This is a genomic window from Limosilactobacillus walteri (assembly GCF_014830205.1).
Classification (GTDB): domain Bacteria; phylum Bacillota; class Bacilli; order Lactobacillales; family Lactobacillaceae; genus Limosilactobacillus; species Limosilactobacillus walteri.
Genome location: NZ_QORN01000002.1, coordinates 1 through 57671 on the forward strand (window position 1 = coordinate 1; position 57671 = coordinate 57671).

Genomic DNA, 57671 nt, shown 5'->3' on the forward strand with positions numbered 1-57671 from the left:
CAACTTGTCAAGAAGAAATTCTAATTATTTTAGAATTTCTTCTTGATCGATAACTCAATCAGCAACTTTATTAATATATCATGTCATCAATCTGATGTCAACAATTATTTTTAACTTTTTTGTTAATCCATCGTAACAGCACTTAACTGTTTTGACAACGATAATTACTATACCGTGCTTTCACCTTCTCGTCAACACTTTTCTAATAACTTTTTTCAGCAATTTTACGTTAGCGAACTATTTCAATTATAAGGAAAGAAATAATTTGCCTTTTACTGTAAATTTCAGAACAAATATGGCTTAAAAGTAAAATGCAGCCTTTATTTAAGAACAAAATCAAAAGACTGAAAAAATTTATTTTCTCTCATCCGCAACTATTTTTACGAACAATAGCAAAATAACATGGCAAGTAACCACAAGGCTCAAGTCCAAGGATGAACGATAATTAACCCGTGACATGCTAAGTATCGTTTTGGTTTAGCCAACCACTTTATTTAATCCTTCTTAAATGTTCAAATATCAAGGCAATGCAAAACACAACTACCGCCCCAACCATAACTAACGCTAAAATGAATGGGGTAAAATTTAGTCCCACAAATAAAGCCAATATTGAAATTATTATTGACGAGACTAAATAAACCCTAGAATTATACAACCAACTATAAGGCAGTAAATGAGCACCAAAAATGATTGCCAAAACCATTAGCATTTTATTAGGAATAGTTGGATAAATCCACATTGCAATCAAGAGATATAAAAGTTGGTTTGTCGAAAATAGCATTCCTAATTTTGTTAACGGGTTCGCCTTGTTCTGAAAATCAACATTAATGAATCGGGAGACAACAAAGGAAATTGGCAAAAGAGCAGCAGTACATATAAATACTAATAAATTCTTCGTCAGGATTGGAATAGCGAGTAATTGTACTACTAAAATACCACTCCATACCACAATGGAAGCAAGGATTATATGTATTCCTCGCTTCTGCTTCACGATGCAATCTTCCTTTAACATTGCTAATTGATCCATCAATATCCCCACCTTTGTGTTGTAAATTGATACCCATTCTATCACATTAGCCATATGCTTATTAACATTTTTTCGGTAGAGTTAGCTTTTACTTGCAATATTTTTTACTCATAAAAAAGAACCCGTAACCTTTCAAAGGTGCACGAGTTCTTTTTCTTGGACTGACTTTTTATCAGTTTATTTTCAAACAATAATATATTTATGGTGTACACACCACTGACTGGAAATTCTTTTAGGGCTAAAGAATCCTAAGCTTAAAAATCCGTAAAGCCTACCATCAAGTCCTTTTACAGGCTTACTTTTTCTTCTTTTTACCCTTCTTACCGTTTTCTTCTTCCTTTTCGGGACGCATTGTTGGGAAGAGGATAACATCCCGGATTGACTTTGCATCAGTTAATAACATTACAAGACGGTCAATACCAATTCCCAATCCACCTGTTGGCGGCATCCCATATTCAAGTGCTTGAACATAGTCTAAATCAACGGGTTCAGCTTCATCATTACCATTAGCCTTTTCTTTAGCTTGCATTTCAAATCGTTCTTTTTGGTCAATTGGGTCATTCAATTCACTAAAGGCATTAGCGAGTTCACTACCATCGACATATAATTCAAACCGATCTGTCATTGCTGGATTATCAGCATTCCGCTTTGCTAACGGTGAAACTTCAACTGGAAATTCATAAACGAATGTTGGCTGAATCAAAGTATCCTCAACAAACTCTTCAAAGAATGCATTTAAAATATGTCCCTTTGTCCAGTAGGGTTCGTATTGAACATGGTGTTCATCCGCAAGCTTCTTTGCTTCGTCATCAGTCATTTCCTTGCTAAAGTCAACGCCAGTCTTTTCTTTAACTGCATCAACCATGGTAATCCGCTTAAATTCACCACCAAGGTCAATCTCATGTCCTTGATACGTGATCTTACCATCATCAGAAACAACCTTTGCTGCTGCCTTAACAATCCCTTCTGTTTCATCCATTACATCTTGGAAATCAAAGTAGGCAGCGTAAGTTTCCATCGTCGTAAATTCAGGATTATGGTGAGGGTCCATCCCTTCATTACGGAAAATCCGGCCAAGTTCATATACCCGTTCAAAGCCACCGACAATCAATCGCTTCAAATATAATTCTGTTGCGATTCGCAGGTACATATCAATATCAAGAGCATTATGGTGCGTGATAAATGGACGTGCATTAGCCCCACCAGCTTGGGTGTTCAAAATCGGGGTTTCAACTTCGGTAAAGTCATGATCATCCATGTATTTACGAACCGCCTTAATAATTGCCGTCCGCTGGTGGAATCGTTTAAAACTTTCTGGATTCGAAATCAAGTCGAGGTAACGCTGACGATAAATAGTTTCTGGATCAGTAACACCATCCCACTTATTGGGAAGTGGACGTAAAGCCTTAGACAAGAAGGTAATTTTATGCGCCCGCACAGTCAATTCACCAGTATCGGTCTTAATAACATCCCCTTCAATCCCTAGGAAGTCACCAATATCAGACCGCTTGAAAATATGGTATGGTTCGTCGCCAACCATATCTTTACGAGCGTATACCTGAATCTTACCGGTACGGTCAACAAAATCAGCAAAGCCTGCTTTCCCGCTGCTCCGCTTTCTTGTCATCCGTCCCGCAATAATAACCTTAGCGCCCATCTCGTTTAATTCTTCTTTATCGTATTGATCGAATTTATCGTGTAAATCTTGTGCAAGGTGATCCCGCTTAAAGCGACGGCCGAATGGTTCAATCCCAGCCTGCTTCAATTCTTCCATTTTTTCACGTCGAACACGCATCTGATCTAACTCTTGTGACACTATCTTCTCCTCCTCGTAATTTAAGCTTGCTTCCGCGCTGCTTTTTCTGCTTCACGCTGGGCAGTTTGTTCAGCAAAACGGTCAAAAATCTCATTCATTTCAGCCAGTGTCTCTGCTTCTACCAATGCTACTTTGGTCCGTGCAGCTCGTGGAATTCCCTTAATGTAATAAGTTGACAATCCACGGAATTCGCGCACCCCGACATACTCACCTTTTAAATCCACCAATCGATTAAGGTGGTCTTTAGCCATTTTAATCTTTTGCTCGGGAGTAGCCTCGGGAAGCAGCTCACCAGTTTCTAAATAATGTTCGGTTCGTTTTAACATCCAAGGATTACCCATGGCAGCACGACCAATCATCGCCGCTGTTGCTCCTGTCATATCAAGAATCTTCTTTGCATCCTCTGGCGTCCGAACATCACCATTAGCCATAAATGGGATTTTCAATTGACTCGCTACTTCTTTTAGTATATTCCAATCAGCATGTCCCGTATACATCTGTTTTCGCGTTCGGCCATGCATTGCAATAGCACTAGCACCGGCACGTTCAGCAGCAAGCGCATTTTCCACTGCTAAAATATGTTTGTCATCCCAACCAGTCCGCATCTTAACGGTTACCGGCTTCTTTACTGCGTCAGTAACATAAGATACCATTTCATATACTTTATTTGGATCTAACAACCAGCGGGCTCCAGCATCAGTCTTGACTACCTTATTAACTGGGCATCCCATATTAATATCAATAACATCCGCCGCAGTATGTTGGTCAACATACTTCGCTGCTTCAACTAAAGTCTCTTTGGTCCCACCAAAAATTTGAATCCCCATTGGATGTTCAGTTGGGTCAACATCCATCATATTTAACGTGCGCTGATTATGGTACATGATGCCCCGGTCTGAGATCATTTCACAGACAACATAACCAGCACCAAATCTTTTACAGATAACCCGAAAAGCCGAATTTGTTACTCCAGCCATTGGAGCAACGACAACTTGATTTGGAATTTCAACGTTACCGATCTTCCACTTCATTTTTTCACCTCATTACTGTATAAGAAACTGCGCTGGCCTTCCAGTTTCATTATTTAAAAATTGTCCGATAACTCAACTATCATAGCATATCAAACCGTGAAGCACCAAAAATTAATTTTTATTCTGCTCTTCTTGATTATTTTTAGCAGTCATTTTGGCATAAATAGCCTTTAACTCATCCTCATTAAATTCATATTTCTTCCCACAAAATTGACAAACGGTTTCTGCATGATGATCTTCATCAATTAACTTCTTCATGTCATCTTTAGAAATACTTTCTAAAGCATGAGCAAATCGTTCCTTAGAACAATCACACTCATACCGAACTGGCATCGTTTCAAGAATCTTCAAATCATCGCCAAAAATTTTCTTTAAAATATCTTCAGGGGTGTCGCCATCACGAAGCAATTGTGAAACCAATGGTAGTTCTTTTAATGTCTTTTCTAATTTACTAATCTCTTCATCGCTTGCTCCTGGCATTACTTGAATCATAAAGCCACCAGCAACATCAATACTCTCATCAGGATTAACAAATACGGATAACCCAACGGCTGATGGAATTTGCTCTGATTGAGCTAAGTAATAAGTAAAGTCATCCCCTAATTCTCCAGACACTAAATTGACTTCACCAGTATAGGGTGTTTTATCCCCTGGTGCCATTTTGGTAACAGAAAGGGTTCCTTTATCGCCAATCGCCTGTGCAACATCAATCTTTCCCTTATCATTAGCAGGTAATGAAACATGTGGATTTCCCATATACCCTTTTACTGTTCCTTGCGCTGTTCCATCGGCCACAATAAAGCCAACTGGTCCATTCCCTTGAATCTTAACTGTCATTCCTGCTTCACCTTGAAGACTGGAAGTAGCTAATAGTAAGGTTCCAATTAGCGTACGACCGAGGGCAGCAGACGAAGCACTCCATGTATCATGAATTTGGTGTGCTTTTTCTACAACCTGGGTGGCATTAACTGCATAAGCCCGGAACTTACCATCTTTTGTCATGCTTTTTACTAAATAATCAGTTGTTTTCATTTTAAATTCCTCCTTAAAATTATTTAAAGAAAAACGGAAGACCCGCCACCCGCCCATCAGGTTTTGTTTCTTCCGTCTTTTCAACAAGTTTACTTATTATCAGTATTATCTGAATCATCACTCGACTGTGATTTATTATCAACATCATCAGGCGTAGAGTTATCGTTATCATTTTGATCACTCTGTGCTTCATTATGACGTTCATTCTCTAGTCGTTCAAGTTCACGCTTGGATTCTTCAAAAGTTTGGGCGCGTGCTTCTTTATCTTCCGCAGCCACATCTTTATCTGGAATCTTCCCCGTCTTATAAAGACTAAGGATTTGCTTTTCATCAAGCGTTTCGTACTTAAGCAATGCTTCAGCAATTAACCGGTGTTGTTCACGATGGGTCTCAATGATATGTAAGGCCGTTTCATGTCCTTCCATTAAGATCCGACGAACCTCTTCATCTACCAAAGCAGCCGTCTTTTCTGAGTAAGGAGATTGATCGTAGCCTTGACCTGTAAAGACCTGACCAGAACTTTGCAGTTCTACTGGACCAATCTTGTCACTCATTCCGTATTGGGTAACCATCGAACGAGCAATTTGGGTCGCTTGTTCAAAGTCATTAGAAGCACCAGAGGATTGTGACTTAAAGATAATCTCTTCAGCCGCACGACCACCCATTAACCCGGCAATCTGTTCCATAGCATTCTTCTTTGACATTAACATCTGGTCTTCTCGTGGCAGCATGATAGCATAACCACCTGCACGACCACGAGGAACGATGGTAACCTTATGAACAACTCGTGCATCATTTAATACTAAACCAACAATTGTGTGACCTGCTTCGTGGAAAGCAACAGTCTTCCGTTCTTGTTCAGACTGAACCCGGTTATGCTTAGCTGGTCCAGCAATTACCCGGTCTTCTGCTTCATCTAAGTCAGCCGCATCAATTTCTGTTTTGTTACGACGAGCAGCTAATAATGCCGCTTCGTTTAGGAGGTTAGCTAGGTCTGCACCAACAAAGCCTGGTGTCTGCTTAGCAATTTCTTTTAAGTCAACATCGCTTGCCATTGGCTTATTCTTAGCGTGAACCCGTAAAATAGCTTCACGACCTTTGACATCCGGACGACCAACCAAAATCTTTCGATCAAAACGACCTGGCCGAAGAAGAGCTGGATCTAAAACGTCCGATCGGTTGGTAGCAGCCATAACGATAATTCCCTCGTCACCTTGGAAACCATCCATTTCAACAAGCAATTGGTTTAATGTTTGTTCACGTTCATCATGGCCGCCACCCATACCGTTTCCACGGCGTCGACCAACGGCATCGATTTCATCAATGAAGATAATTGCTGGAGCAGCCTTTTTAGCTTGTTCAAACAAGTCACGAACACGGCTAGCACCAACACCGACAAACATCTCAACGAAATCTGAACCAGAAATTGAGAAGAATGGCACACCTGACTCACCAGCAACGGCCTTGGCAAGCAAAGTCTTACCAGTTCCTGGAGGCCCCTCTAGTAAAACCCCAGATGGAATCCGCGCACCAAGCTTGGTGAATTTCTTTGGATTCTTTAAAAATTCAACAACTTCAACTAACTCTTGCTTTTCTTCTTCTTCACCAGCAACATCCGAGAAACGAACTTTATTTTTCTTGGCATCGGCTGGCTTAGCCTTTGTCTTCCCAAAGCTCATAACTCCACGGCCGCCACCGCCCTGGCCTGCTTGACCCATCATCATATAGAAGAAGAAAATCATGATGACAAGCGGTAACACGGTCAACAATAAGTTCATCCAAACACTATTAGATTCTTCAGCTCGTGTACTGATTTTCACATTATGCTTATTAGCATATTTTTGAAGCTGACTAATAGTTACATCACTTTCCAGAACCGAACTCTGGAATTGGGTAACCTTACTGTTTCGTTGCGTAGCAAGTGTAAAGCCGCTATTTGTGGTAGCATTACTGTTATTATTTGACTGGGGTTTACGATAACTACCAGTAACTTTGTAAACACCACCATTAGGCTGAAGCTGAACACTCTTAACTTTATTACTCTTCAGTTCGGAGATAAACTCGCTTTGTGAAACTGTCTTACTTTGACCATTCGATGCATTGCCACCGAAGAAGAAGTAAGCAATTCCCATAATACACAAGAACATCACGGCGTAGAAGAGAACGTTATGAGTAAAATTGTTCTTTTTACGATTGTTGTTCATAACAACCTCCTATCTACCAGCAACGATATTTTTATAATTGTAGTCACTATCATAGCATATTTGACAAATATTGACCATTAATTTCCCATAAGAATTAACAGTTTTATTATCAATATTAATAATAATACCTACTATAGATTTACGGATCTATAAAACCCAACCTTAATTAAGAATATCTTTAAATTATGGTTGAAAATTACCCGTCTATTTAATTATCCAACATTTTTAATCATTTTGGTACACAGATGGCTTCAAAATTCCAACATATGGTAAATTACGGTAAAAGCCCTTGTAATCTAACCCATAACCGACAAGGAATTCTTTGGGAACGGTAAAGCCGACGTAATCTGGATCAACATCCACTTCGCGACCCTCTGGCTTATTTAATAAGGAACATACTTTAATGCTCTTAGCACCACGGTCAGCTAGTAGGTCCATTAAATATTTTAAGGTATGACCAGTATCAACAATATCTTCCATGATTAAAACATGGCGATCTTTTACGTCTGTTTTTAAGTCATGAATAAGTTTTACTTTTCCTGTTGAACCCAAACCGCCAAAATAGCTTGAAACATCGATAAAATCTATTTGAGCCATAATATCCAGTCGTTCGATCATGTCAACGGTAAATAAAACGGCGCCGCTTAGGACAGAAATAATAATTGGACGTTTATCCTTATAATCTTCTGTTAAGTCCTTTGCCAATTCATCCATCCGTTTGCCAAGCATTTCTTCACTATATAGAACGCGCTCAATATCGTTATTCATTTATTTTTCTCCTTATCTTTTATACCAATAAAACACAATTGCCATTTTTCCTGATAATCATCAGGGCGGTCCAGCCAGCTCCATTTGTGGTTAACTAACCAAATTACATCATCATGCGCATCAACGAGAACTAATTGTTGCTGCCGTTGTTCTTGCGAAACCTTCTGATTAATTAAAATGCGCTTAACTCGCTGATGATGTCCACCCTTTAATCGTAATTTATCTTCTTTTTGCCATCTCCGTAATTGTAATGGAAATTGCGCTGGTGAGATCCACATTGGCATTACTGCAGTCCCACCACCAAAAAACATCCGATTAAATGAAATAGCAATAGTAGTTTGCTTATCCACTTGGTACCATTGTTCCAATTCTATCACATGCGCTTGGGGCTTTTGTAGGTTCTCAAAATGATTCTTCGCTTTTTTTATTAAACCGATTGAATACTTTTTTTCAAAGAGGAAATGGTGTGGTAATTCAACCTTTTGCTGGGGCTTGTTTTGATTTTGAATTAGCTTTAAAAGCTCATCAAGCTGATTGTTTTTTATATCATATACTTGTTGTTCATTTAACCATCGTTGTAAAAGTATTATTTGAACATCATCATGTTTTGCCAATAGCTTGTCGAGCAATAAGTTTCCATTGTTATCAGTTAATTGTGATAATTGCTCAGCACTTTCTTGCTGCTGCCAGGTCATTAACGCTGATAATTGCTGATGATAATGTGCTAAGTGAGATAACAACTGTGGATTTTCTTTTTCTAATAACGGAATAATCTCATGACGAAAACGATTTCGTTGAATGCTCAAATCATGGTTTGTCTTATCTTCGTACCACTTTAATTGATGCTTACTAGCATATTGCCGCAATGTATCTTTGCTAAAAGGAAGCAACGGCCGTACCAATAGTCCATCAGCAAAACTTCGCTGATCTTCAATCCCGACTAGCTGCCTAAGCTGCCCCCCACGAACCAATTTCATTAGCATTGTCTCAGCTAAGTCATTTTGATGGTGAGCTGTTATTAAAACAGAAGCGGCGTTCTTCTTCATTGTTTGTTTAAAAAATTGATACCTTGCCTGGCGAGCTGCATTTTCAATTCCCTTTGGCGGATGCTGCTGCAAAGGCCAGTGCGCAACCGCTAAATCTAATTGGTGACGGCAACAATACTGTTGGATAAATTTTTCTTCCTCCCAGCTTTGTGACCGCAATTCATGGTTCATATGCGCAACAATAACGTGCGGTCGCAAGTTAGCAGGCAAATGTTGTAACAAGTCAAGGAGAACCATGGAATCGACACCTGTTGAAACAGCTACTACTACTTTATCCTTTGCAGTAAAAAAGCGACTCCTTTGCAGGTGCCGCTCAAATTCTTGTTGTAATTCTAACATGTTAGCTCCGACGACCGCCACGGCCACCACGCTTACCGTCAGTCTGTCGTTTTAAGGTAGATAACCGTGATTCACTCTCTTTTAAGTATCCTGCTAACATGTCGTTAAAGTCTTCGTGGTGATGGCTATTATGATGCCGTCCACCACCAAAGCCGCCACGGAGATTATCGTGGTGACCATGAAAATTATTATTCCGCTCGTGATGGAAACCACGATGATGGTCATTTTCATGATGATCTTGATGTTCATGAGGAGCAGCAGCCTTGATTGAAAGGGCAATCTTACCATCATCACCAATCCGTGTTACTTTTGCAGTAACTTCATCCCCAACTGCTAATACATCATGGACGTCCTTAATGTATTTATCGGAAATTTGACTGATGTGTACTAATCCTGTCTGATTATCATCTAAATCAACGAATGCACCAAAATTAGTGATTCCTGAAACCTTACCTGAAACCTTTGCTCCAACTTCAATTGCCATGAAACCTATAGATCCTCCTCGAACCATCTCATATTTTGTATTTGAGTATACCATAACTTTGCTAATCACAAGCATGGAAATACAATAAAAATCAAGACTGCATCTCAGTCTAATTATATTCTTAATTTTAACATTTAAATCTTTTTTACCCTACTCTAAATATTTCATTTTATGATCATTAGTTCAAGTTATAAATTGTTTCACCCTTCTTAGAGTAATTATACTTTGAACGAATAACTTGCTGAATATAATCGGGATTATGCAACATTTTTATTTGTCGTTGCAATTGTTGATTTTTTTGTTTTTGTTTTGTTAATTGTGACTGTGCTTGCCGAATATTACCATTAATATCCGCTAATGTCCGTTTACTTTGAAAAATTTGAATTCCAAAAATTAGGAATACCACAAAGAAAACGGCAACGATTCGCTTACATCGTCGCTGATGTACTTGACGGTTCCTAACCTTTTCATTAGAAACTTGACGGGCATATGGGGTATTTAGTTGTGAAATTTTACCATCAGATTGTGCTTTCATCTGACATTCCCCTCCAATTTTACTTATCACGTTTTAAGTATAGCAAGTTAACGCAGAGAATGTCTATATAAATATCAACTTTTTTATATCTTAGAACACATTATAACTGGTCAAAGGATTGCGCATAGGTCTCATCTAAGATCTCGTACATATCCTCGGCTTCACTTTTTTTAGTGGTTTCAACAATCCGATTGATCTTAACGGTCTCTGTTTTATTACCGAATTTGATTGTAAGGACATCACCAACCGCTACCCTACTTGACGATTTTGCCGGTTGGTCATTAATCAAAATCCGTCCTTGATCAGCGATCTCCTTAGCAATTGATCGCCGTTTAATAATTCGTGAAACTTTTAAAAATTTATCTAATCTCATTTTGTTTCTCCTTGTTCATCGTTTTGAATAACTTCACCTAATGCCGTGATAAACTGAAGCAACTGGTGAAGCCAGTCATCTGTGGTCATCTTTGGCTGGATCACCAGTCTAATCGTTACTTTATTGCTATCCTCACCAATTGTTGCTTTAAACCTCGTCTGGGCAAGTTCTTTAATAATTGCTGGCGCTTTAATTAAGCGGCTTGCCCGTTCTGTAAATGTAATATTGATATTATCTCGCTGTCGTTTTATCTCTTCAATCATCGCCAAATCGGCATGGTTCTTTAATTGACTAACCAGTAAAAGGGTCCCGACTGCTGCTGGATAATCGCCAAAGCGGTCAATCAAATCTCCCTGAATATCAATAATCTCATCATCAGTTTTTGCTTGCCGGATTGTCTTATACAGTTCAATTTTTTGGCGCTGATCACTTACATAATCACTAGGAAGGTATGCTTCAACACCCAGTTCAACTTCTGCATCAGAATGAATAGTTTGTTTCTTCCCTTGCTTTTTTGCAACTGCATCACTTAGCATTGCAGAATATAAATCATATCCCACCGAATCGATAAAACCATGTTGCTGTTTTCCTAATAAATTACCGGCCCCGCGAATTGCCAGGTCCCGCATTGCAATCTTAAAGCCCGATCCTAATTCGGTAAAATCCCGGATTGCCGCTAACCGTTTTTCACCTAACTCAGTCAGAACTTTATTAGGCTGATACATGAAATAAGCATAGGCTACCCGGTTGCTCCGCCCAATGCGCCCCCGAATCTGGTATAACTGTGCCAAGCCCATGCGATCAGCATTTTCAACAAAAAGCGTATTGGCGTTAGGAATATCAACCCCAGTTTCAATAATTGACGTGGTTACTAATACATCATAATTACCTTGAATAAATTCATATAGAACTGTTTCAAGTTCATTTTCACTCATTTGCCCATTAATGTATCCTATTCGTGCTTCAGGAACCAGCTCTTGCAAATGAGCAACTGTTTCTTCAATATCATGCACCCGATTGTGTAAGTAATAGACCTGCCCGCCTCTTTGCATTTCACGCATAATCCCATCACGAATCGCCCCACTATTTTGTTCCATTACATAGGTTTGGATTGGGTAACGACCAGCAGGCGGCGTTTCGAGTACTGATAAATCCCGCACTCCGAGCATCGACATATGAAGTGTCCGCGGAATGGGGGTAGCAGTGAGTGTTAGCACATCAACATTATTCTTAAGTTGTTTTAGCTTTTCCTTATGTTTAACCCCAAACCGTTGCTCTTCATCAACAATCAATAAGCCTAAATCCTTAAATTCAACATCCTTTGACAAAATACGATGCGTCCCAACGACTACATCGACACTTCCATCCTTTAGCCCCGCCTCTGTTTCTCGCAATTCCTTAGGGGTCTTAAAGCGGGACATCAATGCAATATTAATAGGGAATCCTTCAAAGCGCCGTTGAAGCGTATCAAAATGTTGTTGTGCAAGGACAGTAGTTGGGACTAAAAAGGCAACCTGCTTACCACCAGTAACCGCCTTAAAAATTGCCCGCATTGCCACTTCAGTTTTCCCGTAACCAACATCCCCCACTAACAAACGGTCCATTGGTTTCGGCTTTTCCATATCCGCCTTAATTTCCGTAATACTACGCAATTGATCGCGTGTTTCATTGTATGGAAAGTTCGCGTCAAACTGCTTTTGAAGATAGTCATCTTTAGGAAAGGCATAACCTTTTTCCGCTTCCCGTTTAGCATAAAGATCCACTAACTCATCAGCAATATCTTCAATTTTAGACGACACCCGTCGCTTCGTCTTTGCCCATTCATTTCCCCCCAGCTTATTTATCCGGGGCGTTTTAGACTCGGATGAAACATACTTTTGCACAAGGTTTAATTGTGTAACCGGAACATAGATCTGGGCGTTATTCCGATAATTGATAACCATGTAATCTTGGTGCACGCCATCAACTTCCATCGTCTTAATGCCGCTAAAAATTCCAATCCCATGATTAACATGAACCACATAATCTCCAGGCTTCAAATCAGTATAACTCTTTAGCCGTTCTGCATTCGCTAACTTCTGCGGTCGATGACGAGTCTTTTTTACTTGTTTAAACATCTCGCCTTCAGTAATAACTACCAGACCAGCGATTGGCATTTCAAACCCATTATTTAAATTAGCAGCAACAATTTGAACGATATTGGGTTTGATATTTGTTAGTTCTGTTTCGGTTGCCGTAATCCCAAAGTCGTCCAATGTTCTTGCAATTTGCTTTCGCCGTTCAGGACTATTAGCCATTAAAATTACTGTTTGCCCCTGCTCTATCCATCGCTGTAATTCAGCTTTAAGAAGTGGCATTTGCCCAAAGAAGCGTTGCATCGTTCGGCTTCCTAGGTCCGTAATTTGCGACAGCTTAATATTTCCCAGTCCTTTTTTAAATAAGGCCCCGTAAATTTGCGCATGCTTATCTGTTTTTATCATCGCTGCAACATCATTACCGAGATCAGGAACAGTCGTCATTTGATGGTGGGCAACTTTGTCTTTAAACCAGCCACCATCTTCTTGAACCATCTTTTTTGCCGTCTGCTTAACGCGTGTAAGATCATCAAAGTAAATTATTCCGTTATGTGGTAAGTAATCGAACAGCGAATGTTTAGTCGGGTAAATAAGATTACTAAATTCCAATAACTCATTAGTTAAGCGGTGGCTTTTAAGGGCATTTAGTAAGGGCTCAAAGCGATTAGCTAATTGTTGCTTTATGTCAGCATCTTCGCCAGCTAACGTCCCGATTAGCTGTTCATATTCATCACTAAGCGCTTGCTGGACACGGGGAAATTCTGCCGCTGGTAAAATAAAATCAGTGGCTGGCAAGATTTTAACCGCTTCAATGTTATCAATACTTCGTTGCGTACTGGCATCAAAATAGCGGAGCGAATCAACCTCGGTATCAAATAAGTCAATTCTTACCGGATTATCAGTATTAAGGGCATAAATATCAATAATTGAGCCCCGAATTGCAAAATCTCCTGGTCGCAATACCATTTTTTGAAGCTGGTAGCCCATTGCACTCAACTGGTGACGAATTTTTTCTTGATCAACCTCGCCACCAGTTTTAATATTTAATGTCGCCTGCGCAAAATATTCTGGGGAGATTACATTACGACGCAACCCTGCTGTTGAAGCGACAATAACCGCCTGTTCATGATTAACAAGGGCATTTAACGCTAAAACCCGTTGTAATCGATAATTAGGTGAACTAGTAGCAACTTCTGCCGCTAATACTTCTTCGACGGGAAATTGGTAAACTTTATTATCTGGCATAAGATTGTCAAGGTCGCTCGCCAATTCCTGCATATGTGAAATCGTATCAGTCACAACTAATATTGGCTGATTAGTCTGATTGGCAATAGCACTAAGCAAGACCGTACGAACTGATCCTGAAATCCCCGTTATTAATTGATGCGTAGCTGGTTGAAGTTCCGCCACGATTTGCTTAAATGATGGCGTCTTCTCAATTAAATTTTCTAGCTGCACCACAAACGCCACCTTTCTTTAACTAGTTATATTCGTTCATTAACTTGGCAAAATCTTCTCCGTTAATCCAGTCTTCTAGTGCGTGTTCTGCTTGCAGCACCGCCTGATCAAATGCTGGGCGTTCGTCCTTAGAAAATTTTCCGAGGACATGACTAACAACCGTTCCATGTTGCGGATGGTCAATTCCCACCTTTACCCGGTTAAAATTTTTAGTTCCTAGTACATTAATAATGCTTTTTAAGCCATTATGACCACCAGACGCTCCATGAGTCTTTAAGCGTACTTTACCCACTGGCATATCTAAATCATCATTAACAATCACAAGGTCATCAAGGTCAACATCATAATAATCAACTAATGGACCAACTGCCCGCCCTGAATCATTCATAAAAGTTGTTGGTTTGACTAACATTACCTTTTCACCATTAATCACCCCGCTAACTGCTACCGCTTCCTGCTTGAGGTGGGTAAACGCTCCTAAATGGTAGTCGCGGGCTAACTGGTCAACCACCATAAAGCCAGTATTATGGCGGGTTTCATCATAGCGTGTCCCGATATTTCCTAGGCCAACAATCATTTTCATGTTATTTCATCCTTTCACGCAAAAAAGCCGCACGGTAACTTTCTTTCCGTCCAGCATATCTTTTAAGTTAGTAGTATTATACCTTATGTTACTTTTTTCTACACGCTATTTGAGACTGCAAAAAAACTAAATTTCTTATCAGCCTTTTTCTTTCGAGTATTACAAAGACTAAGGATAAACGATGATCAGGCTAGCCTGTTAACTTTTCTGTCCAACTTAGTCAATTTTCTTGTCGCAAAGGGCATCTTTATTTTCTCTAATCTTTTTCTAATATTTTAATAAAAATGTGTTATTATAGTGAGTGCATTTAATCGATAAAAAGGATGTTAAATATGATTTTCAATTCATTAATTAAACCAAAATCAACTTTAACTACACTTCCAGAAACAGCTACCCTTGACGAGGCACTTACTGTCTTGGAAGATACTGGTTATCGTTGTGTCCCCGTGTTAGATAAGTCTGGCAAAATTTTTCGAGGAAATATTTATAAGATGCACCTTTACCGGCACAAGTCCCGTAATGGTGATATGAACCTGCCAGTAACCGCTCTCCTGAAAAACGCAACAAAATTTATATCAATCAATGCTGCATTTTTCTCCATCTTCTTTGCAATCCGTGATTTACCATATATTGCAGTCTTAGACAATGATAATCAATTTTACGGAATTTTAACGCACAATAGTCTTTTGAGGATGCTAGCTGCCGGTTGGAACGTCAATAATGGTAGTTATGTATTAACGGTTATTACACCAGATGAACGCGGTGCCTTAGTAACCGCGGCAAAAGAAATCACCCGCTTTTGCCAAATTGTCAACGTTATCTCGCTGGACCCCAAAGATGAAACGATGAAACGAGTCCTCTACACTCTCCCCGCTAACATTACCCAAAAAACAATGGAACGAATCGTTAAACGCCTTCAAAAAAAGGGCTTTGAGGTCCCGGAAATTGAAGATCTTCATCAAAGCTACTAACATTACTAAAGCGACCTGTGATTACTATAACCACAGGCCGCTTTTTTGAGTCCTCAAAATATTAATTTCACTTGGTGATTGCTCACCTGATTCATTCATCATGCCATCCCCCCTTTCAATGCAAGCAATAAACTACTTAGCATTAACTACTACGTTACCAAAACCTTTATCAAACTTCACTTCCCATTTGCCGGCGGTGAGCTTTGGTGGTAATACAAATGTTCCAGATGATACCATTTGTCCCTTAGTAAATGTCTTTCCTTGATCAGCTAACTTTTGGACCAACCATTGTAGAGACTTAAATGGGTTCCCTAAAACTTCTGATGATACGCCTTCTTTTAGCTTTTCACCATCTTTGTACAATACAGCATGGACATTAGCAGCATCATCAACGCTTTCAAATGCCTTATCAGCATCTCGTTCTTCTCCATATACGACAAGACCACCAACAGCACAGTCGGACATCACATTATACTTGCCTAATTCTGGGAACCAGTTAGCAAAACGAGCATCTGGTAATTCCAAGTCTCCAGCAACAGTTACCTTATGGAACAAATCTTCTAACGAATCAGTCGGCTTTAAATCTTCTTTAGCACGGAATGCCAATTCAACTTCTAGCAATGGTTCATTTAGTTTTTCTAAATCTACATCTGCTGGCGACTTGAGGAAACATTCTTCAACTTGTTGACCATACAATGGTGAATCAGCGTCAAACATATCTTGCGTTTCTTTACTTGTAAGCGACACTTTATAACCAGCAGTTGGCTTCCCCTTTAACTTAACCACTTCATCTTGAACCGCATATGCTGTATCATCGTCTGTCACAACTTCTTTCCAATCACTTTCTTCTAACGGTGTATTAGTATCATAAGCCTTAAAAAGTGCCTTAGCGAATTCCTCTTGTTTTGCGTTTAATTCAGTCATAATAATTACCTCCAATAATTTATAATTCACAATTTAGAAAGAAAAAAGCACTCCTACATTGCAATCCTGCAATTGTAAGAGCGCTTCCGCACGGTACCATCCTACTTTAATTGATCTATTCTGATCAACTATCTCATTCACAAACTATCATTTGTGGCCAAGATAATGGATGGCAGCCAACCTAAGCCTACTTAAATTCAGCCGGTAACTCGGGAACGATTAATTCTTAAATATCTTGGCTAGCTTACACCACCCGCTAGCTCTCTGAGGCTAATACTTAATCATTATTTCCTTCAATGTTTTTCTCATCTAAATTTAATTGTTGAGTATAATATACAGACTAACGTTAAGCTTGTCAATAACTTTTATGAGATTTTTTTAATTTCATTTGATGTTAATCTTAGTTTCTGCTGGCTTCGTCTCTGCTAATACTTTACCATGACGAATATTATAAAGTACTTCGACATGTTTATTAAGCGCATTATAGAAGTCCGCCGCATTTAAGATGATACAGTTAGCTGGTTTGCCAACTTCAATCCCATACTTATCACTAATGTGAAGCGTCTTGGCACCATTGTAAGTAACATAATTAAAGGCATCTTGTAATTGATGGTAGCCCATTAAATGAGCAATGTAGACCCCCATGGTAACGGCATCAAGCATATTACCATTACCCAGTGGGTTCCATGGATCTTGAATATCATCTTCACCAAAGGAAACGTTAATTCCGGCTTCCGTCAACTCCTTAATGCGCGTTACGCCCCGACGCTTTGGATAAGTATCGAAACGGCCACCAAGGTGAACATTAACTAACGGGTTAGAGACAAAGTTAATATCACTCATCTTTAATAGGCGGAAAAGTTTATAAGTATAGGCATCATTATATGAACCCATCGCAGTCGTGTGACTAGCAGTGACCCGGTCTTTCATCCCTCTTTCATATGCTTCAGTAGCTAATACTTCAAGGTTGCGTGAAGCCGGATCATCAATTTCATCACAATGTACATCAACTAAACGGTCGTACTTGTCAGCTAGTGCCATTAAAAAGTGAACTGATTGCCAGCCGTATTCGGTCGTAAATTCAAAATGAGGAATCCCCCCAACAACATCTAATCCTTCTTTAACTGCCTGTTCCATTAATTCACGGCCATGAGGATAGCTAAGAATACCTTCTTGTGGGAAAGCAACTAATTGGAGGTCAATTTGGTCCTTTAACTCTTCTCGTAATTCCAATAACGCCCGCGCCGCAATTAAATGAGGGTCAGTAACGTCAACGTGACTCCGAACGTGCTGGAGGCCATGACCTACCATATTTAAGAGCGTCTTTTTTGCGCGTTTTTTGACATCTTCTTTAGTTAAATCTTGTTTACGTTCACTCCAAATCCGAATTCCATCAAATAGTGTTCCAGATTCGTTCCATTCTGGCTGACCAGCCGTCAATGTAGCATCTAAGTGGACATGTGAGTCAACAAACGGTGGTAAAAGAAGGTTCTCCTGACCATCAATCACCTTTTCACCGTTCTTAGGAGCTAACCCCGCACCGATTTCGCTGAATTTTTCATCCGTAATTCGCACATCAACTAATTCTTTATGATTATCTACATGCACATTTTTTAATAACATAATTGCTCTTCCTTTCGGTCAACCAGTGACATTATTCCATAATATAGAATACCACTCAAACACATATCAATAAATGTTGCACCAATTGTATTAACAAGCAATGGCAATTGATGAACAAACAGGAAGAAGATCACGCCAGCGGCAAAGACCGCAATAGCTACCCAGTTTACACCACCACGATACCAATACTTGCCGCCAACTTTCCCCAGCTCATCAATGTCGTAGTGCCGATGAGCACGGAAGTAGAAATCTGTACAAATAATCGCGATGGTTGGTCCCAACACCATCCCAACATAATCAAGAAAAGATTCAAACGCACTTAAAAAGCTTCCGACAAACATTGGGATAAAAGTAACAATCGTGGCAAGTAAAACGACAATCCACAAGGAGTATTTGAGCTTAAGCTTAGTGAAAATATTTGACAACGCAGAGCCGGCAGCAAGAAGATTAACCGCGTTGGCTGTCATTGAGGTCAAAATAATAACCAATAGTGCTACCACTCCCAAGCCCAATTTGCTAGCAATCGTCGATGGATCAGAGTTATTAGCGTTATATACACCGCTTGAAATAGCAATACTAATCGTTGATATCAGTCCAATAAAGGCAAACCAGATGACACCAAGCAAGGCACCACAAAATGGGGTTAACGTTGCATTCCTTTCCTTAGCAGTAAAGCGAGTAAAATCAGCCCCCGCCGTTACCCATGCTAGGTTAAAGGCAGCTACGTAATCAATTGCAGCCCCAACTGCCATCCTAGAACGAGCCGGCACATGCCAGTTGACAATTTGACTAAAGGATACGGTCTTAAACACCGCGATTGATTCCCAAATAACAAACACCAGCACCAGAATAATTCCCAGTCGTTCAATCATTTGCACCGAGCGTGAACCGCTTGACACACTGATAATATGAAGAATACTCATAATAATGATTCCCACTACCAAGCCAAGATAACCGCCATGTTGTCCCCAAACCGGCCACCCCAGCAAGTCATGAAATAAGAGACTGACCGACTGCGCGGCGATAAATGTATTCACAGCTGTCCAACCAATAAATTGGGTAATATTAACTAGTGATGGCAAATAACTTCCACGTTCCCCAAAAGATGCCCGGCTAAGGCTCATTGTCGATACTCCGGTTTTGTAACCGATGTATCCGACTAGACTTAAGAATACATAAGATAAAGCAGAGGATAGCACCAGTACTTTCATTGCTACCGCAAATCCACAAGCTGCTAACACCCCGCCAACAAACCACGTTCCGTTATTTGCGTTTGCGCCTACCCAAGTAGCGAACATATCCCAAGTATTGGTCTTTCTACTATTCATCGGGATACTAAAAATTGTTGTATTCTTTTGCTCCTTCACGAGAAGATCCTCCTTAACCATAAAAAAAGCCCTAGTCCCTTTAATTGGTCCTAGAGCTTTACAAAAGGCGCATGGATTGATTGTGGTCACTATCCATGCTATTATTTCGTCTTTTGTAGTCTCTCTGGGCTACATTAAAAGAACCGTTGTTAATTTAACAGTGAGTATACGTGTTTTCTTATCCCTTGTCAATCACTTATTTTCATCGTAGGCCGCGTTTAGCCCCACACTAATCGTCAATGCGCGGTCTACTTTTTCCATCGTTGCTGGTGATAAGTGAGCAATCCGATCTTTTAACCGTTGTTTGTCGATCGTGCGAAGTTGTTCTAATAAGATAACTGAATCATGCGTTAATGGTAATGACTTACCCTTGAGTTGAACATGGGTTGGCATCTTTTTCTTTTGCATTTGCGCCGTAATTGCCGCGATGATTACGGTTGGACTATAGTGATTGCCAACATCGTTTTGAAGGATTAATACCGGTCGGACGCCCCCTTGTTCCGAACCAACTACCGGGGATAAATCAGCATAATATATGTCGCCCCGTTTTACTTTTCGCTTTGTCATTACCTTCGCTTCCTTAATCGTTACTTTGTTGATATACGCGGTGTACGCGATTGCTAATGTTAGTCAAAATTTCGTAATTAATTGTTCCGGCCTGTTCTGCCAAATCATTCGCTGTGATTTCTTTTTCCCCAGACTTTCCCATCAACACAACGGGCGTGCCAACTGGATAGTATTTTGGCAGTCTAATCATCATTTGATCCATACATACTCGACCAGCAATCTCACAAAATTGACCATCAACTAATACTTTATATCCGGTCATACAACGCGGATAGCCATCGGCATAACCGATCGGCAGCGTTGCCAGCCATTCATCCTTAGCTGCCGTGTAGGTTGCCCCATAGCTGACTGAACGACCGGCTTTTAGCTTTTTAACAAATGCAATTGAAGATACCAATGAACTTACTGGTTGTAGGTCCAATGTTAATTTTAAATCATGTCCCGATGGATTCTGCCCATACATTGAGATTCCCATTCTAATCGTGTTAGCTGTAATGGTCTCTTGATGCCATAAGCCAGTTGCAGAGTTAGCCATGTGGACATATGGCGGAAGGTGATCAATACTTGCCACAAATTTTTGCCAGCACTGAACCTGGTGGTCAAAGTAAGTCGCGTCAGGACTATCTGCCGTTGCAAAATGGGTAAACATCCCTTCAAATTCAAATTCTGGATTATTAAGAAGAGCAACTGCTTGTTTAAACGTTGAAATATCCGTAAAGCCGATCCGCCCCATTCCAGAATCAATGCCAAGGTGAACCTTTAATGGCTTCTGGGGCTTAACTACCTGTGCTAATTGATGGTATTGTTCCAACCAATCTAATGAACCGACAGTTAGCGAAACTCCTGCTTCTGCAGCAATAACCGCATATTCTACTGGGGTAATGCCCAAAACAAGAGTCAACGCTTCGATCCCATTATCACGCAATTCAAGGGCCTCATCTAGAATTGCTACGCATAATCCATTGGCCCCGCCATTTAAGGCTGCATTAGCAACAGGGATTAAACCATTTCCATAGGCATTTGCCTTGACGACCGCTAGGATCCGACTATTTTCCGGCAACGCCTTTTTTTGTTCTTGAATATTATGACGTAAGGCATCTAAGTTAACTATTAATGATGTATCACGCAAACGACCATTAATCATTTTTCATTCTCGCTTTCTAAAATTACTTCAGTCATTACTAGGGATGCAGTATGGCTCACCGATGCATGAGCACTACCATTATACGGCGACTTAGTAATAATCGGGGCACCATATTGATTATCGACAATCTCAACATCTTGAAAACCAAGCTTAGACCCGATCCCTGTTCCGTATGCTTTTGCAAAAGATTCCTTTAATGACCACCGGCCTGCTAAATATTCAGCAGCACGCTGATTACTAAGTTCACTATACTGTTCTTGCTCGGCCGGGGTTAAGACATGTTGAATAAATTGGGCGTGAGCAGCAGCGGCTTTTTTTACCCGCGCTATCTCTGTAATATCAATACCAATTCCTTTTATCATTATCTTTCGTCTCCTTTGCAACTGCTGCCTACCGCTTAATCTTATCTAATCTCGCTTATTCTTGCAATTATTGTTATATAAGTTTATTCACAGGTAAATAATGAAATTTTATAAATAAACTTTATATTTTTCTAGTTACATTTAGCAAAGAAAAAGTTATAATTTTTAAGGCAACAGCATTCTTATTTTAGAACACCTCATTAATTTTTTCTTAAGTTTTTTACAGTAAGCTGAAAGTGGCTCACACTATTGGCCGAGATACACGATTAATGGTATTCTTGATATGTATGCCAATTATAAATTTATAAAGATGAGAGAAGGAGAAATATGGCTCAGATTATTCAACGCCATCCTGCATTACGATTCATCTTAAAAACATTATTTTACTTTGTAGTGCTCTTATTATTAATATACCTTTATGGTTATTATGGAGCAGGCCAAGAGCCATTTATCTACAACGAATTCTAATGCGGAGGAAATAGATAATATATGAGTAAAAATATTATTACTGTCTTTGACCAAGTCGCCAAGGACAACTCAACACGGATCGCATATGACGAAATGGGTAAAACCACTAGTTATGCAGATTTGCATTCGGCAGTTGATACACTAGCAGCGTGGCTTAATGATCAATCTCTTCCTGATCGTAGTCCCATTCTAGTATATGGTGACCACCAAGTTGAGATGATTGTTAGTTTCTTAGCTGCATTAAAATCAGGTCACACTTATATTCCGGTTTCAAATGATTCTGCTATCCCACGAATGCAATCAATTTTGGATACTGCTGAACCCGCAATGATTATTGCAGTTAATGATTTTCCGGCTGATGAATTGCACTTCGACGCCCCAATCGTCGATAACCAAAAACTCGCAAGTATTCTAGCAGCTCCACGATCATTTACTACTACTTCAATGATTGATGGTGATGAATTAGCTTACGTTCTTTTTACTTCCGGTACCACTGGGTCACCAAAAGGGGTCGAAGTTAGTCATGACAATTTTATGACTTTTGTTGATTGGATGCTTAGCGACCAATTCGCGCTTAAACGTCATGCAAATTTCTTAGGTCAACCACCATATTCATTCGACCTATCAAATATGTACTGGCTACCAGCCCTTCTTAGCGGCGGGACAATCAAAGCTCTCCCTCACGAAGTTGTCGAGAACTTTGGACAGATGTTTACCGCACTTCCTAGTTTAGACCTCGAAGTGTTTGTCGGCACCCCATCTTTTGCTGACATGCTAATGCTTAGTCCTGCATTTAACCAGCAAAAAATGGCTAACCTAAAGACATTCTTGTTCTGTGGGGAAGAATTAACAGTCAAAACAGCTAAGGCGCTTCACCAACGATTCCCCGATGCCAAAATCTTTAATACTTACGGTCCAACAGAAGCAACGGTTGCCGTTTCTGGAGTCGAAATCACTCCCGAGGCCATAGAAAATAATGACCGGTTACCAGTCGGCTACGCAAAACCAGGCGTTAAATTATCGATCTGGGATGGGGATCATGAAATTACTACCCCTGGTCAACAAGGGGAGATCATCATTAGTGGTAACAGCGTTGCTCGTGGTTACATGAACAACCCTGAAAAGACAGCCAAATCATTCTTTAAGATTAACGGTACCCCAGCTTATCGGACTGGGGATGCCGGCGTGCTTGATAGTGATGGTCTTCTCCACCACAAAGGGCGGATGGACTTTCAAATTAAGATTCACGGTTTCCGTGTTGAATTAGATGAAGTTCGGGCAAGCTTAGAAAAGAGTCCTCTTATTAAGCAAGCCGTAGCAGTTCCTAAATATAACAAGGATGGTAAAGTTACCCACCTAATCGCTTATGTTATTCCACAAGAAGCAAGTGATGATGACGCAAACTTAACCAAACGAATCCGTGAAAGCTTAAATGGATTAATTATGCCTTACATGATGCCGACTCAATTTATTTACCGCGATTCATTCCCAATGTCTGCAAATGGCAAGATTGCAGTTAAGCAAATGATTGCTGAGGCTAATAAGTAAATGATTGATTGGATTTCAAATCTTCCAAATTATAGTGCTTATGGTACCCCGGTATACTTTTTCTATTTACTTCTTGCTATTTTACCGTTGGGAATTGGCCTTTACTTTGGGAAGAGATTTAGCTGGTATGAGGCATTAATTAGTTTCATTTTTATCTTTTTAATGTTCGATGGATCAAGCTGGCAACAAGGTATTTCATTGATCGGGTATGTTATTTACCAAACAATTTTAGTGATGGCATATCACCACTACCGCCAAAAGAAAAATTCAAGCGGCGTGTTTTACCTTACCGCTGCCCTCTCAATCCTACCGATCGTTATTGTAAAATTATCACCTGCAATGGTTGGTCATAACTCATTACTAGGTTTTCTCGGTATAAGTTACTTAACCTTCCGGGCAGTCGGAACCGTAATCGAAACACGTGATGGGATGATTAAGGAGATTTCGCCATGGAAATTTATCCGTTTTATTCTCTTCATGCCAACCATCACTTCTGGACCAATTGACCGTTACCGACGCTTTGAAAAAGATTATAAAAAAGTACCAACAAGAGAAGAATATCTTAATCTTGTTAATACTGGTATTTTCTATCTTTTCCTTGGTTTCTTGTATAAATTCGTCATTGGTTACTTCTTTGGACAACGCTTTTATCCATTCTTTGAACGCGCTGCATTAACCGATCCTTCATTTCCTTCATGGAACCTGATTGGTGTAATGTATACGTATGGTTTCTACTTATTCTTTGATTTTGCTGGTTACTCACTATTTGCAGTAGCAATTAGTTACTTCATGGGTGTTCGGACCCCGATGAACTTTAAGCAGCCATTCAAATCCAAGAATATTAAAGAGTTCTGGAACCGTTGGCACATTAGCCTTTCATTCTGGTTCCGTGATTACATTTTCATGCGCTTTGTCTTCTTAGCAACAAAGAAGCGCTGGTTCAAAAATCGTAATGCCTTGTCATCAACAGCATATATGCTTAATATGTTATTAATGGGTTTTTGGCATGGAATTACTTGGTACTATATCTTGTACGGTTTCTTACATGGCCTTGCCCTTGTTGTTAATGATTGGTGGCTTCGCTTCAAACGTAAGAAACTTAAGCAGTTACCACATAATAAATTCACCACTGGAGTTGCAATCTTTGTTACCTTTAACTTTGTAATGTTTACATTCTTAATCTTTAGTGGTTTCTTAGATACTTACTTGTTTAAATAAATTTTAGGAGGATTCTAATTATGCAAGAACAAATTATCAATATTTTAGCTGATGCAACTGGTCGCGACACTGCGGATTTCAATGACCCAAGTCAAAACCTTTTTGAGAGTGGTCTTCTAGATTCAATGGCAACTGTTAGCCTTCTGCTAGGCTTACAGGACGCCTTTGATGTTCAAGTACCGGTTTCAGAATTTGACCGTAGCCAATGGGACACTATCGAAAAAATTGAAGAACGGGTAAAGGAGCTCCAAAATGCATAATGGCAAAAAGCTGTGGTCAATCTTCGGCCCGCTGATTGTCGCTTGTCTATTAGTAGTTCTTTTGTTTTCACTGCCGATTAGTAAAAAGCACTCAGCGGCGATTGAACATAAAGCTGCAGTATCGCTAAGTCCGGTTGTTTTTAAGAACCAATCGATTAAACAACAGGCACTTAGTGATAAGCATACTCACTACGTTCCCTTTTTCGGTTCTAGTGAATTACGGCGGATGGATCGTTTCCATCCTTCGGTAATGGCTGCCCGTTATCATAACTACACCCCATTCCTCTTCGGTTCACGGGGAACACAATCTCTTCCACAGTTCTTTAATATCAACTCAATGGAAACACAGATGACCAATAATAAGGCAGTCTATATCATTTCACCACAGTGGTTTACCAAGCAGGGTGTCCAACCTCCTGCTTTTAAATACTATAATGGTGAACTCGCAAACCTTAATTGGCTAAAAAATGCTGATCCGCATTCACCATATGATCGTTATGTAGCAAAAAGATTAGTAACGATGCTTGGTAATGATGGAACTGTATCATCATATGCGCGCAAAATTGCTGAAGGCAAGTCATTGAGCAGTTTGGATATGGGCATCATCCATTTCCGCTTAAACCTGCTTGTTCATGAAGATATCATCTTCTCTGGCTTCCAACTAAACAATAATTATGGGAAGCACATTCTGCCAAACGTAAAGAAGCTGCCAAAGCATTATAACTATGATCGCTTATATGATGATGCGATGAGCGAAGCGGCACGTGAAACTGATAATAACCGTTTTGGCATTCAAAACAACTTTTACACAAAGCGGGTTAAACATAATTTAGCTAAAACTAAGGGCTCACAAAGAAACTTTGATTATACTAAATCACCTGAATATGGTGACTTAGAAGTAGTTCTTAACCAATTTAAGAATACTAATTCCAATGTTCTCTTTATCATTCCGCCAGTTAATGCTAAATGGGAAGCATATACTGGAATGGATATGGATATGTACTACCGTTCTGTTGAAAAAATCAAATTTCAGCTACGACAACAAGGTTTTAATCATATCCTTGATCTTTCCCATGACGGTAATAAGCCTGGCTTTATGGAAGATACTATCCACATCGGTTGGGCTGGTTGGGTTAAAGTTGATAAAGCAGCAAATGATTTTATCGCTAATAAACAACCACAACCACATTACCAAATCAATAGTAAGTTCTTGTCACCGGAATGGGCAAACTTAAACCCAACGACAACTAATTTACACAAATTTGAAAATCAACTTCATTAAAAAAATATGGATCAGTGTGATATAACACATTGATCCATATTTTTTATATTCATGGAAGTTTTAGTTAATTAACATCTATTTATAAAATTGCTAAGTCTAATTGATTTACAACATCACTTAATAAGCTCATTCCAGCAATGCTATTACCATGCTGGTCTAATGCCGGACTGAAGACACCAATTCCACATTTATGCGGGGCACAAGCCAATAAGCCACCGCCAGTTCCACTTTTTATTGGTAGTCCAATTTTAATTGTGTATTCCTTTGACTCTTCAAATGAGCCAACGGTCGTCATCAAGGTCTTCACTAGTTCATTATCTTCATGACTGATAAGCCGAACATTATCCCACGGCTTAATTCCGTCATTTGCAAGAACTGCTCCTAAATTAGCTAAGCTTTGTGTCGTCACCATCAACGAGCTTTGCATAAAGTAAGTTACTAAAGTCTGATCAACTGTCTGTAGAACGCCCTTATCTTTTAGATAATACGCTAAAGAATGAATATCTTTATCATTCATAATCGCTGACCTAAAAAGACGCTCATTTAAGCTGATACAAGGATCATTACAAATCTCCCGACAAAAACCTAATAAGGCGTTAAAACTATTTTGCCCCATTAACCGGTCAATCATCGCTGTCGTTAATAAGGCAGAAGAATTATTAAGATAGTTAACCTGTTCTTGTACATTTAATTGACTATCTAGCAAGGCTGAACTCAAACTAAAATTTGCTGATCCGTCGTCTAATTCCGCAAGAACCTTATCTCGTCCCAATCTTTTAATAGCTAGAATTAACGCAACCACTTTTGCAATACTTTCAATCGCAAACCGCGTCCCAGCCATTCCAGCAGTCCCAATCTGATCTTCTTCTGTATCGTAAACAGTTATTCCCAACTGCTGTGGATCGACAACTGCCAATGCTGGGATATAGTTTGCCACTTTCCCACGAGTAGTTTCAACAAAGTTCTTGTCTATTAATTGCTCTAATTTCTGCATTGGAAAAACCTCTTTTTCAGTTTAGGGGCCTATTTACGTTTCCTAACTTATAAAATTTAGGAATAAAATTCAGTAAGCCTCACATCTCCTTTTCTTTAATTAGCTGATGAATTTAATAGCTGTTCCTTGTATGAGCTCATCTTCTCAGATATTAATCATCATGGTAATCGTACCAGATATTTTATTACTAAATCAAATAAAAAGCATAAATATTTTTATATAAATAAAACAAAAATATCCTTCTTTCGTCCGCTTACATTTATCGGACAAAAGAAGGATATTAATTCTTATTGACAGATTATTGAACTTAATACCTAGCTAGCAATTAATCACGTTTCTTGCTAAGACCTGAAAGTCCAAATAATCCTAATAGACTTGCAACTGCTAATCCAGCAACGCTTAAGTCACGGTTAGTTTCATTACCAGTTTGTGGTAGTTTATCCTGACCAGTTGCATTGTTATCAGTAGCATGTTCATTTGTTTGACTAGCCGGTGCTGTTAAGCCACCCTTTACACCACGACGGTTACTTTCTTGGGTAGCAGGTTGGCGTAAAGTGCTGTCATCTTGTTTAGTCTTGTTATCACCTGTTGGCGTTTCAGTAACAGGTTGTTGACTCGACTTGCTGTTATCTTCTGTAGCAGAACTTGATACTTTAATATTCTCAATTGCAGCAATTCCCGCAGCCTCTGCGTTACTAATTTCCGCAGCTGTCGTTGCCTTACTAATAACAGCACGCGCATTATCAGCAGCTTGGTCAGCTTCATTGATTAAGGCCGCCTTATCAGCAGAACTAAGGTCAGACTTGTTAATCTCATCCTTCTTAGCCTTTAAAGCCTTATCAATATTTTGATCAGCTTGGTTGCGAGTTTCATCAACTGTTGGTACTTGAATACCCAAAATAGCTTGCACACCATTCTTAGCAGCTTGGGTAGCAGCAGCATTGGTTAATGCTGCATCGATATTCTGATTGGCTGTAGCAGCTTCTGATTGAGCTTGATCAATTAAGGCCTGCTTTTCAGTAGTATTTAGGTTTTGGGCAGCGTTAATTTCCGCAGTCTTAGCTGTCAACGCATCTGCAATTGCTTGCTTAGCATCGCTCTTGGCCGCGTCAAGACTTGGAATATTAAGATTTAGGATTTCGTTAACCCCTGCTGTTTCAGCAGCCTTAACCGCCTCATCAGTTGTTGCGCTGTTGATATTAGCAATAGCTTTCTTCGCAATGCTATCAACTTGGTGTTTCAATTCTGTCTTTTGGGCAGCTGTTAAGTTCTTAGCAGCGTCAATCTGAGTATTCTTAGCATCACGAACCTGTTCAACTGCAACAATTGAAGTACTCTTGGCATCAGATAATGTTGGTACCAATACATCAAGAATTGCTTGTACACCGTTATCCCGTGCCGTATTGATTTCCGCATTAGTTTGAGCGCGCTTTACGTTGTCAACGGCAGTCGTGTATGCTGCCTGTGCCTGTTGCTTGAGTGCTTGCTTAGCATCAGCAGAAAGATTATTAGCATTATTAATCTCATTAACTTTATTAGCTAAAGCCTGGTCAAGCGCAGTAATTGCATCCTGCTGTTCATCTTCACGACCTGGAACCTTGACGTTAAGAATTGCCTTTACGCCGGCAGTCTCAGCGTCCTTAACCGCGTCATTAGTTGTTGCCTTCGCAATATTATCCTTAGCGGTATTAGCAATACTTGTAGCTTCCTTGATTAACGCATCTTTTTCTGCCGTTGAAAGATTATTAGCATTATTAATTTCTGCAATCTTTTCATTCAATGCGTCATCGATAACCTTGGTTGAGGTCTTCTTAGCATCGTCAAGGTTAGGAACGACAACATTTTCAATTGCTTGCACACCATTGTTTTCTGCCGTTTGAACATCACTATTAGTTGTAGCGTTATCAATATTCTTCTTGGCAGTATCCGCGGCATCAGTTGCCTGCTTAATCAAGTCTTCCTTTTGACGATCGGAAAGGTTATTGGCATTATTGATTTCATTCTTCTTTTCGTTGAGAACGTCATCAATCAGATTCTTTGCTTGGTCCTTAGCATTATCAAGGCTTGGCACCGTTACATTTGCAATTGCGTTAATTCCAGCGGTTGTAGCTGTTGCGACCCCTTCATCAGACGTTGCTTGGCTAATGTTATCCTTAGCGATATTAGCTAAGTTAGTTGCTTGATCAATCAAGTCCGCCTTTTCTGCTGATGTAATGTTTGAAGCATTATTGATTTCATTGATCTTGTTAGACAAGGCCTCATTAATCGTCTTAATTGCTCTATCCTTTACCGCAGAAGTTGCCGGAACGTGAATATTATTAATCTGCTTAATACCAGCTTCCTTGGCTGTTTCAACCGTGGCTACTGTATTAGCTTGGTCAATATTATTCTTAGCTGTTTGTGCGGCTTGGTCAGCTTGATTAGTTAAGGCGGCCTTCTCTTCAGTAGTTAAGGCAGAATTATTAATTTCAGCAATCTTAGTTGCAAGCGCCGAATCAATAGCTGCCTTGGCGGTTACCTTGTTGATTGCCAGTAAGCCGGCATCAGCGGCATCCTGAACACCCTTGTCGTCAGTTGCTTTAGCGATTGCGTCCTTCGCCTTCTTAGCATCTTGGTCAATTTGGTCTTTAGCAGCTTGCTTTTGATCGTTAGTTAAGTCTGGCGTGTTGTCGATAGCTTTCTTCGCATCAGCGGCAGCCTTATCGATGTTAGTGGCGGCGTCAGTCTTAACTTGAGACTTAGTTGGAATTTCAACGCCATTAATGCTATCGATACCTTTATTCTTAGCTGTTTCTACCGCTTGATCGGTAGTTGCAGCATCAATTGCCTCTTTAGCGTCTTGGGCTTTTTGATCTACTTCATTGTTTAAAGCAGCTTTTTCTTCGTCAGTTAATGATGACTTAGCAATTTCTGCCTTCTTACCAGCTACTGCATTATCAATCGCTGCATTAGCAACGTCCTTGTCAATAGCTAATCTACCCTCATCGACCGCCTTCTTGACATCATCATTGGTCTTAGCATTGTTGATGACTTCTTGGGCTTGCTGAGCATCAGAATCAATTTGATCCTTAGCTGCTTGTTTTTCTTCAGCAGTCAAGTTGTTGTCTTGGTCAATTGCTTTCTTAGCTTCATCAACTTCCTTGTTAAGGTCAGCTGTTGCTTGATCTTTAGCGGTCGATTTAGTTGGTACTTCAATACCATCAATTGCCTTAACACCATTGTCTGCTGCTTCGGTTACTGCGGCGTTTGTAGTTGCAGTATCAATTGCACTATCTGCTGCGTTTTGTGCAGCACTAACTTGTTGTTTCAATGCAGCTTTTTCTTCATCGGTTAAGTTTGAAGAATCAATTGCATTGTTCTTAGCTGCTGCAGCATCTGCTACGGCTTTCTTAGCTGCTTCTTTCACTGCTGATACAGTCGGCACTTCAGTATTTTCGATATTCTTAATGCCACTTTCTTGAGCACTGGTTACAGCTTCTGGAGTAGTTGCAGTCTTAATTGCTTCTTTAGCATCTTGAGCTTTTTGATCTACTTCATTGTTTAAAGCAGTCTTTTCTTCGTCAGTTAATGACGATTTTGCAATTTCTGCCTTCTTACCAGCTACTGCATTATCAATCGCGGCATTAGCAACGTCCTTGTCAATGGCGAGCGTGCCGTCGTTAGCAGCCTTAGTTACATCAGCAACATTCTTAGCCTTTTCAATTGCATCTTCTGCATTCTTAGCATCTTGATCAATTTGATCTTTAGCTGCTTGTTTTTCTTCAGCAGTCAAGTTGCTGTCTTGATCAACGGCTTCTTTAGCCTTGTTAACTGCGTCAGTAAGATCAGTCTTGGCGTTTTCTTTATCGGCTGACTTAGCTGGAACTTCAATGCCATTAATTGCCTCGATACCATTGTCTTTAGCAGTAGTTACAGCTTCGTCAGTAGTTGACTTAGTTACATTTTCTACAGCATCACTGTAAGTAGATTGAACCTTATCTTTCAAGGCATTCTTTTCGTCAGTGGTTAAATCGCTAGCACCATCAATTGCGTCAATCTTAGCATCGCGTGCTACGTCTAATTCCTTGATAGCTGCTTGTTGCTTGTCAGCAAGACTTGGGATAGTGACCTTATTAATGTTGTTCAAACCTGCATTTTCAGCATCCTTAACAGCATCGTTATTTTGAGCTGCGTTGATTGCATCAGTTGCGTCTTTGGCAGCCTTAGTTGTTTGGTCAATCAAATCTTGCTTTTCTTGATCAGTTAAGTGAGTTGCGTTGTTAATGTCGTCGATCTTAGCGTTCTTAGCACTTTCAATGGCATTAATGGCATCAGTTTGTGCTCCGTCTAAGGTTGGAATAAACAAATCAGTGATTTGCTTGATGGCATCATCACGAGTTGCAGCAACGGCATCGTTAGTAGTTGTTGATGGCTTATTGATTTCCGCAATAGCATCGTTGGCAATCTTATCTACTTGATCAGTTAATGCTTTTTGCTCGTCAGCATTTAAGTTGTCAGCTTTAGCAATTTGAGCATTCTTAGCTGCTTGAACTTGTTTAATGGCGTTAATTGCGTCTTTCTTAGCTTGATCTAAGCTTGGGACGTTAACGTTAGCAATTGCTTCGGTACCCTTGTTTTGAGCTTCAGTAACTGCATCATTAGTTTGAGCTTTACTGATATTTTCTTTTGCAGTATTAGCAGCTTGAGTAGCTTCATCAACTAATTTTTGCTTTTCAGTCTCGCTTAAGTTGTTGGCTGCGTCAATTTCATTCTTCTTAGCAGTTAATGCATTATCAATTGCAGTGTTGGCAGCCTTCTTAGCATCATCTAATGAAGTAAAGGTAATGCCTTTGATGGTTTGGATACCCTCATCTGCAGCATCTTTAGCTTCATCATTAGTTGTTGCCTTGTCGACGTTGGTCTTTGCAGTGTTAGCAGCATCAGTAGCTTTATCAATCAAGTCTTGCTTTTCAGTAGGATTCAAGTTTGAAGCATTGTTAATTTCAGCTACTTTAGACTTCAAAGTATCGTCAATTGCTTGTTTAGCATTCTTCTTAGCATCATCAAGACTTGGAATATTGACGTTTTCGATGTTTTGAACACCAGTATTTGCGGCTTCTTTAGCTTCATCATTAGTCTTTGCAGCATTGATGTTGTTGATTGCGTCAGTAGCAGCATTAGTTGCTTCATTGACTAACTTTTGCTTTTCATCGTTTGAAAGGTTAGAAGCCTTGTCGATCTCATCTTTCTTAGCATCTAAAGCCTTGTTAACAAGATCAATGTTTTCTTGCTTAATATCAGACAAGTTTGGAACAGTTACATCAGCAATTGCCTTTTCACCGTTAGTTTGAGCAGTCTCTACAGCTGCGTTGGTGGTTGCGTTGTTGATGTTGTTGTTAGCAGTCTTTGCGGCATCTTGTGCTTGCTTGATTAAATCAGCTTTTTCTTGAGCATTGATGTTCTGGGAATCGTTGATTTCCTTAGTCTTGTTGTCAAGAGCAGTCTTAATTGCATTAAGAGCATCTTCTTTAACTTTAGAAGTAGTTGGGATGTTGGTGCCGTTAATTTCATCTACACCGTTGTTTTGAGCAGTAGTTACTTCTTCTGGAGTAGTAGCATTAGCGATGTTTTGCTTGGCGTTGTTAGCTTCAGAGTTGATCAAATCAGTGTAAGTCTTTTGCTCATCAGTAGTTAATGGAGCCTTGATTTCCTTGAGCTTGCCAGCTGCTGCGTTATCGATTGCGGCATTGGCAACGTTCTTGTCGATTGCAAGCTTGCCGTTGTCAACTGCATTAGTTACATCTGCGTTAGTCTTAGCATTATTGATGGCGTCTTGAGCAGTCTTAGCATTGGCATCAATTTGGTCCTTAGCAGCTTGTTTTTGCTCAGCAGTTAAGTTGGTATCTTGATCGATTGCCTTCTTAGCTTCATCAACAGCAGTATTAAGGTCATTTGTTGCTTGTTGCTTAGCATCTGATTTAGTTGGTACTTCAATACCTTTAATTGTATTAACGCCATTTTCTTGCGCTTCAGTTACTGCTGCATTGGTAGTTGCGTTATCAATTGCTTGATCTGCGGCAGTTTGTGCATCGCTAACTTCCTTCTTCAATGCAGCTTTTTCTTCGTCTGTTAAGTTTGAAGAATCAATTGCATTGTTCTTTGCTTCTGCTGTCTTTGCTACAGCTTCTTTTGCTGCTTGTTTTACTGCTGACTCAGTTGGAACAGTAACATTATCGATAGCCTTTACACCATTTTCTTGTGCTTTAGTCACTGCTGCGTCGGTAGTTGCGTTATCAATAGCAGCTTTTGCTTCATTAGCGATCTTATTTACATCATCAACTAACTTAGCTTTTTCTTCCGTAGTTAAGTTTGGTGCATCATTGATGGCCTTAGTCTTGTCAGCCGTAGCATCATCGATAGCCTTCTTAGCTGCTTCCTTGACTGCTGATTCTTCTGGAACCGAGAGATTCTTGATCGAATCAACACCCTTTTGTTCAGCTTCTCGAACGCCTTCATCAGTAGTTGCTTTCTTGATGTTGTCTTTAGCTTGGTCAGCTAAATCGTTAACTTTCTTGACTAAGTCTGCTTTTTCTTCCGTAGTTAAGTTCTTATTGTCGTTAATATCTTTAACTTTGTCAGTTACGGCTTGATCTACTTTAGCAGTTGCATCGTCTTTGGCCTTTGAACTAGTTGGAATTTCGATGTTCTTAATTGTTGTTTCACCAGCGGTTTGAGCTTGAGAAACTGCTAAATCAGTTTTGGCATTATCGATGTTAGTCTTTGCCTCATCAGCTGCAGCCTTTACTTTATCTTTCAAAGCAGTCTTTTCTTCATCGGTTAATAATGATGAGTTATCGATTGCTTGATCTTTTTCTTTAGCGGCTTGGTCAATTGCATCCTTTGCAGCTTGTTTGACTGCCGATTCGGTTGGAACAGTGATATTGTTGATCTTTTCAGCACCGTCTTGACCTGCCTTGGCTGCTGCATCGTTTGTAGTTGCTTTAGAAATAGCGTCCTTAGCTGCTGTAGCATCTGCATTAGCTTCATCACTTAACTTCTGCTTTTCGTCGTCAGTTAATGGTGATTCATTAATTACAGTTAACTTATTGTTTAATGCTGTGTCTACTGCACTATTTGCTTTATTCTTGGCATCAGTCAAATTGTTACTACCGTTTAAAGCAGTTTTTGCATTGTTAATGGCTGTTACAGCGTCATCTACTTGCTTTTGGGTTGCTTCTGAATTTGAAAGTACCGTTTGTCCTGCTGTGATTGCTTCGTCATACTTTTGCTTTTCAGTATCGCTAGCATTAGTGTAATCTTCACTATTCTTTACGCCGGCTGCACCATCTACCGCAATTTGAAGCGCTTCTTTATTAGTTGCTTCACCTTTAAGATTACCCTTTGCAGCAGTAATTGCATCTAAAGCTGTCTTAACCTCATCTGCTGTTGGATTTTCTTTATCTAAGATAGTTTGACCTGCTGCAATTGCGTCATTATATGCTTTTTGAGCTTCTTCACTACCATTGTAGTATGCTGAAGTTTTTCTTACATTTGGTGCATCGTTAACAGCAGCTTCTAAGGCAGCCTTGTTTGCAGCTTCAGTCTTGCTGTCACCATTTAAGTTATTATTTGCTGTCTTAAGGTTTTCTAAAGCTTGATTTACTTCTGCTTGAGTTGCATTAGTCTTTTCTAGAACTGTTTGTGCAGCAGTAACTGCATTATCATATGCTGTCTTTTGTGTTTCATCAGCATTAGTATAATTGTTACTTTCTTTTACACTTGTAGAATTATTTACCGCTTCTTGAAGTGCTGTCTTATTAGTTGCTTCACCCTTCAAGTTACCTTTAGCAGTGTTAATGTCATTCAATGCATTGGTAAGATCTTCAAGCGTTGCATCGGTCTTATTTAATGCATCTTGACCTGCTGTAATTGCATTATCGTATGCTGTTTTAGCTTCTTCGCTACCATTGTAGTATGCTGGTGTCTTTTCTACATCACTCCTAGCGTTAACAGCAGCTTGAAGTTCTTGTCTTGCCTTAGCTAATTGATTACTTTCACCATTCAAGCCTGTCTTCGCATTAGTAATTGCAGTGATTTGGTTTTGAATTTGTTCAGCTGTTGCATCAGCATTTGCAAGCAAAGTGTTGCCAGCCGAAATTGCATCAGTATAAGCTGTCTTCTTATCAGCATCGGCATCCTTAAAGTTCACAGTGCCTTCTACTGTTGGAGCTTCATTAATCAAATCTTGCAATTGTTGCTTGTAACTGTTGAGCATCCATTTAGAAACAGTCTTAGTATCAGTATCACTAGTTACGAAGTCCTTGTCAGCGTGTACTGAAACAGTGTCCGTATCCTTCAATTGACCTAAGTTAACTGAGAATTTACCATCTGCACCAGTTTGGACAGTGTATGGTACTTCGGTAGCAGTTGGCTCAGTTTCAGTATTAGTAATGGAGTAAATAGTTTGACTACCACTACCAGTAACCTTAACCGGGGTTTCACTACCATTAATATTGATGTAAACGTAAGCACCGTCACCATCAGCAGTGTTAGCATTACCAGCCATGATGTAGTCACCATTTGCATCTTTATTGAAGGTAATATTAGTTAATTCAACTTCTTTACCTGCTGCTATCAAGTTAATCTTATTCTTAGCAGCATCCCCAGCAGCCTTAGTATCAATTACAGTTTGTCTATCAGCACTAGTTACCTTAGTAACTGTAGGTGTACCGTCCGCGGCATAGGTTACGTCGATTTCACCAATTGGCTGACCATTTTCAGAGGTCTTAACACCCTTGAAGCTAACCTTACCATTCTTGATGGCAGTAGCTCCTTCTGGCATGTCAATACTAAATAATTCTGGTTGAGTTGAAGTAAATGTACTACCAGATCCCAAACTTACAGCAGTAGCTTTGGTTCCATCACCCGTTACATCAAAAGTTCCATGGTGGTTGATATTGATGGTAGAAGTACCACTTGAAGTAACAATGTTTCCTTGATAGTCACCTAAATCAGTCGCATTAACGGTAAAGTTACCTCCCTCAACGTTAATAGTAGAATTTCCATTAATATAAACTGGAGCATCTATTCCTGATGAACGATAGTATGGTTGACCAACGGAAGTAACTGTTAAGCTGCCTTTATCATTGATTGTTGCACCGGAATTCAAGAAAAGTGCACTGGAATGGTATTTATCAGCAGCGTCATCTTTCAAAACAATATCAAGATTTGCACCTTTATCGATGTTTAAAGTTGTATTACCATTTGATGCAATACCACGTGCAATACCGTCCATATTCATCCCATTTAACTGTTCTGGTCCCTTTTGGGTATGTGGATTCAAAGTAACTTGTGCACCATTAGTACCATCTGGATTACTCTTGATATTAATTACAGTTGTACCAGCATCAATTTCAATAACATTTGAATTAGTTGTAGTAAAGTTAACTTTACTGCCAGCTGCAAAGTTTATTTCATTATTACCAGCTGAAAATTGAAGAACTTGTTGAGTATTTCCACCTTGGCTATTGCGAGTTTTACCATCTAACGGGCTAACATAACTACCAACTGAATGTGAAGTTACAGTACCTTCAAAATTAACGGTTGCATTATATCCTGAGTCAGTATAGACAAGTTGTGATCCAGTATAATCTACGTTGTCAAAAGTATACGAACCTGCACTTCTAACAATTCCATAGTAACTTTGACCGTATAAATTCAAATTCTTGAAGGTAACACCATAGTCATTGCTGTACATATTGAATCCATATCCAGCAAAATCAATGGTCTTTTTGTCACCCACAGCTTGAATTACAATGTTACGTTTATTATTAATGGTAGTATTTGTATAATTTGAGCTAGTTTTTTCTCCTAAATTAATATCACCATCAATATTAATCGTAGTATATGTACCTTTTTGAATAGCATCAATTAAGCCTTGAGCATTAGTAACTATAATTGCAGTAGGATCTTCAACTGCCATGCTTCTAAAAGTAGTAGCCGGACTAGGTAATATCCCTTGTAATGGTGAACTTGAACCATATGTTCTAATCTCATTATTATTTGAAACTGGCTGTTGTGTTCCTGTTTGAGATTGAATCAAATATTTTGGTCCTTGCTTTTGATCATTATCAGTTACATTTTCTTCTCCTTGCGTTATCTTCGCTTCGACTGAGTCCTTACCAGCATTGGCAGCATTAGCGTCTGCCACCCCCCCTTGGGTTCCTGCTGACGATGAAGTACCATCTACAGTATTATTGGTATCTTGGCCATTCTCAGTACTAGAAGTATCTTGTAACTGAGTAGCTGGCGATTGTTCATTAGTCACTTTAGCAGTATCCGTAGTCTGTCCGCCATTATCAGTCGTATCCGCGTGGGCAATCATTTGTCCCCCGCCGTATATACTAAAAGTAACCCCTAACAGAACTGAAGCTACACCTACATTTAACTTCCGCAATGCAAAACGTTGCTTCTCATTTTTGCGGTTTTTCTCCGCAATTAGCTTACGGTTATTTTTTGATACCATAAATATATTCCCCCGACTTATATATATTTAAACGACAAGTTACTTCTCATCTAATACTATTTAACTTCCCTACTCTTAGTTAATCATTGTATTAATCAATAAACTAAAAATACTTTAGATAGCATCAAATAAAAAACAACTTTGCAACTTACATTGTACGTCTTAAACCAAACACTTCTTGATAACAAAAAATGCTTAATTTCTCTTATAGACGATTACATGATAAGTATAACGCACTACTCATCAAAGTAGCAATTCATTAATTGTTTAATAGCATAAGAAAAAAGCCTAGGAAAATTGCTTTTCGCTAGGCTTTGTTTCTTATTAATCATCTTGACGGTGACGAATGTTAAATGCATGACGGCTTGAATGACTCTTGCCATGATTATCATTGCGGTGCCCACCGTGGTGACGACGATAGTTTTTCCGTCGATAATGGTTTCCACCATGGTAATTGTTGCGGTTACCATTCCGGTTATTATTTCGTTTATTACGCCGTGGCAATGGTCGTTCTGGCGTAATCTTAACTGGTACTTCACTCGCCGCTTCCTTAGTCATATTATTTAATAAGGCAGCAACTAAGTCAGTTGCATTATGAGTTTCTAATAACTTTTCGGCTGCTTCTTGGTAACGATCCGTCGAGTCTTGTGCGATCAATTCGTCGATGTCATTGAAAGCTGAAGCAACTTGACCCTTAAATGCTTCCTCAGCCGTTGGCGGCTTGAGTGGCAACATCCGCACACGGGTCAATTTTTCAATCTCATGAAGGTAGTCCATCTCATTAGGAGTTACAAAAGTCAAGGAAACACCGTGATGACCGGCACGTCCTGTCCGTCCAATCCGGTGAACGTAGCTATCAGGATCCGATGGAATATCATAGTTGTAAACGTGGGTCACCCCAGAAATATCAAGACCCCGAGCAGCAACATCGGTAGCAACTAAAATATCAATTTCATTATTCTTAAACTGCCACATGATCTTGGAACGCTTATCTTGGGTAAGGTCACCATGAATACCCGCTGCATTATACCCTCGGGCAATCAAGCCCTTTGACAATTCATCAACACGGCGCTTAGTCCGCCCGAAAACGATTGTTAAGTCAGGGTCCTGCACATCAATTAACCGGGTCATGATATCGAACTTTTCGTAGTCACGCGCCCGAACATAATACTGGTCAACCAGATCAGTGGTAAGTTCCTTGGCCTTAATCCGTACTGTTGCCGGATCAGACATAAATTGAACCCCAATCCGCTTGATCTCTGGTGGCATTGTTGCAGAGAACAGCAGGGTTTGCCGATCATCGGGGGTCTCTTTGATAATTGATTCAATATCTTCGAGGAATCCCATATTAAGCATCTCATCAGCTTCATCGAGTACAAGGGTTTTAATGTGGTCAAGCTTAACAGTATGGCGGTTAATGTGATCGCGTAACCGCCCTGGAGTCCCGACAAGGATTTGTGGGTGTTGCTTCAAGCTCTTAATCTGGCGGCGAATATCTGCTCCCCCATAAACAACTTGAACGCGAACGTGCTTATCCTTTCCTAATCGATAAAGCTCTTCTTGGGTTTGTATTGCTAATTCCCGAGTCGGCGAGATAATAATTGCCTGAATATTGGGATTATCAGTATCTACTTTTTCGATGATTGGCAATCCAAAAGCAGCCGTTTTCCCAGTTCCTGTCTGTGCTTGGCCGATCACGTCCTTACCATCGAGAACCATTGGAATAGTTTGCTCTTGAATCGGCGTTGCTTCTTCATATCCGCTCCGCTTAATTGCTTTTAATAGGCTTTCTGAAAGGCCTAATTCACTAAACTTCAAAAATCTTCCTCCTAAAAATGACCAGCCGATTCTGGATATAAGCATCAGCAATCGACTGGCAACATATATTATCTATTCTGCTTTTAATGCCGCTAGGACTTCTTCCAGATGAATACCATGACTTGCCTTTAATAAGACAAGGTCATCCCCAGTCAAAGTCGCTGTAAGATCGGCAATTAATTGTTTTAAGTCACTACTTGCATAATGATGGATATCATCTGCAGGGTAACCATCTTGGATCAACTTATCTTTAAGATTTTTCATTTGTTCACCAACAAGGTAAACACTATTAATCTTTTGCGGGTCGATCTCTTCTGCTAAGCTGGCGTGTAGCCGTGGAGCTGCATCCCCTAATTCAAGCATATCACCAAGGACGACAATGCGCCGCCCATTTGCCGGCATTGCCGCAATTGTTTTAAGAACTTGTTTAGCAGCTGTAGGGTTTGAATTGTAGACATCACTAAGAATCTGCTCACCATTCTTGCCATCAACCCATTCCGCCCGATTCTCAGTTAATTCAACATTAGCAAGGGCCTCTTTCATATGGGCTGGCGTAATATGAAGAATACGCCCAACACCAATTGCAGCCAACGCATTATTAACGTTGTATTCACCAACCATTGGGATCATAAAGTTTTCATCTGGCCATTCATTGACCGTAAAGGCTACCTGACGTGATTGCTCTTTGACACTTGTCGCATACAAATCATTGCTTAGCTGCCGACCAAAGCGCATTTGTTGCTGGGTAATGTTCTTTGCACGTTCTTCTAATAGCGGTTCATCCCCATTAAATACCAGCGTCCCGTCTTCCTTTAAGCCGTTGGTAATTTCCATCTTTGCGTCTGCAATCTTATCACGAGTCCCAAAGAATTCAATGTGAGCTTCACCAATCATTGTAATCACTGCAATATCGGGATTAACAAGCTTGCTCAAAAAATCAAGCTGACCAAATCGATCCATCCCCATCTCAACGACTACTACTTCGGTATTGGATTCCATATTAAGCAGGGTCACCGGAACCCCAATCTCATTATTAAAATTAGCATATGTCTTGGTAACATTAAACTGGGTGCTTAAAATCGACGCAATCATATCCTTAGTCGTCGTCTTGCCATTGCTTCCGGTAACTGCAACTACTATTGGGTTGATTTTATGTAGGTAATATTTTCCTAATTGCTGCAATGCCTTGAGGGGGTCGCTAACAACTAATAATGGATGTGCTTGATCCGTTATCTCATGGTCACTTGCCCACAAACTAGCTGCCGCACCATTAGTAAAAGCACTCGGTACATATTGGTGGCCATCTTGAACACCTTGCAATGGAACAAATAAGCTCCCTTGCTCTAAGTGTCGACTATCAAATGACACACTGGTCACTTCTACGTCTTTCCATTGTTCAATGTCATTTTGCGCGTTGATCGCCTTGGCAATTTCCGCTAATTTCATTTTCATGAAAAAGATACCTCTTCTTTTGATACTTTGGTCTAGCTTTTTAATTATATCACCCTCGCTAGTATAAGGCGATTAAAAACGCTAATGTTAAGCAAAAATAAAAAAGCTGGAAAATAACTTCTTCAGCAAAGTGGTTATTTTCTAGCTTCTAATCTGTGTTCATTACATTTCTCTTAAGCGTGCAATCCGTTTATCTAGGGGCGGGTGAGTATCAAAAAGGTTAGAAAACGGATGATGTTTAGCGTTTAGTTCCGGATCGCTAATGTATAATGCTGAACTGCTTGGGTCTACATGCTCCATAGGAACCGCAGTCTTTAATTTTTCAAGCGCGCTAATCATTCCCTGAGGGTTACGGGTCAACTCAACAGCACCGGCATCTGCCAAGTATTCTCGATTACGCGACAGCGCCATCTGCGCGATCGTTGCTGCGATTGGTGCAAGAAATATCAATAAGATTGAACCGATTAACGCAAAGATACTCGACGGGTTGTCACGGTCATCACTACTGCTGCGACCGCCAATCCACCAAAAATTACCAGCAAAGTTAACAAGCATCGCAATTGCAGACGCTAGAGCAAGGGCAATTGTCTGCAAGCGGATATCGTAATTGCGAACGTGGGTCATCTCATGAGCCATTACCCCTTCTAATTCCTCACGATTCATCCGTTCCATCAAACCAGTCGTGGCAGCCACGGCCGCATGCTGCGGGTCATTTCCCGTTGCAAAAGCATTGGGACTTGGATCATGGATAATATAAACCTTGGGCATGGGAACCCGGGCGACTAATGCCATGTCTTCAACAATATGCCATAATTCAGGGGCATCATTAGCTGAACGGACTTCTGTTGCATTATTCATCCGCATTACTACATCCGTTGACTGCCCAATTATTACCGACATATATATGACGGCAATAATTGCAGCAACAATTATCCCGCCAACTGCAGTTCGAGCGAATAGGTAGCCAACAGCCGCGCCAATTAATGCTACGAGCAAGAAAAAGCCAAACATCACCAGAATAGTTTTGCGTTTATTACGGGCAATTTGCTGATATAACATGCTTAATCACCTAAATCATCGAACGAAACTTTAGGCACAGCCTTTGCTTCTTCCGGTACTTGTAAGTAATCCATTTGTTGGAAATGATGAATTTTCGCAATAATGTTGCTTGGGAAAGATTGAATCTTCGCATCAAGTGCAGCTACTGTACTATTATAAAGTTGACGAGAATAAGCAATCTTATTTTCCGTATTTGTTAATTCTTCCATTAACTTTTGGTATTCTGCACTTGCCTTCAAATCAGGGTAATTTTCGGCAACAGCAAATAACGTCCGCAACGTTCCCGTTAATTCATTTGAAACTTCCATTTTTTGTGCATGATCGCTATCTGGAATACTGTTTAACTGGGTCCGCAACTTAGTAACTTTTTCTAGCGTACCAGCTTCGTACTTGCTATATCCCTTCACCGTTGAAATTAAGTTAGGGATCAAGTCGTTTCGTCGCTGTAGCTGAACATCAATCTGACTCCATGATTCTTGAGCGTGAGTCCGCAGTTGAATCAAACTGTTGTATAGCCCTGCATATACTGCGATTAGCAAGACGATAACAACAATTATTATGATAAGGGTCATTGGGGTTCCTCCTTAATTAATCTTTATCCTCAATTTTACCAAAATCTTAAGCCCTATGTCATTACCGATAAATGTTTTAGCAAAACATAATAATTTTCGGTATGATAGAAAGAAAACGAGGTGATAGAATGAATGTTTTATTTGTTTGCCTAGGGAATATCTGCCGTTCCCCGATGGCCGAAGCAATGTTCAAGCAAATGGTTGATGAAGCAGGCTTAAACGATAAAATCAATGTTGATTCTGCCGGAACCAGCAATGAAGAAGAAGGCAATGGGCCTCACCCTGGCGCAGCTAAAACCATGCGCGCTCACGGTCTCGCAACTGACGGCTTAGTTTCTCGGCCGATTACTTTGCAAGACTTTGACTGGGCCGATTATATTATTTGCATGGACAATATGAATAAGTATAATCTTCAACGAATTGCTCCCGCAAAGGATCGTAATAAAATTCATTTAGCATATGAAGTGATCCCAGAAAAGGCCGGCCAAGAAATCCCTGACCCGTGGTACACCCACCGTTTTGAAGACACTTACAATAGTTTGAATGAAACGTTACCATTATGGCTTGACAAAATATCGCAAAAGTTAGATTAATACCTTCTAAGGCGGTTAGACTTTGTAACACTTAAAGATGAAAGGACTGGTGAAAAAATCTTCACCAGCCCTTTCATCTTTTTCTATAGTGTAAATTGATTATACGAAGCAACTGTTGTTTGTTCCTTATCTAAAACCATCTTCATCAAGGCACCATTATGCAGATTCTCATACTTGCGGCGCGCATCCCCATACATCCCCGCAATATATTGAATAATCGAGCCGTGGGTAGCAACAACAACATTACTATTGTCTGGCAAATCACGGAGAAAAGAAATTGCTTGTTCAACACGGGTATTTAGCTCTCTGCTGTCTTCTGCAAGGTGAGCCGGATCAGCTGCTTTAAGCAAATCATGTGCTTTTTCAACGCCAAACTCATCAACTACTTCACCAATCCGACGAAATCGTTTTTCACCAAGGTAGCTCGCCCAAATCGCCCCTTCTTCATTACTATGGCCCTCAAAAGACCCATAGAAAACTTCACGGAAAAACTTTTTTTGGACCGGTTCTTTCATCGTTGCTGTCGGATGGTTTGCAATTAAAATTCGCGCCGTATCCACAGCACGCTTTAAGTCACTTGAAAAGAGATAATCAATCCGTAAATCAGCAAGTACTTCACCTATTTTTTGTGCGTTTTCAATCCCCTTTTCCGTCAAGGGAGTATCTGACCATCCCTGCAAACGAGCAAACCGGTTAAAATATGTCTCACCGTGTCGAACAAAGTAAACTGTAATCGCCATGCCACAACCTCCATTATCTTAGGCTACTGCTGGAGTGCCTAACCATTCAATCATATCTTTCATTTTATCAGTAATTGCATCAGTGCCGGGTAATAATAGTTTTCGTGGATCATACCCTTTATTATTCTTATTCAAGTCAAGCTCATTTTCAATATACTTTCGAGTAGCATCTTGGAAAGCTAACTGAAATTCAGTATTGATGTTGACTTTCGCAATTCCCATCGAAATGGCCTTTTGAACTTGATCTTTAGGAATTCCCGAACCACCATGCAGGACCAATGGAATATCAATGGCATCCGCGATCTCTTGTAGCCGGTCAAAGTTCAGCCCTTGCCAGTCTGCTGGATAGATACCATGAATATTACCGATTCCGCAGGCAAGGCGATCAACACCCATTGCCGCAAAAGCCATTGCATCTTCGACATCTGCTAATTCGCCACTACTCGTATCTTGATTTTCGCCCACTTTGCCAATTTCTGCTTCAACCGCAATTCCACGGGAATGGGCTAACTGAACAATCTCTTTTGTTTTGGCGTAATTTTCTTCCATTGGCAGCTTATGTCCATCAAACATCACTGATGAATAGCCAAGGTTTATACATTCAATCGCCGCATCATAATCACCGTGGTCAAGGTTTAAAATAACTGGAACTTTAATATTCATCGCGTCCATTTGATCTTCTACCATATCCTTGACAAATTTATAGCCACCCATATATTTAGCAGCCCCCATGGAAACTTGGACTAACACCGGGGTATTGGTCTCAGCAGCTGCCCGCAAAATTGCTCGTGTCCATTCTAGGTTATTAATATTATATGCCCCAATTGCGTATTGGTTCTTTCGTGCATCATCAAAAAGTTTATTCCCATTATCAAAGTAAGCCATTCCTGCTTCCTCCTCAATTAAATTACTTGTAATTTTTTCTTACTGGCAAGTTCAATATAATTAATCATCTGTAAAAAACTATCGATATCAAGACTAGCTCGGCCAATCAATGCACCATCAACATTTGGCTTACTCATAATTTGATAGATATTTTGCGGATTTACACTGCCACCATATAAAATGCGCATCTTCTCCGCTATATCATTGTTATAAGTATCAGCAAGGCTTTGCCGGATTGCCTGACACCCTTCTTCGGCTATTTCTGGGTTAGCTTGGTGGCTGCTGCCAACCGCCCAGCTCGGTTCATACGAAATAACAATTTGTGCTAATTTGTCCGCTGGAACATCGCGTAATACACTCTTTAACTGCTGAAAAACATAATGAATTTTGCCATTAACTTCCGTTTGTACCATTTCTTCATCAGTACAAATAATCGGCGTAATCCCAGCTTGAAGCGCCGCAAGGACTTTTTGGTTAATCGAGGTATTACTCTCATTAAACAGCCGCCGTCGCTCTAAGTGTCCCAGCATGACATAAGTAACTCCAGCATCAGCTAAGCTACGCATACTAATTTCACCGGTATATGGTCCCTCAAGTTCTGCGGCTGCATTTTGGGCAATAATTTGTAAATTTGATGTCCCTGCCACTTTTTTCATGTTGTAGAGGGAAACTGCCTGCGCTGCAATTCCAATTTCTTTATTTGCTGGTAGTTTCTCCTTAATTGCCCTAACAAAGTCTACTGATTCATGAACATTCTTGTTCATCTTCCAGTTCGCAATAATAAACGGCTTGCGCATTCTTATCCTTCCTCCTTAAAACAGTAACCTAAATAACCGGTGGCTATACTCATCTTTAGTATCAAACGGACCAGCAGTAACACTTACTCCTTCACGATGGTTACCTAAAAAGTCGATATCAAAGTCCATTGCAGTATTGGCGGTCGTACCAACGGCAACGACCCGGCTCGTGTCTTCATCAAGGTAATCGCAAATATTACTATCAATAAATACCCCGTCTTCATTAGAGTCAACGTCAATGGTGACGTCTTCTACTTGGTCATTCAGGTAGATATTGCCAGCCTTATTAGTGTTAATGTGATTCCGTTGCTTGCTTGACTGGGCAACGAACACTTCATTGTCGTCGCTTACATGGTTATCAACATTTTCCTGTTGGTCAGCCTGCTCCCGTGCAATTGCAATTAATTTTGCCATTTCATCACGAAGGCTCTTACGAATAAAGACATTATTATAGAAACATGATGAACTATATGGATCCATCTTGCTGTCATTTTCTTGATAGAGCCGGTGGTAATAGAGGTCGTTATCTTGGACGTTATTATTACTTAGCCACTCTACACTACCGTTAATTAAGTTATGAACCAGCAAAACTCCTTTGGTTGCTAACTTGAGAGCACAATCTGATAGCAAGAAGTTGTTATCGACTAACGTAACGCCGTCAGAATCCTTGATCTCAATATCTTCGCCTAGCCCTGCTATGAGGTCATCCTGATTTTCTGCAGTAACTTTGAACGGTTTAGGTAAGCTGTTATTGTAGAAAACGTTTCGCGAAATCTGCGTATCTTCTACCTTTCCACCAAGCCATACTCCTCGTGTACAATCATGGATGCAGTTACGAAGAATCTTGGCGCCAATCGCTGGAGAAAGGTTAATCGCACTCACATCATCACTGACAAGGTTTTGGCGCGTGTTGATGTTGTAAATACTGTTATGCTCAATAATTGGCGATGGGTTGCCATCTACTCCCATAATTCCAGTTTGTCCACAATCATGAATGGTATTGTTCTTAATCCGATGAGGAACGGTCTTAGTATCATCAACTGTTGGGACCATATCACGGCCAAGAGAAATTCCCGAACATTTTGCATGAGATATATCGCATTTTGCAATCTTCCAGCCTTGACCAGTGTTCGTCCCAATAATCCCCTTATTATATTTTGCTGTGGCCCAACGACAAGCTGCCTTGGTCATCGTAAAGCCAGAAAGAATAAGGTGGTCAATATTCTTTTTCTCAGGATAAAAACATGTTTCACGGAAGGTTAATTCCACATGTTCCTTATTAGGATCCTTATCTTGGAAATTAGCATAAATTATCGTTGCATCTTCTTCGAGTGATTGTTCAGTATACCAAGTATAAAGAGTAAACTGACTATCTCGTGAAAGCGGGTTTTCCTTTGGTGCCATTACCGCTGCCAATTGGTCAACTTCATACATTGCTTTATTGTTAAGGAAGATTTCGCCCGCATGATTAAATGTTTGGTTAACAAGCAAGTTGTATGGATTATAATCACCAAACTCAGTATTAGGGAGCTTAATCATCCAAACATTGTCATTAACTGGTTGCCAGCCGGTCACCCGGTCGGCACCTGTAATGATTGCCTGATTTTGTTTTGCTGAAGCATAAATAATTGGTTTATCGCTAGTTCCAGAATACTGTGGGCGAACAGCCTCATGATATTCACCTGGCATAATTTGGATATAATCCCCAGGCTGGGCAATATCAGCTGCCTGTTGAATCATCTTAAAAGGATATTCTTGTGAACCATTACCATTTTCAGAAGCATTAATATCAACAAAAATTTGCATTTCTTTCAACCCTTTCTTACTACCATTCGTAAACTTCAGCTGTTTGCCGTCCTTTGCCAGTTGCCTGGTCAAGGATTATTCGTTGTTCAAACTGTGCCACATTCCGTTTTGTTTCTTTTACCATGTCTGGATTAACTGAAATATAATCAATTCCCTGCTGGATTAAGAAGTTAGCTAATTCTGGATATTCTGATGGCGCTTGCCCACAAATTGATACGGTCTTATTATCGCGGTGAGCTACTTTAATTAAGTGGCTAATCGCGCGTTTGACTGCGAGATTACGCTCATCAAAGAGGTGAGCAACCGTATCGTTATTACGGTCACAGCCAAGAATCAACATCGCTAAATCATTTGAACCAATCGAGTATCCATCAATATACTTATTGAACTGGTCAGCTAAAATAATATTGCTTGGAATCTCAGCCATCATATAAACCTTGAAGTCTGGCCCACGGTGTAAGCCTTCCGCGTTCATTAATGCCGTAACCTTCGCTGCTTCCTCTACCGTGCGGACAAATGGAATCATGACGTTAAGATTCTTTAATTGAAATTCATCGCGAACTTTCTTGACCGCAGCTAATTCGAGCTTAAACGCTTCGATATATTTTGGATCGTAATACCGGGAAGCACCACGCCAGCCAAGTAAGTCAGCAGGTTCATGCGGCTCATATTTATCACCGCCAGTAAGGTTGCGATACTCACCAGATTTGAAGTCGGAGAATCGTAGCACCATTGGACGTGGTGCAATTGCCCGCGCAACCTCAGCAATCCCGTCAGCCAACATATCAACCACTTTTTCTGGATGACCCGTTTCAATCAGGTACAACGGATGTTCGTGAATATATGTTGTCCATAAAAATTCTTCTCGCATCAGCCCGATTCCATCTGCTGGCAGGCTTGCATATTTTTGGGCAAGCTCAGGATCACCCAAATTCATCATGACGCCAGTTGCCGTGGGGGCAAAATATTCTACAGTTTCACAAGGTGTCCCCTCCTGTTTCTTCTCCGCAAATTTTTCTCGGACATCTCCCTGGTAGACAACCCCATTTTTAGCGTCAACTGTAACTTGGGCGCCATTTTGAAGAGCCGCCGTAACTGCCTGCCCGCAACTCTTTGTTCCAACGATACATGGAATCTGCATTTCACGTGAAACAATAGCAGCGTGACAGGTCATCCCACCATTATCGGTGATAATTGCGGCTGCTTTTTTCATTGCTGGTACCCAATCAGGCGAGGTCATCAAAGTTACCAGTACTTCTCCTTCCGCAAACTGATCAATGTCTTTAGGATCCGCAATAACATGAACCTTACCGGCAGCTAACCCGGGACTCGCGGGAAGACCCTTAACTAATGTTTCTGTCTTATTCGGTGCTGTTACTTGTTCCTTGACGGATGGCTTGTTATCTTTATTCGACCAAACTGTTTCTGGTCGTGCCTGTACTAACCAAAGACGGTTCGTCCGTGCATCAAGGGCAAATTCCATATCCATATAACAACCGTAGTGCCGCTCGATTTCTTTCGCATACCCAGCCAATTCATGAAGCTGATCTTCTGTTAATGCTGGTCTAGTTGCCCGCTCTGCTGGTACCTGTTCTTCATGGACACCACCACCCGGCGTCTGCAATAGTTCAACTTGTTTAGGAACAACCGATCGTTCAAGAACCTGTAAGTTATCCTTGTTGATTACAAAATGGTCAGGGGTTACTTTACCTAAAACAATGTATTCACCTAAGCCCCAAATTGTATCAATAACAATTTTCGTGTCATCACCGTTAGCAACATTGACCGAAAACATAATTCCTGAAGCCTTCGAGAAAACCATCATTTGGACAGCTGCCGATAAGGCGACTTTTTCATGTGGAAAATGCTGCTTATGACGGTAATAAGTTGCTCGATCGGTAAATAAGGAGGCATAACATTCCTGAACTTTTTTTAGCACCATGTCAGCACCTTGAACATTCAAGTATGATTCCTGCTGACCCGCAAACGATGCATTAGGCAAATCCTCAGCTGTAGCACTAGAACGGATTGCTACAAATGGTTCTGTCTCACCCATCTTTTCAGAAAGTTCGGCGTACGCCCGTTTAATTGTTGCAGCAACTTCAAACGGCATTGACGCTTCAACAATCATTTTACGAATACGGCTACAAACTTGATGAAGTTCATCAGCATTTTCATAGTCAGTAAATTCAGCTAGCAGAGCATTAATTTGTTCATTTAATCCCGTTTCATTCATAAATTGATGATAAGCATGGGTTGTCGTCGCAAACCCGTATGGAACGGGAATTTTCATCGATGAAGTCATTTCTCCTAGTGAAGATGATTTTCCACCAACAAGATTGACATCTGAGCGATGCAATTCATCAAACCATAAAACATTTTTCTGTTCGCGTTTTTCCATTACTGCATCTCCTTAATTTCAATGTACCTCTTTCTTAGGTGGTTCCTGAAAAAGTGTCAAGAAATTTATGCAAACAAAAAAATTGAGCAAACGGTGGCATTCCTATCCGCTCGCTCAATTTTCTAATAAAATTTTATTTAATTTTTGTTCTTTTACCAGTCCTTGTATTTTTCTGAATTTGTAATCGATTCCAAATCTAAGCAGAATATCGTCAAAGATTACATGGGAAATATCTTCTAAATAATTATTTCTCACCGGTTTCAAAATTAGGTGCAAATCAAAAAAAGAGGACGGAATTTTTCCGTAGCCTCTTTATCGTCCAGTTGTATATTTTTCACTAAAATTCTTTTGAACCTGCTGTGGAGCTTGCTTGAATGGTTCTGATTTAACAAATTTACCACGAATCATTAACCGATTTGCCCCTGTTGCATCACAAGTTATGAGAGTAATAATCTTCTCCGGCGTATTATCGACCACGTCAACCCGCGTCGCAGCGATAAACTCACGTTGGTAGATTTTATATTCATATACCCGGTCCATATTTGTTATATAGATCATCTGTCCGACCTTTGCGTGGTAATACAGCGGCGAGAATAAAATCTTACTCCCATGCGCCATGTTATGACCAGCTAACGCATAGTTGCCCTCCCCCATCTTCATATCTGGACGTAAAGTTCCGGCGGCTAATGCAAGGGTCGTATTGTCAACCCCGTTAGCGATCGGAATTGTCATATTAATTGCCGGTACAGTAATGGCGCCAATCGTATTAATTGACTGCTTGTTTGCCCGTGCTTTAGCAGCGGTTTGAAGATTCAAATCTTCAACACTCTTAAAATCATACGTTGCTTTTTTCTTTTGATTTTGTTGAACCGTTTGTTGCGTAATCTCTGGTTTATAACTGCCGACTAAATAGTATTTAATTTGCTGATTAAATATTAGGACAACCGATACAATTAGTAAAACAACAACCGCTGTCCAGCGCAGCCATTCAAAGGACCGTTTTTTCTTTTTCTTCACAGTTATTACCTCTTACTTTTTATTATTAAACATAGTATAACTTGCTTAGCTAATTTTGAGTAGACCCGCGCTTATTTTGCGGATTGCCATTATCTGCAGGATCTAATAGATACTCCTCAATTAAACGCACAATTTGTTTATTCTGTGGCAAGTTTGAGTGCTGAGCATCCTTCCCGGTTACTGTCATACTCGTATAATGTGCTACTTGTTTTTGATAAATATATTTACCAGCATCGACACTTCCTTCTGGCACTAAGCCATCAGAATTATACGTCTCTGTTCCCGCCACTGAATAAACTAGTAAACTTTTAGGAATTCGATAACGATACTTCACAAAATCAGAAAACATTTGTGTGGGATGACTCACCGAGGATTCAGCGAAGTTATAAGGAGTTCCAAGGGTCATCAACCGTTTAATCGTAATAGCATCTTCATAATCTGAATAATAGTGTTCAAGCCAGTATGTCCATACGAGCCCCCCATTAGAGTGACCGAATGCCTTAAAGTTATTAAAATTATATTCATCAGTTAACCGCTCAAACACTTGGTTAACCATTTTTGCTTGCTTTTTGATGTTTTGATAACCATCGTGATTGTTTTCAAACCCGATCACAATAATCGGCTCATTATCACCACGGTTAATCCACCCTTGGGAAACAATCTTACCGTTATTTTTAACTTCAAGGCGTAAAACACTATGTTTCTTAGGGCTATCTTCATTAATCTTCTTAATCAAAGGATTGAAACGATTCTGAGTAGCTGAACTACCGGGAATCATAATTACAGGAGACATTCGCGAATTATGCTGTGCTGCTAAATACTTATTAGTATCTTTCATCCAGAAATAAGCAGGGATTGCCATTAAAATTAAAATCGCCATTAAGGCCATTAATACTATTCGGCTATGCAGCATTGTCTTAGTCATTTTCTTCATGACTTACCACGTCCTGTTCTTGTAGATTTAGCCGGTTTTCAACCTGCAGCGCCATTTTAACAAACGGAATATACGCCATAATATCTATCAAAAGTAAAACTAATGAAAAAATTAATACGCCCCAATTACCATTAGTCCCCAAAAAGCTAATCAGCGGTCCAGGAGTCCCCTGTAATACTGGGTAGGGCGTCGGTGGAATTAAATGAACTGCAATTGCAAGGCTAGCAAATAGGATATTAAAAATTGGCAAAAAGATAAAGGGGACAAGGAATAACGGATTAAAGACAATTGGTAACCCGATCATTGTTGCGTAGTTAAAATTAAATAATGTCGGTAAAGCTGTCCACCGCGCTACCCGATGCATATACGTACCATTCGAGGTAATTAGCAGAGCCACAATTAGGGCCAGAATTAAACCATCGCCACCAAAGTTAGCAAATGAATTATAGAGTGAACTTCCTAAATACTTATAAGGAACATTCCACGGTGTCCCGTGAGCAAGGGCATAGTTTAAATTGGCAGTAAATGATTCACTAGCCGTTAACGTAGTGTAATTATACGGGACCCCTAATCCCAACCAATCCATCAATTCTAGTCCAATCGATGCCAATAGGGTCAACCATAATTGCCGGTGATCCTGAGCAACGTTAACTAATGAAGAATAACTGGTTGCCCACGCATGATAAATTGTACTTGAATTTAAAAGCATCGCAATTACTACAGAGATAACAGTGACAATCAATATTGGTAACATTGAACTAAAAGCTCGTTCTTGTAACGATGGGAATGAATTTGTATTATTACCATACTTGGGCGGGGTTAGCCAACGATAAAGTTGACCAATCGCATATCCTAAAACAAGAACAATTAACAGCCCATTACCGCCTAACAAACGTTGATAAAAATTAAGCGGATAAGTTGCTGGGGTTTTACCGTAACGATACGCCATTAATAATAGTGCTAAAATTCCGGTAATCCCCGCAAATTTCCCATCACGATGGTATAACTTAGCAGTAAACTTTGCTGCCATATAAACTGTATATATTCCTAAAACCCCTAGTGTTAATTGGCTAATACTGCCTAAAATAAATTGTATTATCCGTAACACGCTCTGTGGAATTACATCCAAAAAGGCAATATTAAAAATAAAACCATCTGGCTTAAAAACTGTTTTTAAAAGCATTTTTGCCATCGTACCGATAAAAACAATCGGAAAAAGCATAATTAATGTCTGCCGTGTTATTCGAATAAACGAATAACGATGTAACTCAACCACCTTATTTATTAACTGTTTGCGCAATTTAACCCCCGTCTTTCTCAAGTCATGATTTTCTTTAAGGTAACGAAAAAGGGGTTATAACAAAACCCCGTTTTGTTATAACCCCTTTGCAAATAATAAGAAGTTTGACTACTTGAGACCGTACTTCTTGTTGAACTTGTCGACTGCACCGTCGGCTTGAGTAAACTTTTGCTTACCAGTGTAGAATGGGTGTGAATCTGAAGTAACTTCAACCCGAATTAATGGGTATTCATTACCGTCTTCCCACTTAACAGTTTCACTTGAAGTGGCTGTTGAGCCAGAGAGAAACTTGTAACCAGTAGATGAATCTTCAAATACTACTGGATGATAATCTGGATGAATTCCTTGTTTCATAATTTATTACGCTCCTTTTGCCATGAATCATTGCCTGAAACATAGATAATCAACTTTAACAGGATACCACGATTTAAAGAACTACGCAACTTCTAACTGATTTTTATCGAAGAATCATCTTCGATCGAAACATTGGCATGAAGGCGGTTGAGCTTCCATACAATCCGATCGTATCCCCGCAAAATATTTCCAGCATTATTAATAACAGTCTGTCCTTGCGCCATTAAACCAGCAATCGTCAATGAAGCTCCTGCACGAATTTCTCCAGCAGAAACTTCCGCACCATGCAATTGTTCGGTATGTTGGACAACAATCATCCCATCGTGGGCTTCGATTTTCATCCCCATTTTTTGCAGTTGCGAAATATGCTTAACCCGCTTGGGATAAATAGTATCAACAATCGTGCTATCACCTTCTGCAAGTGACATCAATGGGGTTAGCGGTTGCTGTAAGTCAGTAGCAAAACCGGGAAACGGCATTGTTTTAACATTGACCGGTCGTAAGTGTTCTGATTTAGGAACATAAATCTTATCACTGTCGATTTGTAAATCAACGCCCATCTCAATCATCTTGCTGGTAAACGACTCTAAATGCTCTGGAATAACATTGTGAATCATAATTCCATCGCCCAAAGCAGCAGCTAGCGATAGGTATGTTCCTGCTTCAATTCGATCAGCAATAATCGTATGGGTATTCATTGATTGCAAGGTCTTTACTCCCGTAATACGGATTGTATCAGTTCCTGCACCACGAATTTTTGCGCCCATATTATTTAGAAATGTTGCTAAATCAATAATTTCTGGTTCACGAGCTGCGTTTTCAATAATCGTTGTCCCTTCAGCGCGAACAGCTGCCAAAGTAGCATTAATCGTTGCACCAACAGATACCATATCTAAAAAGATCCGTGCCCCATGCAAGCCATCCGGTGCATCTAAATGAACAGTACCTTTTTCTTCGCTAACAGTTGCTCCAAGTGCTTTAAATGCTTTTAAGTGTTGGTCAATTGGTCGGGGTCCGATATTGTCGCCCCCCGGAAATGTTAATGTCGCGCGATGGAAACGACCTAATAATGCACCCATAAAATAATAGGAAGCCCGAAGACTTTTAATGGCCTTACTTGGAAGTTCAGCTTCTACGATTTGTGTTGGATCAATATCTAAAACTCCGTGACTAAACTCGGACTTTACATTCATTGACTCCAAAATAATCATCAGATTGTGAACATCCAAGATATCTGGAACTGTGTCAAATTCTACGGGGGTATCTGCAAGAATAGCAGCAGGAATTAATGCAACTGTACTATTTTTTGCACCACCGATCGTGACTTCGCCAGATAAACGGTTTCCTCCTTGAATGATCATTTTCTTCATTTCTGCGTTTCCTCACTTAAAAATTTTAGTTAGTCTGTTTTTCATTTAAGCTAAGTTAATGATTATTTCAGTTACAAAACAGTCAACTGTAATGATAATGAAATATCAAGCGAATTACAACCTTTTATGAACAATCTTAAAAAAAATCGTAATATCAGGGCCGAAAACAGCCCAATTAACTTAAAATTTAACAATTTTACTAATAAAAAACAAGAGAAGTGACATCCATGCCCCCATCTCTTGTATCAATTTTATTATACAATTTAAAAATTTATTTGTCCTCAGCAGCTGCTTTTACAAAAGCTGCAAATAATCCTTCAGGGTGATTTGGCCGTGACTTAAATTCTGGATGGTATTGTGCTGCAACAAAGAACTTCTTATCCGGAATCTCAACCACTTCAACTAAATTACGATCAGGGTTTACACCTGAAATTACCAAACCATGGTTTTCCATTTCTTGACGGTAGTCATTGTTAAATTCATAACGGTGCCGATGACGTTCGCTAATCATTGATTGATTACCATAAGCAGCAGCGGCCACCGTGCCTTCTTTAAGTTTGCATGGATATGCGCCTAACCGTTGAGTTCCTCCCATATCCTCAACGTCTGCTTGATCAGCCATTAAATCAATAATATTGTGTTTAGTGTTAGGATCAAATTCGGTAGAGTTAGCATCCTTGTAACCTAACACATCACGAGCAAATTCGATACATGCTGTCTGCATCCCTAAACAAATACCAAGGTAAGGAACATCATTTTCCCGTGCATACTTAATTGCCGTGATCATTCCTTCTACCCCTCGGTTGCCAAAACCACCAGGAACAAGAATCCCATCATATTCTTTTAATGTTTCGTTAACATTTTCTGGAGTAATGTTTTCTGCATTAAAGTGGTCAATTTCTACTTTTGCATTAACTGGGTATCCAGCATGACGCAACGATTCATTGACAGAAATGTAAGCATCTTGCAAGTCAGTATATTTACCAACCATCGCGATCTTAACTGTCTTGGTCAACCCATGTTCAATATGGTCAACCATTTCTGTCCATTCTTTCATATCAGCCTCAGGAACATCTAAGCCAAAATGATCAACCACTAATTGGTCCATTCCTTGTTTTTGTAAATTCAATGGAATCTCGTATAAAGTTTTGACATCCATCGACTCAACAACAGCCTTAGGGTCAACATCACAGAATAAGGCAATCTTTTTCCGCATATCATCAGTAATTGGTTGTTCTGTTCGTACTACTAAGATGTTAGGTTGAATCCCTAAACCACGTAATTCACGGACACTATGCTGCGTTGGCTTGGTTTTCATTTCTCCAGCAGCCCGTAAATATGGAACTAACGTTGTATGGATATACAACACATTTTCACTGCCGACTTCTTCTTTCATTTGCCGAATGGCTTCCATGAATGGTTGAGATTCAATATCACCAACGGTACCACCAATTTCGGTAATTACAACATCTGCATCTGTACTTTCACCAGCGCGCTTAATCTTATCCTTAATTGCGTTAGTAATATGCGGAATAACTTGAACCGTACCTCCGAGGTAGTCGCCACGCCGTTCTTTCCGCAGAACTTCAGAGTAGATCTTACCTGTGGTAACGTTTGAATACTTATTAAGGTCATTATCAATAAAACGTTCATAGTGACCAAGATCTAAGTCCGTTTCAGTACCATCATCAGTTACAAAAACTTCACCATGTTGGTATGGACTCATTGTTCCCGGGTCAACATTAATATAAGGGTCAAATTTTTGGATGGCAATCTTTAATCCCCGATTCTTTAATAATCGTCCTAAAGAGGCAGCAACGATTCCCTTTCCTAATGATGATACAACTCCACCAGTCACAAAAATGTATTTCGTCATTGTCGTCTACTCCTTTTTTATATTTGCGGGTGTAATAAATAATAGAAAAACTCCCCATTTCAAAAGAAATAATGAAACAGGGAGCTTATTTATCTACGAACTTATTGGCCTGCATTTACAGGCGCCCAAGAAAGATAATACAGGGTCAATGATAAATAGTCAAGCACAAACTTAAAAATTATTCATCGTCCTCGTCATCATCTTCATCGTCGTGTAATTCGGATAACTGACCTTCAATACCGTCATCTAGATCATCATCTTCGTCACCGAAATCATCGGTATCGTCATCATAATCATCATCGGTATCAGTTTCGTCATCATCTGCGAGATCCTCATCTTCCGGATCATCGTTATCGTAATCAATCACATCATCATCATCATCGGTGTCTGCGAGGAAAGCATTAACCTTACGGCGCTTCTTCTTTGGACGATCATCTTCATCTTCATCCTCAGTTTCGCCCACAGTAGCTTCATCAATAGATTCAAATGGGTACCATGCACGCAGACCCCAGGTGTTGTCACCAAGGGAAATAAAACTGCCATCAACATTTAAGTCAGTGTAGAACTGTGCAAGGCGTTCACGGATTTCCTCATCGCTCTTACCCAGATATTGTTGAACCTCGTTAGTCAAGTCAACAAACGCCATCGCTTCCCCATGGTGAGCCAAAATAGCGTGTGCGACCTCAATCATGGA

General features: G+C 40.0%; 43 protein-coding genes (1 of these 43 running past the window's edge). 7 read left to right on the plus strand and 36 right to left on the minus strand.

Annotated elements, in window-relative coordinates:
- Positions 1 to 490: 490 nt before the first annotated feature.
- From DTK66_RS00385 to pth, 12 genes are all read right to left on the minus strand, one after another.
- The gene (locus DTK66_RS00385; RefSeq protein ID WP_191667414.1) at positions 491 to 1027 is read right to left on the minus strand and encodes a DUF7010 family protein; all 537 of its coding nucleotides are present in this window, start codon (positions 1025 to 1027) and stop codon (positions 491 to 493) included.
- 295 nt (positions 1028 to 1322) lie between these two features.
- Positions 1323 to 2843, minus strand: a complete 1521-nt coding sequence (lysS, locus tag DTK66_RS00390) for a lysine--tRNA ligase (protein WP_191667415.1) — start codon at positions 2841 to 2843, stop codon at positions 1323 to 1325.
- A 20-nt stretch (positions 2844 to 2863) separates the two neighbouring features.
- A complete protein-coding gene (gene dusB, locus DTK66_RS00395) occupies positions 2864 to 3874 on the minus strand; it encodes a tRNA dihydrouridine synthase DusB (protein WP_153929780.1) in 1011 nt (336 codons plus the stop codon).
- A 111-nt stretch (positions 3875 to 3985) separates the two neighbouring features.
- Positions 3986 to 4906, minus strand: a complete 921-nt coding sequence (hslO, locus tag DTK66_RS00400) for an Hsp33 family molecular chaperone HslO (RefSeq protein ID WP_191667416.1) — start codon at positions 4904 to 4906, stop codon at positions 3986 to 3988.
- Positions 4907 to 4995: 89 nt separating this feature from the next.
- Complete coding sequence (ftsH, locus tag DTK66_RS00405; protein WP_153929778.1) at positions 4996 to 7110, minus strand: ATP-dependent zinc metalloprotease FtsH; 2115 nt, start codon at positions 7108 to 7110, stop codon at positions 4996 to 4998.
- Between the two features lie 225 nt (positions 7111 to 7335).
- Positions 7336 to 7878, minus strand: coding sequence for a hypoxanthine phosphoribosyltransferase (hpt, locus tag DTK66_RS00410; protein WP_153929777.1), 543 nt, complete (start codon positions 7876 to 7878; stop codon positions 7336 to 7338).
- Positions 7875 to 9263 carry a tRNA lysidine(34) synthetase TilS gene (gene tilS / locus DTK66_RS00415; RefSeq protein ID WP_191667417.1) on the minus strand — a complete coding sequence of 463 codons (1389 nt, stop codon included), beginning with the start codon at positions 9261 to 9263 and terminating at the stop codon, positions 7875 to 7877. Before tilS ends, hpt begins: the two co-directional genes overlap by 4 nt.
- Position 9264: 1 nt before the next feature.
- The gene (locus DTK66_RS00420; RefSeq protein ID WP_153929775.1) at positions 9265 to 9747 is read right to left on the minus strand and encodes a S1 domain-containing RNA-binding protein; all 483 of its coding nucleotides are present in this window, start codon (positions 9745 to 9747) and stop codon (positions 9265 to 9267) included.
- A gap of 178 nt (positions 9748 to 9925) precedes the next feature.
- Entirely contained in the window at positions 9926 to 10282 is a 357-nt protein-coding gene (locus DTK66_RS00425) for an FtsB family cell division protein (protein ID WP_153929774.1), read from the minus strand.
- A gap of 100 nt (positions 10283 to 10382) precedes the next feature.
- Positions 10383 to 10655: an RNA-binding S4 domain-containing protein gene (locus DTK66_RS00430; protein WP_153929773.1), complete on the minus strand. Its 273-nt coding sequence runs from the start codon at positions 10653 to 10655 to the stop codon at positions 10383 to 10385.
- Entirely contained in the window at positions 10652 to 14191 is a 3540-nt protein-coding gene (gene mfd, locus DTK66_RS00435) for a transcription-repair coupling factor (protein ID WP_191667418.1), read from the minus strand. Before mfd ends, DTK66_RS00430 begins: the two co-directional genes overlap by 4 nt.
- Positions 14192 to 14210: 19 nt before the next feature.
- Positions 14211 to 14771 (minus strand): aminoacyl-tRNA hydrolase, encoded by a 561-nt coding sequence (gene pth / locus DTK66_RS00440; RefSeq protein WP_153929772.1) that lies wholly within the window; start codon positions 14769 to 14771, stop codon positions 14211 to 14213.
- Positions 14772 to 15103: 332 nt separating this feature from the next.
- Between pth and cbpA the strand changes: the two genes are divergently transcribed.
- On the plus strand, positions 15104 to 15742 hold the full coding sequence (cbpA, locus tag DTK66_RS00445; protein ID WP_191667419.1) for a cyclic di-AMP binding protein CbpA: 639 nt from the start codon (positions 15104 to 15106) through the stop codon (positions 15740 to 15742).
- Positions 15743 to 15874: 132 nt separating this feature from the next.
- Here cbpA and DTK66_RS00450 read toward each other — a convergent pair whose 3' ends face one another.
- The 6 genes from DTK66_RS00450 to acpS all read right to left on the minus strand — a co-directional run bounded on the left by DTK66_RS00450 (position 15875) and on the right by acpS (position 21729).
- Complete coding sequence (locus DTK66_RS00450) at positions 15875 to 16666, minus strand: 2-keto-4-pentenoate hydratase (RefSeq protein WP_191667420.1); 792 nt, start codon at positions 16664 to 16666, stop codon at positions 15875 to 15877.
- A gap of 384 nt (positions 16667 to 17050) precedes the next feature.
- On the minus strand, positions 17051 to 18289 hold the full coding sequence (codA, locus tag DTK66_RS00455; protein WP_191667421.1) for a cytosine deaminase: 1239 nt from the start codon (positions 18287 to 18289) through the stop codon (positions 17051 to 17053).
- Positions 18280 to 19656 (minus strand): cytosine permease, encoded by a 1377-nt coding sequence (locus DTK66_RS00460; RefSeq protein WP_191667422.1) that lies wholly within the window; start codon positions 19654 to 19656, stop codon positions 18280 to 18282. The genes codA and DTK66_RS00460 overlap by 10 nt, the downstream gene beginning before the upstream one ends.
- A gap of 192 nt (positions 19657 to 19848) precedes the next feature.
- Complete coding sequence (locus DTK66_RS00465; RefSeq protein WP_153929768.1) at positions 19849 to 20223, minus strand: type II toxin-antitoxin system PemK/MazF family toxin; 375 nt, start codon at positions 20221 to 20223, stop codon at positions 19849 to 19851.
- A 13-nt stretch (positions 20224 to 20236) separates the two neighbouring features.
- Complete coding sequence (alr, locus tag DTK66_RS00470) at positions 20237 to 21367, minus strand: alanine racemase (RefSeq protein WP_191667423.1); 1131 nt, start codon at positions 21365 to 21367, stop codon at positions 20237 to 20239.
- Complete coding sequence (gene acpS, locus DTK66_RS00475) at positions 21364 to 21729, minus strand: holo-ACP synthase (protein WP_153929766.1); 366 nt, start codon at positions 21727 to 21729, stop codon at positions 21364 to 21366. The genes alr and acpS overlap by 4 nt, the downstream gene beginning before the upstream one ends.
- Positions 21730 to 22056: 327 nt before the next feature.
- Between acpS and dltX the strand changes: the two genes are divergently transcribed.
- Genes dltX through dltD form a run of 5 tightly spaced genes read left to right on the plus strand, consistent with a single transcriptional unit; the run spans position 22057 to position 26505 of the window.
- Positions 22057 to 22197, plus strand: coding sequence for a teichoic acid D-Ala incorporation-associated protein DltX (gene dltX / locus DTK66_RS00480; RefSeq protein WP_003665629.1), 141 nt, complete (start codon positions 22057 to 22059; stop codon positions 22195 to 22197).
- Between the two features lie 21 nt (positions 22198 to 22218).
- On the plus strand, positions 22219 to 23745 hold the full coding sequence (dltA, locus tag DTK66_RS00485; protein WP_191667424.1) for a D-alanine--poly(phosphoribitol) ligase subunit DltA: 1527 nt from the start codon (positions 22219 to 22221) through the stop codon (positions 23743 to 23745).
- Complete coding sequence (gene dltB / locus DTK66_RS00490) at positions 23746 to 24963, plus strand: D-alanyl-lipoteichoic acid biosynthesis protein DltB (protein ID WP_191667425.1); 1218 nt, start codon at positions 23746 to 23748, stop codon at positions 24961 to 24963. It begins immediately after the preceding gene.
- 20 nt (positions 24964 to 24983) lie between these two features.
- On the plus strand, positions 24984 to 25223 hold the full coding sequence (dltC, locus tag DTK66_RS00495) for a D-alanine--poly(phosphoribitol) ligase subunit DltC (protein WP_153929762.1): 240 nt from the start codon (positions 24984 to 24986) through the stop codon (positions 25221 to 25223).
- Positions 25216 to 26505: a D-alanyl-lipoteichoic acid biosynthesis protein DltD gene (dltD, locus tag DTK66_RS00500; RefSeq protein ID WP_191667426.1), complete on the plus strand. Its 1290-nt coding sequence runs from the start codon at positions 25216 to 25218 to the stop codon at positions 26503 to 26505. Before dltC ends, dltD begins: the two co-directional genes overlap by 8 nt.
- A 79-nt stretch (positions 26506 to 26584) precedes the next feature.
- On the opposite strand, the gene glsA is transcribed toward dltD, so the two are convergent.
- The 6 genes from glsA to DTK66_RS00530 all read right to left on the minus strand — a co-directional run bounded on the left by glsA (position 26585) and on the right by DTK66_RS00530 (position 42904).
- The gene (gene glsA, locus DTK66_RS00505; protein WP_191667427.1) at positions 26585 to 27499 is read right to left on the minus strand and encodes a glutaminase A; all 915 of its coding nucleotides are present in this window, start codon (positions 27497 to 27499) and stop codon (positions 26585 to 26587) included.
- A 325-nt stretch (positions 27500 to 27824) separates the two neighbouring features.
- Positions 27825 to 38003, minus strand: a complete 10179-nt coding sequence (locus DTK66_RS00510; RefSeq protein WP_191667428.1) for a DUF1542 domain-containing protein — start codon at positions 38001 to 38003, stop codon at positions 27825 to 27827.
- A gap of 324 nt (positions 38004 to 38327) precedes the next feature.
- Complete coding sequence (cshA, locus tag DTK66_RS00515) at positions 38328 to 39821, minus strand: degradosome RNA helicase CshA (RefSeq protein ID WP_153929758.1); 1494 nt, start codon at positions 39819 to 39821, stop codon at positions 38328 to 38330.
- A gap of 72 nt (positions 39822 to 39893) precedes the next feature.
- On the minus strand, positions 39894 to 41273 hold the full coding sequence (locus DTK66_RS00520) for a UDP-N-acetylmuramoyl-tripeptide--D-alanyl-D-alanine ligase (RefSeq protein ID WP_153929757.1): 1380 nt from the start codon (positions 41271 to 41273) through the stop codon (positions 39894 to 39896).
- Between the two features lie 162 nt (positions 41274 to 41435).
- Positions 41436 to 42332 (minus strand): zinc metalloprotease HtpX, encoded by an 897-nt coding sequence (gene htpX, locus DTK66_RS00525; RefSeq protein ID WP_191667429.1) that lies wholly within the window; start codon positions 42330 to 42332, stop codon positions 41436 to 41438.
- Between the two features lie 2 nt (positions 42333 to 42334).
- Complete coding sequence (locus DTK66_RS00530; RefSeq protein ID WP_153929755.1) at positions 42335 to 42904, minus strand: LemA family protein; 570 nt, start codon at positions 42902 to 42904, stop codon at positions 42335 to 42337.
- Between the two features lie 128 nt (positions 42905 to 43032).
- On the opposite strand from DTK66_RS00530, the gene DTK66_RS00535 reads away from it, so the two are divergent.
- On the plus strand, positions 43033 to 43497 hold the full coding sequence (locus tag DTK66_RS00535; RefSeq protein ID WP_191667430.1) for a low molecular weight protein-tyrosine-phosphatase: 465 nt from the start codon (positions 43033 to 43035) through the stop codon (positions 43495 to 43497).
- 83 nt (positions 43498 to 43580) lie between these two features.
- Here DTK66_RS00535 and DTK66_RS00540 read toward each other — a convergent pair whose 3' ends face one another.
- The 12 genes from DTK66_RS00540 to rpoE all read right to left on the minus strand — a co-directional run.
- Positions 43581 to 44237 (minus strand): histidine phosphatase family protein, encoded by a 657-nt coding sequence (locus DTK66_RS00540; RefSeq protein WP_191667431.1) that lies wholly within the window; start codon positions 44235 to 44237, stop codon positions 43581 to 43583.
- An 18-nt stretch (positions 44238 to 44255) separates the two neighbouring features.
- Entirely contained in the window at positions 44256 to 45122 is an 867-nt protein-coding gene (gene fba, locus DTK66_RS00545; RefSeq protein WP_191667432.1) for a class II fructose-1,6-bisphosphate aldolase, read from the minus strand.
- 17 nt (positions 45123 to 45139) lie between these two features.
- The gene (tpiA, locus tag DTK66_RS00550) at positions 45140 to 45919 is read right to left on the minus strand and encodes a triose-phosphate isomerase (RefSeq protein ID WP_191667433.1); all 780 of its coding nucleotides are present in this window, start codon (positions 45917 to 45919) and stop codon (positions 45140 to 45142) included.
- A 15-nt stretch (positions 45920 to 45934) separates the two neighbouring features.
- On the minus strand, positions 45935 to 47797 hold the full coding sequence (locus tag DTK66_RS00555) for a right-handed parallel beta-helix repeat-containing protein (protein WP_225208936.1): 1863 nt from the start codon (positions 47795 to 47797) through the stop codon (positions 45935 to 45937).
- On the minus strand, positions 47745 to 50126 hold the full coding sequence (ppsA, locus tag DTK66_RS00560; protein ID WP_191667434.1) for a phosphoenolpyruvate synthase: 2382 nt from the start codon (positions 50124 to 50126) through the stop codon (positions 47745 to 47747). The genes DTK66_RS00555 and ppsA overlap by 53 nt, the downstream gene beginning before the upstream one ends.
- A gap of 312 nt (positions 50127 to 50438) precedes the next feature.
- Entirely contained in the window at positions 50439 to 51143 is a 705-nt protein-coding gene (locus DTK66_RS00565; RefSeq protein ID WP_191667435.1) for a class A sortase, read from the minus strand.
- 49 nt (positions 51144 to 51192) lie between these two features.
- Positions 51193 to 52077: an alpha/beta hydrolase gene (locus tag DTK66_RS00570; protein ID WP_153929748.1), complete on the minus strand. Its 885-nt coding sequence runs from the start codon at positions 52075 to 52077 to the stop codon at positions 51193 to 51195.
- A complete protein-coding gene (locus tag DTK66_RS00575; protein WP_368356233.1) occupies positions 52061 to 53353 on the minus strand; it encodes a PTS transporter subunit EIIC in 1293 nt (430 codons plus the stop codon). The genes DTK66_RS00570 and DTK66_RS00575 overlap by 17 nt, the downstream gene beginning before the upstream one ends.
- A 132-nt stretch (positions 53354 to 53485) precedes the next feature.
- The gene (locus DTK66_RS00580) at positions 53486 to 53731 is read right to left on the minus strand and encodes a type B 50S ribosomal protein L31 (protein WP_003665599.1); all 246 of its coding nucleotides are present in this window, start codon (positions 53729 to 53731) and stop codon (positions 53486 to 53488) included.
- 92 nt (positions 53732 to 53823) lie between these two features.
- A complete protein-coding gene (gene murA, locus DTK66_RS00585; RefSeq protein ID WP_153929746.1) occupies positions 53824 to 55101 on the minus strand; it encodes a UDP-N-acetylglucosamine 1-carboxyvinyltransferase in 1278 nt (425 codons plus the stop codon).
- A gap of 271 nt (positions 55102 to 55372) precedes the next feature.
- Positions 55373 to 56977, minus strand: a complete 1605-nt coding sequence (gene pyrG / locus DTK66_RS00590) for a CTP synthase (RefSeq protein ID WP_191667436.1) — start codon at positions 56975 to 56977, stop codon at positions 55373 to 55375.
- A gap of 178 nt (positions 56978 to 57155) precedes the next feature.
- Positions 57156 to 57671: the 3' portion of a DNA-directed RNA polymerase subunit delta gene (rpoE, locus tag DTK66_RS00595; protein ID WP_191667437.1), read on the minus strand. Its footprint extends 42 nt past the window's final position; the window shows 516 of its 558 coding nt (coding positions 43–558); the start codon falls outside the window, past its right edge; its stop codon occupies positions 57156 to 57158.

What these genes read in the sequence shown, in the direction of transcription:
- DTK66_RS00385 (WP_191667414.1), bottom strand. Translation starts at nt 1,027, where the DNA reads ATGGATCAATTAGCAATGTTAAAGGAAGATTGCATCGTGAAGCAGAAG.
- dusB (WP_153929780.1), bottom strand. Translation starts at nt 3,874, where the DNA reads ATGAAGTGGAAGATCGGTAACGTTGAAATTCCAAATCAAGTTGTCGTT.
- hslO (WP_191667416.1), bottom strand. Translation starts at nt 4,906, where the DNA reads ATGAAAACAACTGATTATTTAGTAAAAAGCATGACAAAAGATGGTAAG.
- ftsH (WP_153929778.1), bottom strand. Translation starts at nt 7,110, where the DNA reads ATGAACAACAATCGTAAAAAGAACAATTTTACTCATAACGTTCTCTTC.
- hpt (WP_153929777.1), bottom strand. Translation starts at nt 7,878, where the DNA reads ATGAATAACGATATTGAGCGCGTTCTATATAGTGAAGAAATGCTTGGC.
- tilS (WP_191667417.1), bottom strand. Translation starts at nt 9,263, where the DNA reads ATGTTAGAATTACAACAAGAATTTGAGCGGCACCTGCAAAGGAGTCGC.
- DTK66_RS00420 (WP_153929775.1), bottom strand. Translation starts at nt 9,747, where the DNA reads ATGGCAATTGAAGTTGGAGCAAAGGTTTCAGGTAAGGTTTCAGGAATC.
- DTK66_RS00425 (WP_153929774.1), bottom strand. Translation starts at nt 10,282, where the DNA reads ATGAAAGCACAATCTGATGGTAAAATTTCACAACTAAATACCCCATAT.
- DTK66_RS00430 (WP_153929773.1), bottom strand. Translation starts at nt 10,655, where the DNA reads ATGAGATTAGATAAATTTTTAAAAGTTTCACGAATTATTAAACGGCGA.
- pth (WP_153929772.1), bottom strand. Translation starts at nt 14,771, where the DNA reads ATGAAAATGATTGTTGGCCTAGGAAATATCGGGACACGCTATGATGAA.
- cbpA (WP_191667419.1), top strand. Translation starts at nt 15,104, where the DNA reads ATGATTTTCAATTCATTAATTAAACCAAAATCAACTTTAACTACACTT.
- DTK66_RS00450 (WP_191667420.1), bottom strand. Translation starts at nt 16,666, where the DNA reads ATGACTGAATTAAACGCAAAACAAGAGGAATTCGCTAAGGCACTTTTT.
- codA (WP_191667421.1), bottom strand. Translation starts at nt 18,289, where the DNA reads ATGTTATTAAAAAATGTGCATGTAGATAATCATAAAGAATTAGTTGAT.
- DTK66_RS00465 (WP_153929768.1), bottom strand. Translation starts at nt 20,223, where the DNA reads ATGACAAAGCGAAAAGTAAAACGGGGCGACATATATTATGCTGATTTA.
- alr (WP_191667423.1), bottom strand. Translation starts at nt 21,367, where the DNA reads ATGATTAATGGTCGTTTGCGTGATACATCATTAATAGTTAACTTAGAT.
- acpS (WP_153929766.1), bottom strand. Translation starts at nt 21,729, where the DNA reads ATGATAAAAGGAATTGGTATTGATATTACAGAGATAGCGCGGGTAAAA.
- dltX (WP_003665629.1), top strand. Translation starts at nt 22,057, where the DNA reads ATGGCTCAGATTATTCAACGCCATCCTGCATTACGATTCATCTTAAAA.
- dltA (WP_191667424.1), top strand. Translation starts at nt 22,219, where the DNA reads ATGAGTAAAAATATTATTACTGTCTTTGACCAAGTCGCCAAGGACAAC.
- dltB (WP_191667425.1), top strand. Translation starts at nt 23,746, where the DNA reads ATGATTGATTGGATTTCAAATCTTCCAAATTATAGTGCTTATGGTACC.
- dltC (WP_153929762.1), top strand. Translation starts at nt 24,984, where the DNA reads ATGCAAGAACAAATTATCAATATTTTAGCTGATGCAACTGGTCGCGAC.
- dltD (WP_191667426.1), top strand. Translation starts at nt 25,216, where the DNA reads ATGCATAATGGCAAAAAGCTGTGGTCAATCTTCGGCCCGCTGATTGTC.
- glsA (WP_191667427.1), bottom strand. Translation starts at nt 27,499, where the DNA reads ATGCAGAAATTAGAGCAATTAATAGACAAGAACTTTGTTGAAACTACT.
- DTK66_RS00510 (WP_191667428.1), bottom strand. Translation starts at nt 38,003, where the DNA reads ATGGTATCAAAAAATAACCGTAAGCTAATTGCGGAGAAAAACCGCAAA.
- DTK66_RS00520 (WP_153929757.1), bottom strand. Translation starts at nt 41,273, where the DNA reads ATGAAAATGAAATTAGCGGAAATTGCCAAGGCGATCAACGCGCAAAAT.
- htpX (WP_191667429.1), bottom strand. Translation starts at nt 42,332, where the DNA reads ATGTTATATCAGCAAATTGCCCGTAATAAACGCAAAACTATTCTGGTG.
- DTK66_RS00530 (WP_153929755.1), bottom strand. Translation starts at nt 42,904, where the DNA reads ATGACCCTTATCATAATAATTGTTGTTATCGTCTTGCTAATCGCAGTA.
- DTK66_RS00535 (WP_191667430.1), top strand. Translation starts at nt 43,033, where the DNA reads ATGAATGTTTTATTTGTTTGCCTAGGGAATATCTGCCGTTCCCCGATG.
- DTK66_RS00540 (WP_191667431.1), bottom strand. Translation starts at nt 44,237, where the DNA reads ATGGCGATTACAGTTTACTTTGTTCGACACGGTGAGACATATTTTAAC.
- fba (WP_191667432.1), bottom strand. Translation starts at nt 45,122, where the DNA reads ATGGCTTACTTTGATAATGGGAATAAACTTTTTGATGATGCACGAAAG.
- tpiA (WP_191667433.1), bottom strand. Translation starts at nt 45,919, where the DNA reads ATGCGCAAGCCGTTTATTATTGCGAACTGGAAGATGAACAAGAATGTT.
- ppsA (WP_191667434.1), bottom strand. Translation starts at nt 50,126, where the DNA reads ATGGAAAAACGCGAACAGAAAAATGTTTTATGGTTTGATGAATTGCAT.
- DTK66_RS00570 (WP_153929748.1), bottom strand. Translation starts at nt 52,077, where the DNA reads ATGAAGAAAATGACTAAGACAATGCTGCATAGCCGAATAGTATTAATG.
- DTK66_RS00580 (WP_003665599.1), bottom strand. Translation starts at nt 53,731, where the DNA reads ATGAAACAAGGAATTCATCCAGATTATCATCCAGTAGTATTTGAAGAT.
- murA (WP_153929746.1), bottom strand. Translation starts at nt 55,101, where the DNA reads ATGAAGAAAATGATCATTCAAGGAGGAAACCGTTTATCTGGCGAAGTC.
- pyrG (WP_191667436.1), bottom strand. Translation starts at nt 56,977, where the DNA reads ATGACGAAATACATTTTTGTGACTGGTGGAGTTGTATCATCATTAGGA.